The organism is Agromyces salentinus (assembly GCF_009749395.1).
GTDB classification, from domain to species: Bacteria; Actinomycetota; Actinomycetes; order Actinomycetales; family Microbacteriaceae; genus Agromyces; species Agromyces salentinus.
In genome coordinates, this window is record NZ_WBIR01000013.1 from 1 (window position 1) to 56723 (window position 56723).

The 56723-nt window shown below is 70.6% G+C and carries 51 protein-coding genes and 3 tRNA genes (1 of these 54 running past the window's edge); 29 read left to right on the forward strand and 25 right to left on the reverse strand.

The features are described from left to right. Positions 1-62 precede the first annotated feature (62 nt). Positions 63-2360 carry an LLM class flavin-dependent oxidoreductase gene (locus GQQ95_RS12435; RefSeq protein WP_157427990.1) on the reverse strand — a complete coding sequence of 766 codons (2298 nt, stop codon included), beginning with the start codon at positions 2358-2360 and terminating at the stop codon, positions 63-65. A 79-nt stretch (positions 2361-2439) separates the two neighbouring features. Between GQQ95_RS12435 and GQQ95_RS12440 the strand changes: the two genes are divergently transcribed. The 3 genes from GQQ95_RS12440 to GQQ95_RS12450 all read left to right on the forward strand — a co-directional run bounded on the left by GQQ95_RS12440 (position 2440) and on the right by GQQ95_RS12450 (position 4309). Further along, complete coding sequence (locus tag GQQ95_RS12440; protein WP_157427991.1) at positions 2440-2898, forward strand: winged helix-turn-helix transcriptional regulator; 459 nt, start codon at positions 2440-2442, stop codon at positions 2896-2898. Positions 2899-2972: 74 nt separating this feature from the next. After that, on the forward strand, positions 2973-3656 hold the full coding sequence (locus tag GQQ95_RS12445; RefSeq protein ID WP_157427992.1) for a thioredoxin-like domain-containing protein: 684 nt from the start codon (positions 2973-2975) through the stop codon (positions 3654-3656). Next, positions 3653-4309: a DUF305 domain-containing protein gene (locus tag GQQ95_RS12450; protein WP_157427993.1), complete on the forward strand. Its 657-nt coding sequence runs from the start codon at positions 3653-3655 to the stop codon at positions 4307-4309. Before GQQ95_RS12445 ends, GQQ95_RS12450 begins: the two co-directional genes overlap by 4 nt. Before the next feature lie 84 nt (positions 4310-4393). Here the strand turns inward: GQQ95_RS12450 and GQQ95_RS12455 are convergent, their stop codons facing one another. After that, positions 4394-4870: a MarR family winged helix-turn-helix transcriptional regulator gene (locus tag GQQ95_RS12455; protein ID WP_157427994.1), complete on the reverse strand. Its 477-nt coding sequence runs from the start codon at positions 4868-4870 to the stop codon at positions 4394-4396. Between the two features lie 102 nt (positions 4871-4972). Between GQQ95_RS12455 and GQQ95_RS12460 the strand changes: the two genes are divergently transcribed. Next, positions 4973-6268, forward strand: a complete 1296-nt coding sequence (locus GQQ95_RS12460; RefSeq protein WP_157427995.1) for an amidohydrolase family protein — start codon at positions 4973-4975, stop codon at positions 6266-6268. On the opposite strand, the gene GQQ95_RS12465 is transcribed toward GQQ95_RS12460, so the two are convergent. Together GQQ95_RS12465 and GQQ95_RS12470 are read right to left on the reverse strand one after the other, a co-directional pair. Further along, entirely contained in the window at positions 6253-7302 is a 1050-nt protein-coding gene (locus tag GQQ95_RS12465) for an acetylxylan esterase (RefSeq protein WP_157427996.1), read from the reverse strand. The two genes, GQQ95_RS12460 and GQQ95_RS12465, sit on opposite strands and share 16 nt — an antisense overlap. Positions 7303-7376: 74 nt before the next feature. Continuing rightward, positions 7377-8315: a DNA-3-methyladenine glycosylase family protein gene (locus GQQ95_RS12470; RefSeq protein WP_212275427.1), complete on the reverse strand. Its 939-nt coding sequence runs from the start codon at positions 8313-8315 to the stop codon at positions 7377-7379. Between the two features lie 70 nt (positions 8316-8385). On the opposite strand from GQQ95_RS12470, the gene GQQ95_RS12475 reads away from it, so the two are divergent. Further along, a complete protein-coding gene (locus GQQ95_RS12475) occupies positions 8386-9090 on the forward strand; it encodes an SOS response-associated peptidase (protein WP_157427997.1) in 705 nt (234 codons plus the stop codon). 37 nt (positions 9091-9127) lie between these two features. Here the strand turns inward: GQQ95_RS12475 and GQQ95_RS12480 are convergent, their stop codons facing one another. Next, a complete protein-coding gene (locus GQQ95_RS12480; RefSeq protein ID WP_157427998.1) occupies positions 9128-10129 on the reverse strand; it encodes a DUF2804 domain-containing protein in 1002 nt (333 codons plus the stop codon). A 121-nt stretch (positions 10130-10250) separates the two neighbouring features. On the opposite strand from GQQ95_RS12480, the gene GQQ95_RS12485 reads away from it, so the two are divergent. Together GQQ95_RS12485 and GQQ95_RS12490 are read left to right on the forward strand one after the other, a co-directional pair. Then, positions 10251-10676 carry a pyridoxamine 5'-phosphate oxidase family protein gene (locus GQQ95_RS12485; RefSeq protein WP_170297052.1) on the forward strand — a complete coding sequence of 142 codons (426 nt, stop codon included), beginning with the start codon at positions 10251-10253 and terminating at the stop codon, positions 10674-10676. Next, on the forward strand, positions 10673-12043 hold the full coding sequence (locus tag GQQ95_RS12490; RefSeq protein WP_157428000.1) for an ion channel protein: 1371 nt from the start codon (positions 10673-10675) through the stop codon (positions 12041-12043). The genes GQQ95_RS12485 and GQQ95_RS12490 overlap by 4 nt, the downstream gene beginning before the upstream one ends. Before the next feature lie 66 nt (positions 12044-12109). On the opposite strand, the gene GQQ95_RS12495 is transcribed toward GQQ95_RS12490, so the two are convergent. From GQQ95_RS12495 to GQQ95_RS12510, 4 genes are all read right to left on the reverse strand, one after another. Next, entirely contained in the window at positions 12110-12895 is a 786-nt protein-coding gene (locus tag GQQ95_RS12495) for a trimeric intracellular cation channel family protein (protein WP_157428001.1), read from the reverse strand. Positions 12896-12984: 89 nt separating this feature from the next. Then, positions 12985-15318 carry an arylsulfatase gene (locus tag GQQ95_RS12500; protein WP_157428002.1) on the reverse strand — a complete coding sequence of 778 codons (2334 nt, stop codon included), beginning with the start codon at positions 15316-15318 and terminating at the stop codon, positions 12985-12987. An 82-nt stretch (positions 15319-15400) separates the two neighbouring features. Further along, entirely contained in the window at positions 15401-16243 is an 843-nt protein-coding gene (locus GQQ95_RS12505; protein WP_170297053.1) for an alpha/beta hydrolase, read from the reverse strand. 606 nt (positions 16244-16849) lie between these two features. Then, positions 16850-17791 carry an alpha/beta hydrolase gene (locus GQQ95_RS12510; RefSeq protein ID WP_212275429.1) on the reverse strand — a complete coding sequence of 314 codons (942 nt, stop codon included), beginning with the start codon at positions 17789-17791 and terminating at the stop codon, positions 16850-16852. Positions 17792-18044: 253 nt separating this feature from the next. Here GQQ95_RS12510 and GQQ95_RS12515 point away from each other — a divergent pair, with 253 nt between their 5' ends. The 6 genes from GQQ95_RS12515 (at position 18045) to GQQ95_RS12540 (ending at position 26449) form a co-directional block, all read left to right on the forward strand. After that, positions 18045-19490, forward strand: a complete 1446-nt coding sequence (locus GQQ95_RS12515; protein ID WP_157428004.1) for a pyridoxal phosphate-dependent decarboxylase family protein — start codon at positions 18045-18047, stop codon at positions 19488-19490. After that, positions 19487-20989, forward strand: coding sequence for a lysine N(6)-hydroxylase/L-ornithine N(5)-oxygenase family protein (locus GQQ95_RS12520; protein ID WP_212275431.1), 1503 nt, complete (start codon positions 19487-19489; stop codon positions 20987-20989). Before GQQ95_RS12515 ends, GQQ95_RS12520 begins: the two co-directional genes overlap by 4 nt. Next, the gene (locus GQQ95_RS12525; protein WP_157428005.1) at positions 20986-21579 is read left to right on the forward strand and encodes a GNAT family N-acetyltransferase; all 594 of its coding nucleotides are present in this window, start codon (positions 20986-20988) and stop codon (positions 21577-21579) included. Before GQQ95_RS12520 ends, GQQ95_RS12525 begins: the two co-directional genes overlap by 4 nt. After that, a complete protein-coding gene (locus GQQ95_RS12530; protein ID WP_157428006.1) occupies positions 21576-23513 on the forward strand; it encodes an IucA/IucC family protein in 1938 nt (645 codons plus the stop codon). The genes GQQ95_RS12525 and GQQ95_RS12530 overlap by 4 nt, the downstream gene beginning before the upstream one ends. A 32-nt stretch (positions 23514-23545) precedes the next feature. Beyond that, a complete protein-coding gene (locus GQQ95_RS12535) occupies positions 23546-25729 on the forward strand; it encodes a penicillin acylase family protein (RefSeq protein WP_157428007.1) in 2184 nt (727 codons plus the stop codon). Between the two features lie 99 nt (positions 25730-25828). Then, positions 25829-26449 (forward strand): GNAT family N-acetyltransferase, encoded by a 621-nt coding sequence (locus GQQ95_RS12540; protein ID WP_157428008.1) that lies wholly within the window; start codon positions 25829-25831, stop codon positions 26447-26449. A 119-nt stretch (positions 26450-26568) separates the two neighbouring features. Here the strand turns inward: GQQ95_RS12540 and GQQ95_RS12545 are convergent, their stop codons facing one another. Continuing rightward, positions 26569-28068, reverse strand: a complete 1500-nt coding sequence (locus tag GQQ95_RS12545; RefSeq protein WP_157428009.1) for an arylsulfatase — start codon at positions 28066-28068, stop codon at positions 26569-26571. A 157-nt stretch (positions 28069-28225) separates the two neighbouring features. Between GQQ95_RS12545 and GQQ95_RS12550 the strand changes: the two genes are divergently transcribed. Continuing rightward, positions 28226-29119, forward strand: a complete 894-nt coding sequence (locus GQQ95_RS12550; RefSeq protein WP_157428097.1) for a formylglycine-generating enzyme family protein — start codon at positions 28226-28228, stop codon at positions 29117-29119. Positions 29120-29172: 53 nt separating this feature from the next. Here GQQ95_RS12550 and GQQ95_RS12555 read toward each other — a convergent pair whose 3' ends face one another. Beyond that, positions 29173-31071, reverse strand: a complete 1899-nt coding sequence (locus tag GQQ95_RS12555; RefSeq protein ID WP_157428010.1) for a threonine/serine exporter family protein — start codon at positions 31069-31071, stop codon at positions 29173-29175. Positions 31072-31196: 125 nt separating this feature from the next. Next, positions 31197-33326, reverse strand: a complete 2130-nt coding sequence (locus GQQ95_RS12560; RefSeq protein WP_170297054.1) for an acyltransferase family protein — start codon at positions 33324-33326, stop codon at positions 31197-31199. Between the two features lie 346 nt (positions 33327-33672). Between GQQ95_RS12560 and GQQ95_RS12565 the strand changes: the two genes are divergently transcribed. Both GQQ95_RS12565 and GQQ95_RS12570 read left to right on the forward strand, forming a co-directional pair. Beyond that, positions 33673-33957, forward strand: a complete 285-nt coding sequence (locus GQQ95_RS12565) for a hypothetical protein (protein ID WP_157428012.1) — start codon at positions 33673-33675, stop codon at positions 33955-33957. A 112-nt stretch (positions 33958-34069) separates the two neighbouring features. Continuing rightward, positions 34070-34294 carry a hypothetical protein gene (locus GQQ95_RS12570; RefSeq protein WP_157428013.1) on the forward strand — a complete coding sequence of 75 codons (225 nt, stop codon included), beginning with the start codon at positions 34070-34072 and terminating at the stop codon, positions 34292-34294. A gap of 20 nt (positions 34295-34314) precedes the next feature. Here GQQ95_RS12570 and GQQ95_RS12575 read toward each other — a convergent pair whose 3' ends face one another. Together GQQ95_RS12575 and GQQ95_RS12580 are read right to left on the reverse strand one after the other, a co-directional pair. Continuing rightward, positions 34315-34998: a hypothetical protein gene (locus GQQ95_RS12575; RefSeq protein ID WP_157428014.1), complete on the reverse strand. Its 684-nt coding sequence runs from the start codon at positions 34996-34998 to the stop codon at positions 34315-34317. Between the two features lie 340 nt (positions 34999-35338). Then, positions 35339-35731, reverse strand: coding sequence for a PPOX class F420-dependent oxidoreductase (locus tag GQQ95_RS12580; RefSeq protein ID WP_157428015.1), 393 nt, complete (start codon positions 35729-35731; stop codon positions 35339-35341). 109 nt (positions 35732-35840) lie between these two features. Here GQQ95_RS12580 and GQQ95_RS12585 point away from each other — a divergent pair, with 109 nt between their 5' ends. Further along, positions 35841-36998 (forward strand): DNA glycosylase AlkZ-like family protein, encoded by a 1158-nt coding sequence (locus GQQ95_RS12585; RefSeq protein ID WP_157428016.1) that lies wholly within the window; start codon positions 35841-35843, stop codon positions 36996-36998. 156 nt (positions 36999-37154) lie between these two features. Here GQQ95_RS12585 and GQQ95_RS12590 read toward each other — a convergent pair. Next, positions 37155-37238: transfer RNA gene (locus tag GQQ95_RS12590), tRNA-Leu, on the reverse strand. Positions 37239-37480: 242 nt separating this feature from the next. On the opposite strand from GQQ95_RS12590, the gene GQQ95_RS12595 reads away from it, so the two are divergent. From GQQ95_RS12595 to pknB, 9 genes are all read left to right on the forward strand, one after another. Then, entirely contained in the window at positions 37481-38452 is a 972-nt protein-coding gene (locus GQQ95_RS12595; RefSeq protein WP_343032767.1) for an HAD family hydrolase, read from the forward strand. Then, entirely contained in the window at positions 38449-40965 is a 2517-nt protein-coding gene (locus GQQ95_RS12600) for a glycoside hydrolase family 65 protein (RefSeq protein WP_157428017.1), read from the forward strand. The genes GQQ95_RS12595 and GQQ95_RS12600 overlap by 4 nt, the downstream gene beginning before the upstream one ends. A gap of 65 nt (positions 40966-41030) precedes the next feature. Then, positions 41031-41768, forward strand: coding sequence for an FHA domain-containing protein (locus GQQ95_RS12605; RefSeq protein ID WP_157428018.1), 738 nt, complete (start codon positions 41031-41033; stop codon positions 41766-41768). After that, the gene (locus GQQ95_RS12610; protein WP_157428019.1) at positions 41765-42301 is read left to right on the forward strand and encodes an FHA domain-containing protein FhaB/FipA; all 537 of its coding nucleotides are present in this window, start codon (positions 41765-41767) and stop codon (positions 42299-42301) included. The genes GQQ95_RS12605 and GQQ95_RS12610 overlap by 4 nt, the downstream gene beginning before the upstream one ends. Positions 42302-42304: 3 nt before the next feature. Continuing rightward, a complete protein-coding gene (locus GQQ95_RS12615; RefSeq protein ID WP_212275433.1) occupies positions 42305-43537 on the forward strand; it encodes a PP2C family protein-serine/threonine phosphatase in 1233 nt (410 codons plus the stop codon). A gap of 76 nt (positions 43538-43613) precedes the next feature. Next, a complete protein-coding gene (locus tag GQQ95_RS12620; protein WP_246205481.1) occupies positions 43614-44963 on the forward strand; it encodes an FtsW/RodA/SpoVE family cell cycle protein in 1350 nt (449 codons plus the stop codon). Further along, positions 44960-46414: a peptidoglycan D,D-transpeptidase FtsI family protein gene (locus GQQ95_RS12625; protein ID WP_157428020.1), complete on the forward strand. Its 1455-nt coding sequence runs from the start codon at positions 44960-44962 to the stop codon at positions 46412-46414. The genes GQQ95_RS12620 and GQQ95_RS12625 overlap by 4 nt, the downstream gene beginning before the upstream one ends. Beyond that, positions 46411-48153, forward strand: coding sequence for a protein kinase domain-containing protein (locus GQQ95_RS12630; RefSeq protein WP_157428021.1), 1743 nt, complete (start codon positions 46411-46413; stop codon positions 48151-48153). Before GQQ95_RS12625 ends, GQQ95_RS12630 begins: the two co-directional genes overlap by 4 nt. A gap of 86 nt (positions 48154-48239) precedes the next feature. Then, entirely contained in the window at positions 48240-49937 is a 1698-nt protein-coding gene (gene pknB, locus GQQ95_RS12635; RefSeq protein WP_157428022.1) for a Stk1 family PASTA domain-containing Ser/Thr kinase, read from the forward strand. 57 nt (positions 49938-49994) lie between these two features. On the opposite strand, the gene GQQ95_RS12640 is transcribed toward pknB, so the two are convergent. The 3 genes from GQQ95_RS12640 to GQQ95_RS12645 are packed head-to-tail and all read right to left on the reverse strand — an operon-like array spanning position 49995 to position 51616. Next, positions 49995-50639 (reverse strand): anthranilate synthase component II, encoded by a 645-nt coding sequence (locus tag GQQ95_RS12640; protein WP_157428023.1) that lies wholly within the window; start codon positions 50637-50639, stop codon positions 49995-49997. Next, complete coding sequence (locus GQQ95_RS19350; RefSeq protein WP_170297055.1) at positions 50636-50794, reverse strand: hypothetical protein; 159 nt, start codon at positions 50792-50794, stop codon at positions 50636-50638. The genes GQQ95_RS12640 and GQQ95_RS19350 overlap by 4 nt, the downstream gene beginning before the upstream one ends. Before the next feature lie 3 nt (positions 50795-50797). After that, the gene (locus tag GQQ95_RS12645; protein ID WP_157428024.1) at positions 50798-51616 is read right to left on the reverse strand and encodes a class E sortase; all 819 of its coding nucleotides are present in this window, start codon (positions 51614-51616) and stop codon (positions 50798-50800) included. A 72-nt stretch (positions 51617-51688) separates the two neighbouring features. Here GQQ95_RS12645 and GQQ95_RS12650 point away from each other — a divergent pair, with 72 nt between their 5' ends. After that, on the forward strand, positions 51689-51928 hold the full coding sequence (locus tag GQQ95_RS12650) for a cell division protein CrgA (RefSeq protein WP_157428025.1): 240 nt from the start codon (positions 51689-51691) through the stop codon (positions 51926-51928). Between the two features lie 183 nt (positions 51929-52111). Here GQQ95_RS12650 and GQQ95_RS12655 read toward each other — a convergent pair whose 3' ends face one another. After that, a complete protein-coding gene (locus tag GQQ95_RS12655; protein WP_157428026.1) occupies positions 52112-52969 on the reverse strand; it encodes a rhomboid family intramembrane serine protease in 858 nt (285 codons plus the stop codon). A gap of 7 nt (positions 52970-52976) precedes the next feature. Then, complete coding sequence (locus tag GQQ95_RS12660; RefSeq protein WP_157428027.1) at positions 52977-53516, reverse strand: peptidylprolyl isomerase; 540 nt, start codon at positions 53514-53516, stop codon at positions 52977-52979. A 120-nt stretch (positions 53517-53636) separates the two neighbouring features. Between GQQ95_RS12660 and GQQ95_RS12665 the strand changes: the two genes are divergently transcribed. Continuing rightward, on the forward strand, positions 53637-54158 hold the full coding sequence (locus tag GQQ95_RS12665; RefSeq protein WP_157428028.1) for a hypothetical protein: 522 nt from the start codon (positions 53637-53639) through the stop codon (positions 54156-54158). 620 nt (positions 54159-54778) lie between these two features. After that, positions 54779-55030, forward strand: coding sequence for a hypothetical protein (locus GQQ95_RS12670; protein WP_157428029.1), 252 nt, complete (start codon positions 54779-54781; stop codon positions 55028-55030). Between the two features lie 35 nt (positions 55031-55065). On the opposite strand, the gene GQQ95_RS12675 is transcribed toward GQQ95_RS12670, so the two are convergent. From GQQ95_RS12675 to gyrA, 5 genes are all read right to left on the reverse strand, one after another. Continuing rightward, positions 55066-55509 carry an NUDIX hydrolase gene (locus GQQ95_RS12675; protein WP_157428030.1) on the reverse strand — a complete coding sequence of 148 codons (444 nt, stop codon included), beginning with the start codon at positions 55507-55509 and terminating at the stop codon, positions 55066-55068. An 83-nt stretch (positions 55510-55592) separates the two neighbouring features. Continuing rightward, a tRNA-Ala gene (locus GQQ95_RS12680) sits at positions 55593-55665 on the reverse strand. A gap of 41 nt (positions 55666-55706) precedes the next feature. Further along, positions 55707-55780 (reverse strand) — tRNA-Ile (locus tag GQQ95_RS12685). 67 nt (positions 55781-55847) lie between these two features. Next, positions 55848-56252 carry a DUF3566 domain-containing protein gene (locus tag GQQ95_RS12690; RefSeq protein WP_157428031.1) on the reverse strand — a complete coding sequence of 135 codons (405 nt, stop codon included), beginning with the start codon at positions 56250-56252 and terminating at the stop codon, positions 55848-55850. Between the two features lie 6 nt (positions 56253-56258). Beyond that, a protein-coding gene (gene gyrA / locus GQQ95_RS12695; protein ID WP_157428032.1) for a DNA gyrase subunit A crosses the window boundary here: on the reverse strand, positions 56259-56723 show its end. 2190 nt of this gene lie beyond the right edge of the window; 465 of the gene's 2655 nt are visible here — the last part of the coding sequence; its start codon lies off the right edge, out of view; it ends in the stop codon at positions 56259-56261.

Here is a 56723-nt window from a genome sequence, read left to right on the forward strand (position 1 = left end):
CCCCCGGGGGGGGGGGGGGCCCCCGGCCCCCCCCCCGGGGGGGGGCCCCCCCGCCGCGGCGCCTACGCGATGTTCGCGTTGTCCCTGAAGACGTTGTCGGGGTCGACCCGGCGCTTGATCTCGCGCAGGCGCTCGAGCGTGGCGGGCGGATACGCCGCCGCGACGTACTCGGGCCCCTGCCCGGTCTCGAAGCTCAAGTAGGCGCCCGACATGTGCGGCGCCATGAGCTCGTTCCAGCGCTCGCTCGTGCGGTGGCGCGACGAGCCGATCGCCACGACGGAGAACTCCGCCTCGCGGTGGCCGTAGGCCGTGGCCTCCGCCGGCACGTCGTGCACCGCCCCGCCGACCGCGCGGATCTGGAAGAACGGGGTGGCGCCGCTCTCGAGGAAGCGCGCCGCGTCGCGTGCGAACTCGGAGGTGATGCGCCCGACGAGGCCGGAGCGCGACATCGGCTCGCCCTGGCCGGCATGCGCGGTGTCGGCGGCGTTCGAGATGACCGCCTCGTAGGTCGTGAGGCGCACCTCCTGGCCGACGAGCGGCGCGACCTCGGCGAGCGGCTGCAGCCGGGCGAGGATCGTGTCGGGGTCATCCGAGTCGATCACGGCCATGACCTGCGCGATCTGCGGCTGGCCCGGCCGAGGGGCCCCCATGAGCAGGAAGCTCGTGAGGTCGCGCGGCGCGTCGACGACCCAGTCGCCCCAAGCCTGCAGGAAGCCGGCGGTGTCGCTCGCGTCGAACGCGAGCTGCGCGAATCCCACCTCGCCGACCTCGTCGACCTCGAACTCGAACGCGGTGACGATGCCGATGTTGGCGCCGGCGCCGCGCGCGGCCCAGAAGAGGTCCGGATGCTCCGCGGCATCCGCTCGCACGATGCTCCCGTCGGCGAGCACGAGTTCGACGGCGCGAACGTGGTCGATCGTGAGGCCGTGCTCGCGCACGAGCCAGCCGATGCCGCCCGCGGTGGCGAGCCCGCCCACGCCCACTCCGCCGTAGTCGCCCGAGCTCAGCGCCCAGCCGTGCGGGGCGAGGAAGGCGGCGACGTCCATCCAGCGCGCACCGGCCTCGACGCGCACGAGCCGGCGCTCGGCGTCGAGCACCTCGAGGTCCCGCATGCCGGACAGGTCGATGACGATGCCGCCGTCGTTCGTCGAGCGCCCGCTGATGCCGTGGCCGCCGCTGCGGACGCCGAGCGGCACGTCGGGGTTGCGGCGCGCGAACGCGAGGGCGTCCGCGACCTCGGCGGCCGTGGTCGGCTGCAGCACGAGCCCGGGCGAGCCGCCGCGCATGTACGTCGACCTCACCCGCGAGTAGCCGGCGTCGCCCGGCTCGATCGCCTTCGCCACGAGCGAGGCGGGCACGGCGTCGTAATCGATGCCGTCGCGGCGCTTGGCGCGCACGGTCGAGCTGCGAACCTGACCTGCACCCGCGCGCAGAGCCGTGGGCGAGGCATCCGCCGCCCCCTCGGTGGTGGACGCGAGCTCGGCCGCGACCGCCGCGCGCAGGGCGGGCGCGACCTCCTCGGCGAAGTGCACGATCGTGTTCGGGTCGTCGCTCGCGAGGATGAAGGTGCCGATGCCGTCCTCGAGCACGAGCGGCAGCATCTGCTCGACCCACTGCTCGGCCGGCCCGTCGAACTGCCCGCCGCCACGGCCGCTCGTGAAGCGGCCGCCGAGGTTCACGAGCCGGCGGATCTCCCGGGGGTCGCGGCCCGCGGCGATCGCCGCGTCATCGATGGTCCGGTTGCCCCTGGCGAGGTCGCCCGGCTGCAGGTAGCCGAGCGAGGGCAGCCAGCCGTCGCCCTTGCGGCCGATGAGCCGCAGCATGCGCGGCTTCAGGGCGCCGATCCAGATCGGGATGTTGTGCGCGGGCGCCGGGCCTCGCTTCGCGCCGTCGACGCGGTGGTAGGTCCCGTCGACGAGGAACCGGCCGCGCTCGTCGACGTCCCACGTGCCGCGGATCACGTCGATCGCCTCGGAGAGGGCGTCGACGGCCTGGCCTGCGGTCAGGTGCGGCCCGCCCATGGCCCTGATCGGGTCCCAGAACCCGCCGGCGCCGAGCGCGAGGTCGAAGCGCCCGCCCGAGAGCAGGTCGAGGCTCGCGGCGGCCCGGGCCAGCACGGCCGGCGGCCGCAGCGGCACGTTCGTGACGTTGGCCGCGACGTGGATGCGCTCGGTACGGGCGGCGACCCAGGTCAGGAGCGTCTGGGTGTCGTGGAACGCCGGCTGGTACGGGTGGTCCTGGAAGGTGACGAGGTCGTAGCCGGATGCCTCTGACAGCTCGGCCAACCGCACGGCCGCCTGCGGCGGGTCGTTCCGCGGGGTGATGAAGGTGCCGAACCGCAGGTCGTGGCCGTAGTGCATGGTGCTCCCATCTCGTGACGCACCTCGACTCTGCCGCATCCGGGCGACCAACCCCGAACCGCTGGTAAGCTGCTTACCTATGGTTAGTGAATCCCCAAGTGATCGAGCGGATGCCGCGGCATCCGTTCGCCCCGTGCGTGACGAGCTCGCCGAGCACCGCACCCGACTGCAGGAACTCGGGCACATCGACGAGGCGGCATGCCGACGCTTCCAGCACTCGGTGGAGTTCGCCGGGCGCAAGTGGAACGCCGCGATCCTCCTCGCGGGCGTGCGCGGCGCCCGACGCTTCAGCGAGTACCGCGCGGCGGTCGACGGCATCTCCGATCGGCTCCTTGCCGCACGCCTCAAGGAGCTCGAGGACGAGGGCGTGATCGAGCGGCACGTGCGCGCCACGACGCCCGTGACCATCTCCTACACGCCGAGCACCTCCGGCCTGCAGCTCATCGAGGTGCTGCAGCCGCTCGTCGAGTGGGAGGTGGAGCACTCGGCGGCACGCGCCGCGGCTCCGGCTCGCGACGACGCACGCGACGCGAGCTGACGCCGCCAGCGGCGTTCTCCCAGCGAGCTGCGGTCGGATGGAAGCCCCCCACCCAGTTCGAGAGAGGCCCCCGCGTGAGCGCGACCCCGCCCGTTCCCCCGAAGATCAAGCAGGCCGCGCGTCTCAAGCAGGAACGAGCGGAGGAACGCGCCAGGAAGCTCGAGGAGCACCGCAGGCGGGAAGCCCGCGCGAAGCGCAACCGCCGCATCGGCATCTGGTCCGCTGCGATCGGCGGCGCCGTCGTCATCGCCCTGCTCATCACCGCCGTCGTCCTGACCCCGCAGCCGCCGAGCTACTCGGCCGGTGGGAGCGGCGATGCCATCGAAGGCGTGGAGACGTTCGAGAACGTCTCCGAGCACGTCCAGGGAGCCGTGGACTACGAGCAGACCCCGCCGGCCGGCGGCCCGCACGACCCGGCATGGCTGAACTGCGGCGTGTACTCCCAGCCGGTGCCCGACGAGAACGCCGTTCACTCCCTCGAGCACGGCGCGCTCTGGATCACCTACGACCCCTCGCTGTCCGAATCGGAGGTCTCGGAGCTCCGCACGAAGCTCCCCTCGACCTACGTGGTCCTCTCACCGTTCGAGGGCCTCCCCTCACCGATCGTCCTGAGCGGATGGAACAGGCAGCTCTCCGTCGAGGACGTGGCCGATCCGCGCATCGAGTCGTTCATCGAGGAGTACTGGCAGAGCGGCGACGTGCCGGAGCCCGGCGCTCCGTGCACGGGCGCCGTGGACGGTCAGGGCAAGGTCGGATGACCCGGAAGGACGGCGCCATCGGGCGGGTGTCGGTGCTCGTCGCGGCATCCGTCGCCCTCGTGGTCGTCGCCCTCGTCGCGTTCTCGATCGGACGCCTGAGCACGCTGGCCGACCCCACCCCGACCGACACCGGCGCCGAAGCCGGGTTCTCACGGGACATGCAGGTGCATCACCTCCAGGGCGCCGAGCTCGCGATGATCGTCCGCGACGAGACGGACGACCCCGACATCCGCCTGCTCGCGTACGACATCGCGCAGACCCAGTCGCAGCAGGCGGGGCAGCTGTACGGGTGGCTTCGAGCGTGGGAGCTCCCACAGGCGGCATCCGAGCCGTCGATGACCTGGATGACCAGGTCGCCGGCCGCGGGCGCGGTCCACGACGGACATGGCGAGGAGGGTCACGGGCCCGGCCGGCCGATGCCGGGCCTCGCGACCCCGGAGCAGATCGAGGAGCTGCGGGCCGCGAGCGGCGTCGAGGCCGAACGGATCTTCCTCGAGCTCATGATCGCGCATCACCGCGGCGCGATCGAGATGGCCGACGCGGTCCTGGAACGCTCGAGCGACCCGCTCGTGACGCCCTTCGCCAGGGCCGTCGTGAAGAGTCAGGACGCGGAGATCGCCCTCATGGAGGACCTGCTCGCCGAGCGCGGTTGAGCGGCGCACGTCGAGGTGGCAGCCTCGGTGATCGATCGCGACGACGGCGAACGAGCCGACCCCCGTGCTGCGACCGACACTCGGTCACGCAGGGTCGGAGCGGCTCGAGGCGGCGACGTACTTGTGGAGCAGCCGGGCGAACTCCACCCGTTCGCGGTCGTCCCAATCCCTGGTGATGTACTCGAAGGCCCGGCGCTGCTGGTGCCGCGAAGTCGCGAGCACCTCGCGCCCGCGCGACGTGAGACGCAGCGTGACGCTGCGCCCGTCGGTCTGCGAGGCCACGCGTTCGACCAGTCCGTCGCCGACGCACGACGCGGCGAGACGGCTGACCGCAGTCCGCTCCATTCCCATGGCGGCGGCCACCGCGTTGACGCCCAGCTGCCCGTCCGACTCCTCGACGATCGCCAGGAGGAGATCGCGGCGGACGTCCGTTCGAGCCACCGGCGCGTCGATCGGCACGCTGCTCGTGCGTCTCCGCAGTCGCGAGAACGCCGTCCCGATGGACTCGAGCAGTTCGTCGTCGCCGGGATCGGACGCCGCGGCGCGGTCGTGACTCGTCATGACACCTCCTAAGTGTGTGCATTCTGCACATAGGTGCTAGACTACACGTAAATGGGCTCGCCGTCTGGTCGTGCTCTCGTGCATGGAGTGGGAAGAAGTCGTATGCGTACTGCAATTGTGGCCGGTCGGGTCTTCGACGGCACCAGGAGCCTCGGCCCGAAGACGGTCGTCATCGCCGACGGGCTCATCGAGTCCATCGGTGACGACACGCCCGCGGGTGCAGACGTCGTCGAAGCACCGGGAGCGACGCTCCTGCCCGGCCTCATCGACGCGCACGTGCACACCGACACCGCGGGGCTCCGCATGGCGTTGCAGTTCGGCGTGACCACGGAGCTCGAGATGCAGGGCGCGAACACCGCCCGCGACCGCGCGCACATCGCCGAGGACGACACCCTGGCCGACGTCCGTTCCGCCGGTTTCGGCCTCACCCCTCCCGGAGGACACCCGGAGGAGCTGTTCCCCAAGGACTTCGACCCCCAGCGCGGCGGAGGCCGCGGCGGTCCCGGCGGGCGCCCCGGCGGTCCCGGCGGGCGCCCCGGCGGTCCCGGCCGGCGCCCCGGCGCGCCGGAACGGGTCGACCCGATCGTGCGCGCGAAGGTGACGACGCCGGAGGAGGCCGTCGAGGTCGTCGGCCGGCTCGCTCGCGCCGGCTCCGACTACATCAAGTTCATGGTCGACGACGGCAGCGTGGAGGGGCACCCCGGCCTTCCCATGCTCGACCAGGCGACGCTGGACGCCGGCGTGGCCGAAGCCCACCGACTCGGCATGCTGACCGTGGCGCACGCGCTCACCATCGAGGCCACGCAGATGAGCATCCGGGCGGGCATCGACGGCCTGGCGCACCTGTTCATGGACCGCCCGCACACGCCGGAGATCATCGACGCCATCGCGCAGTCGGGCGCATTCGTCGTCGCCTGCGTGGTGCTCGACGCCTCGATGATGGGCATCACCGGCTCGGCACTCGCGGACGACCCGCGAGTGGCCGGCAAGCTCACCCCGGAATGGGACTCGACGCTGCGCAGCAGCTTCAACCACTACCCGCAGGGCCGGCTCGAGGACGTCCTGGCCACCGTTCGCGCGCTCGAGGCGGCCGGAGTCGACCTCCTCATCGGCACGGACGTGTCCCAGCCGCTGCCCTTCCTCGGCGGCCTCGCGCACGGTGCGAGCGTGCACCAGGAACTGCAGTACTTCGTCGATGCCGGGCTGGCGCCCACGACCGCGCTCAGCGCCGCCACGGCGGTGACGGCTCGTCGCTTCGGCCTCGCCGATCGCGGCACGATCGCCGTGGGCCGGCGCGCCGACCTGCTCCTCGTCGACGGCGACCCGACCACGACGATCGGCGACACGCTGAACGTGCGCGACGTCTGGCGTCGCGGCGTGCGTCAGTCCGCGGCCTGAGCCGGGGCCCAGCGGCTCGTGCCCGCGAGCCGCTGGGCGAGCCACGCCGCCTGTCGCGGCCAGTGCGCGCCCGCGCCGCCCTCGTGCTCGTTGAACGCGTACTCCACGATCTCGGCCTCGGCCCCCGTCGCTCTCGCGTCGGCTCCAGTTTCCGCGCGGGCGGCGGACGCCCAGCGGTTCCGCGCCGCGTACACGGTCGACGGCGGGCAGACGGGATCCATGAGCGCCACCGAGAACAGCGCCGGCGCACTCGCGCGCGCCGCGAAGTTCACCCCGTCGAAGTAGGCGAGCGTCTCGAACACCCGGCCCGCGGCATCCCGGTGCACCGAGAGGTAGCGCACGACCTCCTGGTACGGGTCGCGGTCGGTCAGGCCGACGGCACGCTCGAAGTGGCAGAGGAAGGGCACGTCGGGCATCGCGCCGACGAGCCCGTCACTCAGTCCCGCCGCGGCGATCGCGATGCCGCCGCCCTGGCTGCTTCCGCAGACGCTCACGCGGTCGGCGTCGACCTGCGGGAGTGAGCGGACCGCATCGACGGCGAGCACCGCATCGGTGTACACGCGCCGGTAGAAGTACGTCGCCGGATCCTCGATTCCGCGGGTCATGAAGCCCGCGACCGACGGGCCGGTGCCGTGCGGATCGGCCGTCACGCCGCCGGTGCCCCAGCCGCTCCCCTGGCCGCGGGTGTCCATGAAGAAGTGCGCGTAGCCGGCGCTCGCCCACGCGAGGCGCTCGTGCGGCAGGCCGCGTCCGCCGTTGTACCCGTTGAACTCGACGACCGTCGGCAGTGCGCCCGAGGCGCCCACCGGCACGATGAACCAGCCTCCGATCGGGTCGCCGCCGAACCCGCTGAAGCGCACGTCGTAGACCTCGACGGTCGCGAGCCCGGCGTCGATCCGGGTGAGCGTGGGCGCCTGGGCGAGCGCGCGCGACTCGGCGATCGTCGACCGCCAGAACTCGTCGAAGTCCGCCGGTTCGGCCACGTCGGGCCGATACGTGCGCAGGTCGGTGGGAGCGAGGTCGAAGCGGGGCATCTGCGTCCTTCTCGATCGGATGCCGCGGCAGGGCCGCCGACGGCGACGCCAGCGTAGCCGACGGAGTGGTGCAGTCAGATCGCCCGGTGGTCGACGAACGGCATGCGCGGCCCGCGCTTGGGCTTGCCCTGGACCCCCGTCGTGCCGAGGAGGCGCACGACCCGCTGACGATGCCCGGCCCAGGGCGTCATCGCCTCGAGCATCTCGTCGTCGGTCATGTCGCGACCCCAGAGGGCATGGCCGACGTAGTTCGAGAGGTGGTAGTCGCCGACCGACAGGGCATCGGCGTCTCCGAGGGCGCGCTGCGCGACCTCGGCGACGGTCCACGCGCCGACGCCGGGCATGACCTGCAGCCGCGCCGCGGCGTCGGCCGGGCTCATGCCGCCCGCCTCCTCGAGGCGGACCGCATGACGGGCCGCCGTCACGATCGTGCGCGACCGCCGAGGGTCGACGCCCGCGCGGTGCCACTCCCACGAGGGCACGAGCGCCCACTGCTCGGGGGTCGGCTGCACCTTCAGCCGACGTGCAACGCCGCCCACGGCCGGAAGCGCCGGGCCGGGCGCCTCCTCGCCGAAGCGGTGCACGAGCCACCGCCATGACTCGTGCGCCTGCAGCGTGATGACCTTCTGCTCGAGGATCGCGGGCACGAGCGCCTCGAACACGCGGCCGGTCCGCAGCATCCGCAGTCCGGGATTCCGCCGGTGCGCCTCGTCGAGGAGGGCGATGCGCGGCACGAAGGCAGCGGGGTCGTCGCCGTCGCCGAGCACGGCAGGAGCCTCGTCGACCGCGTCCCGGCCGCCCGGCCCCCACGCGTCGGCCCTGAGCTCGTCGCGGGAGACCTGCACGTACCGCACCGTCGCGACGCCCGTGCGAGTACGCGTCGTGCGCCACACCGCGCCGTCGACGGTGCGCCGGAAGGTGGGGTCGCCGGGTCCGCGCCGCAGGGGGCCGATCGTCTGCTGGAGGTCGGTCGGATGCCGCGGGCGCCACGTGCGGGAATGCTCGGCGATCACGCACCCAGTGTGACCCCGCCCGCTGACAGTCGCCAGAGCGGATGTCGGCGGACGGGTGCAGACTGGACGCATGTGCGGACGCTTCGCGAATGACGCCAAGGTCGACGAGCTGATCCAGGAATTCGTGGCCGAGGGCGGCGACTTCCGCGACTGGCGGCCCCAGTACTCGATCGCGCCGACCGAGGTGATCCCCATCGTCCGCGAGCGCGCCAACCGCGAGACCGGCGAGGTCACGCGCATGCTCGACGCCGCCGCGTGGAACTTCCACCCCTCCTTCATGAAGGAGTCGAAGCGCCCGCAGTTCAACACCCGCATCGAGACGGTGGCCACCAACGGGCTCTGGAAGGGCGCCTTCGCCTCGTCGCGGTGCCTCGTTCCCATGCGGGGCTACTACGAGTGGACGGGCGAGCCCGGCAAGAAGCGGGCCTGGTTCCTGCACGGCGACCGCCCGCTGCTGGCCGCCGCCGGCATCTACACGGCGCGCAAGGTCGACGACGAGTGGCAGGTCTCGACGTCGATCATCACCCGTGAGGCGGCGGATGCCTCGGGCGAGGTGCACGACCGCATGCCGGTCTTCCTCGAGGCCGACTTCTGGGACGAGTACCTCGACCCGGCCAAGCTCGACGAGGCCGGCAAGCAGCATATGGTCGAGCAGCTCGCGCGCGAGTCCGACAAGGTGTCCTCGACGATCTCGGTCTACGAGGTCGACCGCCGGGTCAACAACTCCCGCGCGATCGACCCGGCCGACGAGACCCTGCTCGACCCGATCGACTAGGCGGGCCCGGGCGGCAGCGCCGCCCGCCCCGTCGGACTCACCAGCGGTTGCGCACCTCTTCGGCCCAGCCCTCGAGCCCGTCGAACGCGATGCGGCGCCCGTCGACCTCGACCCAGCCCGAGAACCGGCCGAAGCACTGGTGGCCGTGCGTGCTGATGAGCAGCAACTCGGTGTCGTTCACCCGGTCCCAGAACGGCTCGAAGGCGACATCGAGGCTCGACCCGTGGATGCGCCACGGCCGCATGAAGTCGCTCGTGTCGTAGTCCCACGCGAGCTCCTCGCCGAGCTTGTGCAGGCGCCCGTCGACGATGACGCCGTTCTCCGTCGACCCGGTGCCGACCGTCCACCGGCCGCCGAACTGGAGCTGCACCGAGTGCTCCCCCGCGCGTCCGGATGCCGCCGCCCAGTTCCACGTGAGGCTGTACGGCCACCGGCCGCGGCCGTGGTCGAGCGCCGCCCACGCGGCATCCGCCCGAAGCTCGACGACCTCGTCGCCGAGCCGCACGCGCCCGTGGGCGGGCCGGCCCAGGTCCTTGACCGTGTACTGGAACAGCGAGTTCGACCACGGCACCACGACCGAAAGCGACTCGTGCCCCTCGACCCGGTCGACGGTGATGTCGAGGTCCACGCCGTCGGATGTCGCGCGCAGGCGCGTGGCATCCGGAGTCTCGTCGATATCGATCGACAGGTTCCTCGCCCGCGCCCGCGTCGAGCCCTCGCCGAGCGAGGCCGGCAGCGACGCGCCCCTGGCCAATGGCACCGTCGCCTCGCGGTTCACGATGGTGCCCGTGCGCCGGTCGTAGGCGAGGATCGCGTGCACGGCGGCGTAGTCGAGCGATGAGACGGTGAGGGCGAAGACATGGGTGGGCGTCATGATCGCCCAGTACTCCCACCGCTTGTTCCGACCCCAGGCGACGCGTCCGCGGCCGATGCCGGCCGTGTCGTGCATCGGCGTGCGGCTCCAGCCCACCGCGTCGGGGTTCAGCCGCCCGTCTGGGCCGCACAGGGCGACGGGTGCGGTGATCTCGCGCTCGGTCATCTTCGTCCATTCGCTCTCGGCGTGGCCCGCGGCGGACGGGCGACGGCTCCGGCGGGAATCGGGCGACACGCGCGCCGGGCTCTCCATGACGGTAGCGGCATCCGCATGCCACGATGACCCTATGGATCGTTCAGCACTGGTCGACTACGTCCGCGAACGCGGCGATGCCGTCGTCAGCACCGTCGGACCCGACGGCGCACCGCAATCGGCCTACCTGAGCATCACGGCGACCGATTCGGGCGAACTCGTCTTCAACGCCCGCGGCGGGTCGCGCAAGATCGCCAATCTCAGGCGCGACCCGCGCATCGCGATCGTCGTCGGCGGCATCGACAAGACGACGGTGCAGGCGCAGGGCCGGGCCGACGTGCTCGAGCCGGGCAGCGCCGACGCGGCTCCGTACGCCGAGGCGTACGGCCGGGCGTTCCCGTGGTTCGCCGAGTCGCTCGCGAAGTCCGAGTACGAGCTCGTGCGCGTCCAGCTGGACTGGGCGCGCTTCGGCGACTACCGCAGCGGGCCGCCCGTCTCGGTCGAGGTGGAGCTCTCGTGAGCGACGGCGCCGGAGCCCCCGGCACGCCAGGCGCCGCGGCCACCACCGGACCGGCCGACCCCGCTGCCGGCCCGAGCGTCCGCAAGCTCGCCACCCTCGCCATCCCGGCGATCGCGATCGGCATCGGCTCGGCCCTGAGCCTGCACCTGCTGAACTGGCTGGCCGAGCAGCTCCAGGACTTCCTCTGGACCACCCTGCCCGGCACGTTCGGTGCGAGCGAGGCGACGCCGTGGTGGATCTTCACCGTGCTGACCGTCACCGGCATGGCCGTCGGGTTGATCGTGTGGCTCGTGCCAGGGCACGCCGGCCCCGACTCGGCGACGACCGAGCTCTCGGGCCCGTTCCCGGAGCTCAAGGCCCTGCCCTCGATCGCGCTCGTCGTGGTGCTCGGGCTCGCGGGCGGCGTCAGCCTCGGACCCGAGAACCCCATCATCGCGATCAACGCGACCCTCTCGATCGTGCTGCTGGCCCGGTTCGCGAAGGTGCCGCAGCAGCAGATCGCCGCCCTGGCGATCGCCGGCACGATCGGGGCGCTCTTCGGAACCCCGGTGGCCGCAGCGCTCGTGTTCACCGGCATGGTGGGCGCGATGAAGTCGGGCGGCTCGCTGTGGGACCGCCTGTTCCTGCCGCTGGCGGCTGCGGGCGCCGGCGCCGCGACCATGGACCTCATCGGGGGCCAGAAGATCGCGTTCACGCTCGAGCCGATGGGAACGCTCGAGCCGATCTACCTGCTGACCGGTCTGGTGGTCGCGGCGGTCTCCGCACTCCTCGGCATCGCCGCGGCGTGGGTGTTCCCGTTCGTGCACCGCGCCTTCCACGCGTTGCCGAATCCGTTCATCGCCATCACGCTCGGCGGCATGGTGCTGGGCGTCCTCGGCGTGCTCGGCGGGCCGATCACCCTCTTCAAGGGACTCGACCAGGCCGGGCAGCTCCTGTCGGACCCCGACGGCTACACGCCCCTCCAGCTCGCCGCCTTCGCCGGAATCAAGGTGGTCGCGCTCCTCATCGCGGCGAGCGCGGGCTTCCGAGGCGGCCGCATCTTCCCGGTCGTGTTCGTCGGCACCGCGATCGGCCTGCTCGGCTACGCCGTGCTCCCCGAGCTGCCCATCTCGCTCGCGGTGGCGTGCGGCGCCATGGGCATCACGCTCGTGGCCACGCGTGACGGCTGGATCTCGATCTTCATCGGTGTCGCCCTCGGCGGGGACATTGCGGTGATCGCCCCGCTCTGCATCATCATCCTGCCGATCTGGCTCATGGTCACGAAGGCGCCCGAGCTCGTCATCTCGCCATCGAACGGCGAAGCGCCCGTCAGCGAGCGGTCGCGCTGGCGCCAGTGGCGGCTCCGCAACCGCAGGCCGCGCGGGTAGCCCGCGGCATCCGGGGATCTCACCGGCACCCGGGGACGCCGGCCGGCGAGGACCGGGCAGTCGGGGCTATGACCCGGGCGTGGACTCGTCGACGCTGAGACCGAGGATGCGCAGCTCCTCCTGCGACTTGTGCGCGAGCTTCCGGCCGAGCAGGGGGCGGCGGTCGGCGTGGATGTGGAGGCCGGCGGGCTCCTTCGAGAGCGGTTCCTCCCACCCGCGGTACAGGGCGAGGATGCGGAAGGTGAACCCGACGGCGAAGGCGATCAGCACGGTCGCCCAGTACGGGAGCCCGGTCATCTCGTCGAGGAGGATCCAGACCAGGCCGGTTCCGGCCGCGGTGGCCACGAACCACTCGCTGCGCACGAACTGCTTGGGCGGCACGCCGCTGACCACGTCGATCAGGAACCGGCCCGCCGTGCTCGCGATGACGGCCATCGCCAGCGCGCCGAGGATCGGGTAACCGGCCTCGGTCGCCTTCTGCGCACCGATGATCGCGTACCACGGCAGCGAGAACGAGGTCATGAACTGGAAGAGTCCCTCGCGGAAGAACTGGCCCTTCGCGTAGGCGATGAAGTAGCCGACCACGCCGGCGAGCACGCAGAGGGTGATGTACGCCGGGTTCATGAACGCCGACGGGGCGACATCGAGGATCACGTCGCGACTCACCCCGCCGCCGATGCCGCCGAGCAGCGCCATGAGGATGATGCCCACGAACGTGAAGTTTCGGAAGTGGTCGGGTCGCCGCGCGAGGATGCCGCCGTTGAGGGCATTGGTCGTCGCCGCGATGAGATCGACGAGCGTCGCCGCGCCGAGGAACGTCCACGTGCCGAACGTGAGATCGATGGGATGCATGGCCCGGACCCTTCAGCTGTGTCAGTCTCGGTGCGCTGCGGGAACGGGCCCGGCCGCATGATCGCGACCGGGCCCGTTCCATGCCACGCCTACTCGCGCGAGAGCATCGCCGCGGCCTCGAGCTCGAGGTCGCGGTACTGCTCGCCGCTCACGTCCACGGCGACGCCCAGCAGCTTGCCGCCCGTGAACGGGAACGGGTTGCGGTACTGGCTGCTCACCGGGTCGGCGCTGTCGAACCCGACGCAGAGGCCGTCGCCGCAGAGCGTGAACTTGCCGATCTGCGCCCGCATCGGTCCCTCGGCCACCACGGCGTCGTCGACGTAGAGCTTCGCCGTGCCGATGGACTCCCCGTGCTCCCCCGCCGACTCCCGGATGAACTCGAACCCGAGGGTATGCGGCCCGGGCGTGAGCTCCTCCGACGTGAACGTCTGCTCGGGCGGGATGCCCAGGAAGTTGTAGACGTAGGTGAGCTTGCGGTCCTTGATGAACAGCGAATGACCGCCGAAGCGGGAACCGTGGGCGAAGATCACGCCCTCCGCATCGGCATCGATCACCACGTCGGCGATGATCTTGTACGACCGGCCCCGAACGTTGACCGCCACGCTCTCGGGAATGGCGGCCGCACCCGGGTAGTACACGTAGCGGTCGCGCAGCGGCTCGGCCTGCGGCCGTTGGATCGACGTCAACGCGACCGGACCGCGGTCGTCGAGCGGCAGCACGTCGTTCGCCTCCGCCTCCTCGAACCAGGCGTCGATGAGTTCCTTGAGCTTCTCGGGATGCTCCACCGCGAGGTTCTTGGACTCCGAGCGGTCTTCGGCGACGTGGTAGAGCTCCCACTCGTCCTGGTCGAAGTGGCCGCGGTCGCTGATCGGCGCGTGGATGGCCGCGGCCTTCCACCCGTCCTTCCAGATGCCGCGCGTGCCGAGCATCTCGTAGTACTGCTGCGTCTTCGTGGTCGGCGCCTCGGGGGCCGCCTCGAAGGTGTAGCGCATCGAGACGCCGTTCAGCGGGAGCTGCTTCACGCCGCGGTAGACGTCGGGCATCTCGAGGCCCACGGCATCGAGGACCGTCGCGACGATGTCGGTCGAGTGGTGGTACTGATGCCGGATCTCGCCCTTCGCCTCGAAGCCCTTCGGCCAGTGGATCACCATCGGGTCGCACGTGCCGCCCGAGAACTGCGCATACCGCTTGAACATCTGGAACGGCGTCGAGAACGCAGCGGCCCATCCGGTCGGGTAGTGGTTGTAGGTGTCGGGCGAACCGAGCCGGTCGAGCATCGCGAGGTTCTCGGCGAGGTCGTCGGGGTACCCGTTGAAGAACTTGTTCTCGTTGACCGACCCGTTGGGCGAGCCCTCCCCCGATGCGCCGTTGTCGGCGCAGTAGAAGATCAGGGTGTTGTCGAGCTGGCCGGTCTCCTCGAGGTAGTCGATGATGCGGCCGACCTGGGCGTCGGTGTACTCGCTGAAGCCGGCGTACACCTCCGCGAAGCGGGCGAAGAGTCGCTTCTCGTCGTCGTTGAGCTCGGCCCAGGGGCGCACGAAGTCTGCGGGGCTCGCGGCATCCTCGGGCATCGGGTTCAGCGGCGTGAGCGCCGTGCCCTCGGGCATGATGCCCTTCTCGATCATGCGACCGAGCACCCACTCGCGGTAGGCCTCGTAGCCGTCGTCGAACGCGCCCTTGTACTTGGCGATGTACTCCTCGGGCGCGTGGTGCGGAGCGTGGTTGGCACCCGGGCAGAACCACAGGTACCAGGGCTTCGACGGGTTCGACGCCTGCTGGTTGTGCAGCATGTGCAGCGCCTGGTCGGCGAGGTCCTTGGACAGGTGGTAGCCGTCCTCGGGCGAGTAGGGCTGGTCGATGAAGTGGTTGTCCTCGACGAGGTCGGGGTACCAGTTGTTCGTCTCGCCGCCGAGGAACCCGTAGAACCGGTCGAAGCCGAGCTGCACCGGCCACATCGAGCGGCTGCCGCCCGGGGCGTTGTCCTCCTCGGGGACGTTGTGGTCCTTGCCGACCCAGAAGGTCGAGAATCCGTTGTCCTGGAGGACGTGGCTGATCGTCGCGCACTCCTCCGGCAGGCGTCCGGCGGCTCCCGGGAAGCCGTCGGTGGCCTCCATGATCGTCGCGGCCCGGTTCAGGTGATGGTTGCGTCCCGTGAGGAACGTCGACCGGGTCGGCGAGCACAGCGCGGTCGTGTGCCATTGCGTGTAGGTCAGGCCGTTCTGGGCGAGCCGGTCCATCGTCGGCATGTTGATGCGCCCTCCGTAGGGCGACCAGGCGGCCATGCCGGTGTCGTCGTAGAGCACGATGAGAACGTTCGGAGCTCCCTCGGGCGCCCGCTTCAGCTCGTAGGGCTTCCAGTCGGGAACGGAGTCCCGAACGTCCAGACTGATCTTGCCCGCGAACTTCGCGCGTTCCTCCGTCATCAGCACACCCCTCTGTTCTGTGGGGGCACCCACCGCCCCCTCGCTCAACCTAGCCCCGTTGCCTCGCGAGCGGGAGGGGCAATCAGCGACTGCTCAGTGAACGTTCCGTCACCCGGCGGGCGAAGGCCATTGCCCGTTCGAACAGGGCGTCGAGGTCCACGACGGTCGCGGATCCGGGGGCGACGACGAAACGGTGACCGGCCCCGTCGATGAGGTCGAACTGCACCTCGCCGCCGGCCCGTCGCAGCTCGGCCGCGAGGAGGGCGCCCTGCGCGGGCGGCACCGAGGTGTCGGCCGTGCCGTGGGCGATCAGGAACGGCGGCAGCGTCAGGCCGGCGGCGACGGCCGGTGCGACCTGCCGGGCGGCGGATGCCGCGACCGCGGCGTCCGTGCGCCCGGCGATCGTGCCGCCGAGCCAGCGCCCCTCGGCGCACTCGGGGTCGTCGAGGCGGCCGAGGTCGACGCCGAGGGCGGGGATGTCGGTCGGGCCGTACCAGTCGATGACGCCGCGGATGGTGGCATCCGCCCGGCCGGAGCGCGGCGAGAGGCCGACGAGGGCGGCGAGCGCCGCGCCGGCCGACTCGCCCCAGAGCACGACCCGGTCGGGATCGAGCCCGAGGCCCGGGCCCTCGGACGCCACCCAGCGCACGGCGGCGGCGACGTCCTCGACCTGGGCCGGGAAGACCGCCTCGTCGCTCAGCCGGTACTCGACGGAGGCCACGGCGAACCCGGCCTCGGCCATGCGCTCGAAAGTCCGCTCGACGTCGGGCCCGAACTCGTGGCGGGTGCCGGTGCGCCATCCGCCGCCATGGACGAAGACGATGACGGGCAGGGGCGCCGCCGGGGCGTCGGGCACGGCCGCGGGCAGGTGCAGGTCGAGCCGCAGCGGGCGGCCTCCGGCCTCGGCGAAGACGAGTTCACGCACGCCACGATCCTGCCACCGCCCGCCGCGGACGCATATGGTCGCTTCAACGCGGCCGAAGCGACCATATGCGTCCGAGCTGATGCGTCGGGGCCGGCGCAGAGAACTCGAGGCACAGCAACCCGCCTGGAGACGACGTCGGCCCCGCGACATCCGAGCGGATGCCGCGGGGCCGACGCGTCGCGAACGCGAGCGCTACAGGCTGAGCCCGTGCCCGAACCGGAAGAGCGGGTCCTCCGTGTCGAAGGGCACGTCTTCACGGCTCGCCTCGACGGCGGCCATGCTCGACGGCAGGTCGAAGGGCAGCTTGCCGAGCGGCGGTCGCCGCCGATGAGGCGGCCCGTCTCGCCGCGGCGTGGGACGGCCTGCAGCTCATCTCGGTCTACCTCCCGGGGAGGTTCGACCTCCCGGCGGTCCTCGAGGCGCACCTCGACCGGCTTCGCGGGCGCGCGCCGGCGGCCTCGCTGGTCCCGGCATCGGTCGGCCCCCCGCTCTTCCCCGTGGGCACGCCCGACGACGTCGGCTACGCGCCGGGGCGCGCGCGTCGGCTGCAGATCATCACCGACGCCTCGACCCTGTTCGCGAGCCTCGCCGCCCACCTCGCGTCGCTCAGGCGCTGACCGCCAACCGCTCGGCGAGCCAGGCGCGGGCGCGGCCGAAGAGCCCCTGCGCGAGCTCGGACTGCGAGCCCCAGACCTCGAAGCCGTGGGGCGCGGCGGGAACCACCTCACTCGTCACGTCGACGCCGGCGGCTCGCAGCCGCTCGGCGTAGGCCGCGTCCTCCGCACCGAAGAGCTCGACGTCGGTCCAGTAGGTCCACACGGGCGGCAGGCCGGAGAGGTCCGTGCGGCGTGCCGGGGCCGCGTACGGAGGCACGTCTGCGGCGCCCGGTTCGGTGCCGAGGTACGAGCGCCATCCGACGAGGTTCGACCGGTTGTTCCAGACGAGGTGGGTGCGCGCGTCGAGGTCGCGGTTCGCGGCGGTGCGATCGTCGAGCATCGGGCAGAACAGCAACTGGGCGGCTGGCTTCGCGCCCTCATCGTGGAGCCGCTGCACGAGCGCCGCCGCCAGTCCGCCGCCCGCGCTCGCCCCGCCGATCGCGATGCGAGCTGGATCGACGCCGAGCTCCGCGGCCCCGTCGCCCACCCAGGTCCATGCGGCGTGCGCGTCGTCGAGAGCTGCGGGGTACGGATGCCGCGGGGCGAGCCGGTAGTCGACCGAGATCACGATCGCACCGGTGTCCCGCGCGGTCTCGCCGCAGAAGCGGTCGTCGCCCGCGGCGGAGCCGAGCACGAGCCCGCCGCCGTGGATCCAGATGAGCGCCGACCCGTTCGGCTGCGCCGGCGTGAAGATGCGCAGGCCCGCGTGGCCCGCCTTGGCCTTGCGCCGCTCGACGCCGTCGACGTTCGCCCCGGGCGCGAGCTTCGAGGCGCGGCCCATCAGCCCGAGCACGAACGCATTCTCGAGGTTGAGCGGGGGCACCTTGCCCAGCGGCTCGTGCAGGGTCGGGTCGATCTCGGTCAGCGCCATGGGCGTGGTCGAATCGGTCATCGTGCTCCTCGGGCTCGGTCGGTCGGCGGGGGGTCGGACCGGCGATGAGCACATGCTAGATCGAGTGGGGGCACATGCATATGCATGCGCCGACACGCCGATCCTCACGAATTCCGGAAACGACCGCTGACCGGCGGCTCGAGCGGTGCAGAAGCCTCGAACGAGGGCGAATTGTTGCGTCAGGTTTGACGCGGTGAAATTAGGTAAGGCTATGCTAACCCCCGGCCTATCGACCGACTGGGGAGCCGAAGACATGCATCTGCTGACACGTTCGACCGTCACCGACTACACCGAACACCTCGACCGGGCCACCGGCCTCGTCGCCTCGCGCGTGGCCTCCGTCCGGCAGCCGTTCTCCGGTGCGAGCAGGGCAGAGCTGCAGCGCCTCGTCGACGCGGTCGACCTCGAGTCGGCGGGCGTGGGCACCGCAGAGGCCCTTCGCGAGGTCGACGGGCTCTTCCTCGAGCACGCCGTCTGGTTCCACGAGCCGTCGTACGCCGCGCACCTGAACTGCCCGGTCGCGCTGCCGGCGGTCGCCGCCGAAGCGATCCTCGCCGCGGTGAACCCGTCCGTCGACACGTACGACCAGTCGACGGTGGGCACGCTCATGGAGCGGCGCCTCGTCGAGTGGACCTCGCAGCGCATCGGCTTCGCGGCAGGCGACGGCGTGTTCACCTCCGGCGGCACGCAGTCGAACCTGCACGCACTGCTCCTCGCCCGCGAGTGGGCCCTCGCGGAGCACGGCGGGTCGCGGGCCGAGGTGCTCCCCCGCTTCAACATCCTCGCGACGGCGTCGAGTCACTTCAGCGTCGAGAAGTCGGCGCTCATCCTCGGCCTCGGCGACGACGCCGTCGTCGACGTCCCCGACGACGGCGAGGGGCGCATGGATGCCGCGGCGCTGGCCGCCTCCCTCGCCGCGATCCGCGCGGCGGGCCGCATCCCGATGGCCGTGGTCGCGACCGCCGGCACGACCGACCGCGGCGTGATCGACCCCGTCGACGCGATCGCCGAGCAGTGCGAGGCGCACGGCGTCTGGCTCCACGTCGACGCCGCGTACGGCTGCGGCCTGCTCGTCTCCCCTCGCCACCGCGGGCTCATCCGGGGCATCGAACGGGCTCGCTCGGTGACGGTCGACTTCCACAAGAGCTTCTTCCAGCCCGTCTCCTCGAGCGCGATCGTCGTGCGGAAGCCCCGCGACCTCGCGGCCGCGGCCTGGCATGCCGACTACCTCAACCCGGTCGAGAACGAGGAGCCGAACCAGGTCGACAAGTCGCTGCAGACCACCCGGCGCTTCGATGCCCTGAAGCTGTGGACGACGCTGCGGGCGATCGGCGCCGACGGCCTCGGCGAGATGTTCGACACGATCATCGAGCTCGCCGTGCAGGTCGGCGACGAGATCGACGCGGACCCCGAACTCGAACTCGTCGGCCGCTCGCAGCTCAGCACGGTGCTGTTCCGGGTCCGTCCGGCCGGCGTCGACGTGGCCACGCAGGACGCCCTCGTCGCGCAGGTACGGCGCGTGCTGTTCGAGTCGGGCCGCGCGCTCGTCGCGAAGACGGTCATCGACGGGCGCCCCTGCCTGAAGCTGACGCTCCTGAACCCCACGACCTCGGCGGGCGACATCCGCCGGGTCCTCGAGCTCGTGAAGGATGCCGCGGCCGCCCTCGTCGAGCTGCAGGACGTGGAGGTCGTGGCATGAGCGCGACCCGACCCGCCCGCGTGCACGACGTCGTCGGCATCGGCATCGGCCCGTTCAACCTCGGTCTCGCCTGCCTCGTCGAGCCGCTCGCCCTGGACGCCGTCTTCCTGGACCGCGTCGAGGGGTTCGCCTGGCACCACGGCATGATGCTCGACGGCGCGACGATCCAGGTGCCGTTCATGGCCGACCTCGTGACCATGGCCGACCCGACCTCGCCGTTCTCGTTCCTCAACTGGCTGAAGCAGAGCGGGCGCCTGTACCCCTTCTACATCCGCGAGAGCTTCTACCCCCTGCGCGCCGAGTACGACGCGTACTGCCGCTGGGCGAGCGAGCAGCTGCCGTCGCTGCGGTGGGGCCGCGACGTCATCTCGGTCGAGCACGACGAGGCGAGCGACACGTACACGGTGAGCGCCCTCGACCTGGCGACCGGCGACCTCGAGACGTACACGGCACGGCACGTCGTGCTCGGTGTCGGCACGACTCCGACGATCCCTGCGGCGCTGCGCGACCTGCCGGGGCTCGTCGTGCACAGCTCCGACTACCTGCCGAACCGCGACCGCCTGCGCGCGACCGGCTCGATCACCGTCGTCGGCAGCGGGCAGTCCGCGGCCGAGGTCTACCGCGACCTCCTCGGCGGCGCGCGCGACGGCGGCTACGACGTCGACTGGATCACGCGATCGCCGCGGTTCTTCCCGATGGAGTACACGAAGCTCACGCTCGAGATGACCTCGCCCGAGTACACAGACCACTTCCACGGCCTGCCCCTGCCGCTTCGCCAGCGGCTCGGCCGCGAGCAGCGCAGCCTCTACAAGGGCATCTCGGCCGACCTGATCGACGAGATCTACGACGCCCTCTACGAGCTCAGCGCCTCCGGACCGGTGCCGTCGACCCTGCTCACCGACACCGAGCTGACGGATGCCGCGTGGGACGGAAGCCGGTTCCGCCTCCGCCTCCGGCACGCGCAGCTCGACGCCGAGCACGAGCGCGAGACCGAGGCGATCGTCCTCGCGACCGGGTACTCGGCGCAGGTCCCGGCGTTCCTCGACCCGATCCGCTCCCGGCTCGACTGGGACGACCTCGGTCGCCTCGACGTCGCCCGCGACTACAGCATCGACGGCGGCCGCGGCCGCGTCTTCGTGCAGAACGGCGAGGAGCACACGCACGGGCTCACCGCGCCCGACCTCGGCTTCGGCGCGTGGCGCAACGCGCAGATCATCGCGAAGGTCTGCGGGCACGAGATCTACCCGCTCGAGCGGCGCATCGCGTTCCAGGAGTTCGGGGTGCCCGCGAGCGCCGCAGGGCGAGCGGATGCCACGACGTCGGGGTCTCGATACGGCGCTGGCGCGCCTACTCGACCACCGGGGGCGGGCGCTGGCGCGCCTACTCGACCACCGGGGGCGGGCGCTGGCGCGCCTACTCGACCACCGGGGGCGGGCGCCGGGGCGCCTACTCGACCACCGGGGGCGGATGCCGTGCTCGCGCAGGAGGTGCTGCGATGAGCGCGGTCGCCGACTACGAGATCGAGCTCCGCCCGGCCGACGCGCGCCTCGACGCGCCCGTCGTGCAGCGGTGGCTGTCGCATCCGAAATCCGCCTTCTGGGGCATGCAGGACCTCGGCGTCGAGGAGGTGGCCGACTACCTCGCGGAGGTCGTGACGCATCCGCACCAGGACTCCTGGATCGGCACGGTCGACGGCGAACCGGCGTTCCTCGCGGAGACCTACGACCCGGCGGCCGTGCTGCTCGTCGGCATCCATGACGCCCGCGCGGGCGACCTCGGCATGCACGTGCTCGTCGCTCCCGCGGACGGCCACGCCAGGCACGGGCTCACCGACGCGGTGTTCGCCGCCGTCATGCGCTGGTGCTTCGAACACCTCGGCGCCGAGCGCGTCGTCGTCGAGCCCGACGTGCGCAACGACCGCATCGCGGCCAAGAACGCCCGGGCCGGCTTCCGGGTGCTCGGCGAGGTCGACGTACCCGAGGGCGAGCACGTCAAGCGCGCGAACCTCTCCGTGTGCACGCGCGCCGACTTCGCGGCATCCGCCCTCGGCACCCTTCCCGACTTCGCACGACTCGGAGCACGCGCATGACCCGCACGAACCCCGCCGTCCACCTCACGCCCGCCGCGATGGAGGTCGCCCAGCGGCACCTCGTCGCCAAGGCGATCGCCGAGTTCACGCATGAGCGGCTGCTCGCACCCGAGCCCTTCGGCGGTCGAGGAGGCGCCCCGGCGCCCACCCCCGGCGGTCGAGTCGGCGCGCCCGCCCTCACTCCCGGCGGTCGAGTAGGCGCCCCGGCGCCGTATCGAGACCCCGCCTCCGCTCGCTCCTGGCGCCTCGCGCTCGACGGCGGCCGGGTCGAGTACCGCTTCGACGCCGACCGGTTCGCGCTCGAGCACTGGGTGCTCGACGAGCCGACGCTCGAGCGGTTCGTCGACGGCACGCCGACCCCGCTCGACGCGCAGGCGTTCATCATCGAGTTGCAGCCGCTGCTCGAGATCCCCGACGCGCTGCTCGCCACCTACCTCGAGGAGATCGCCTCGACCCTCGCCTCCAGCGCGTTCAAGCTCGTGCAGGGCGGGCCGACCGCCGCCGAGCTCGCGCGCGCCGACTTCCAGACGATCGAGGCCTCGATGACCGAGGGGCACCCGGGCTTCGTCGCGAACAACGGCCGGATCGGCTTCGGCGTCTCCGAGTACTCGGCGTTCGCGCCGGAGGCCGGGCGGCCGTTCCAGCTCGTCTGGCTCGCAGCCCGCCGCGAGTTCACGCACTTCGCACTGGGCGAGGGGCTCGAGGCGCGCGCCTTCCTCCGCGATCAGCTGGGCCGGGCGCAACTCGACGCGTTCGAGGCGCGCCTGGTCGGAGCCGGCCTGGACCCGGCCGACTACCTCTTCCTCCCGGTGCATCCTTGGCAGTGGGAGCACCGGGTCGCGATCACGTTCGCGCCCGACCTCGCGAAGCAGAACCTCGTCTTCCTCGGCGAGGGCGAGGACCGCTACCTCGCCCAGCAGTCGCTGCGCACGATGTTCAACGCCGACGACTGGAGCCGCGACTACGTCAAGACGGCGCTCGCGATCCAGAACATGGGCTTCCTCCGCGGCCTCTCCCCCGCGTACATGCGCGTCACGCCGGCGATCAACGACTGGGTCGCCGAGCTCGTCGGCGCCGACGAGACCCTCGCCGACGCCGGGTTCCGCGTCCTGCGCGAGCACGCGTCGATCGGCTACACCGGCGACGCCTACCACCGCACGCAGACGGTCTCGCCGCATCGCAAGATGCTCGCCGCGCTCTGGCGCGAGAGCCCCGTGCCGAAGCTCGCGCCGACCCAGCGCCTCAGCACGATGGCGGCGCTCCTGCACCGGGACGCCGCAGGCGACTCGGTCGCGAGCGCGCTCGTCGCGGCATCCGGACTGCCTGCCGCCGAATGGGTGCGCGCGTACCTGCACGCGTACCTCCGCCCGATCGTGCACTGCCTGCGCGCCTACGACCTCGCGTTCATGCCGCACGGCGAGAACCTGATCCTCGTGCTCGAGGACGCCGCCCCGGTCGGGGTCTTCATGAAGGACATCGGCGAGGAGGTCGCGCTGCTGTCCGCGGATGCCGGGCGCTCGGTGCCCGAGGACGTGCGACGCATCATCGCCGACGTCGATGACGCCGAGAAGGCCCTGGCCGTCTTCACCGACGTGTTCGACGGCGTGCTCCGGCACCTCGCGGGGATCCTGCACGTGGACGGCACGCTGCACGAGGACGAGTTCTGGGCGCTCGTCGCCGAGTGCGTCGACGAGCACGAGGCGCAGCATCCGCAGCTCGCATCCGGCATCGACCTGCGCGCCGAGGCCTTCGCGCACTCGTGCCTGAACCGCCTCCAGCTGCGCAACACGCTCCAGATGGTCGACCTGACGAACCAGTCCGAGTCGCTCATCTACGCCGGCGAGATGCCGAATCCGATCGCGCGGTCGCGCCGGTTCGAGCGGGTGCCGGCGTCGGATGCCGCAGCGGTCGCTCCCTCGACGGCGAGCGCGTGACGGCGCGATGACGCGAGGGCTACGGTGAAGGCGTGATCCGGCGGCCGGTGCTCGCCCGCGACGATCGCGGCATCCCGCACGTTCGCGGCCGCGACGTGTTCGAACTCGCGGCCGCGCAGGGCGAGGTCACGGCGCACGATCGCGGATGGCAGGTCGAGGTCGACCGGCGGCGGGCCGAGGGCACGCTGGCAGCGCTCATCGGCGCGGCCGGACTCGAGTGGGACGTGTTCGCCCGGCGCGCGCGCCTCGACGACACCGCGCGTCGGGCGTTCGCAGCGCTCGGCGACGAGGATCGGGACTTCGTGCTGGCCTACGTCGGCGGCGTGCGGCGCGGCATGCGCGAGGTCGGCGGGCAGGCCATGGAGTTCGGCGAGCTCGACGACCTCTTCGGCGACCCGGCCCCGCTCGACGACTGGCCCGACCACGCGCCGCTCGGCATCCTGCACGTGGCGCATGCGCTGTTCTCGTCCTTCCCGAACCTGCTCTGGGCGGAGCACGTCGCCCGGACCCTCGGCGAGGCGTGGGTCGACGTGCTGACGGGCGGCGACGACGTCGAACCCGCATCGGGCAGCAACGCGTGGGCGCTGCATGGCTCGCGGACCGCGTCGGGCCTCCCGATCCTCGCGGGCGACCCGCACCGCATCTTCGAGCTGCCGGGCGTCTACCAGCAGGTCGGGCTGGCGTGCGACGAGTTCGACGTGATCGGCCTCGCCTTCCCGGGCGTGCCGGGCGTCGCCCACTTCGGCCACACGGGCCACGCGGCCTGGGGCATCACGAACGCGGTGGCGCACTCGGTCGACGTGTTCCGCGAGCGGCTGCGGCGAGTCGGGGCCGCCGCCGGCGCCCGCGGGCGCATCGAGGCACTCGGCCCTGAGGGCTGGCGCGAGACCTCCGTCGAGGTCTCGACGATCGAGGTGCGCGGGGGCGAGCCCATCGAGGTCGAGGCCATCGAGACCGAGCGCGGCACCGTCGTCACCGACCTCGTGCGGCGGCCCGACGGCGACTTCGACGCCTGGAGCGTGCGGATGCCGGCGCGAGCCGGATCCGACCTCGGATTCGCCGCGCTACTGCCGCTGCTGCGAGCCCGAACGGCCGACGACGTCGTCGCCGCCCTCGGGCGCTGGGTCGATCCCGTCAATCGGGTGCTGGCCGCCGACCGCGACGGCGAGGTCCGCTCCGCGACGGTCGGCCGGGCGCCCGACCGCAGCCGCAGCGAACGCCGCCTGCCCCTGGATGCGGCCCGCGCACGTCCCGTCGCGGACCGGCGGATGCCGCCCGCCGCCGCCGTGCGCACCCTGGCCGTCGACGCGAACGAGCGCCCCGACCGCGAGGAGATCGATCTCGGCCTGGCGTACGCGCCCCCGCACCGGGCGCGTCGTATCCGGGCCCTCCTCGATGAGGCGCCACCGGCGAGCCTGACGACCGACGACCTCGCGCCGATCTGGGGCGACGCCCTCGTCGGCGGACTGGAGGGCTGGCTGGCGCTGCTCCCCGCGGACGCGGACCTCGCCGGCCCCGGGCCCGACCGCCCCGCTCCCGAGGCGCTGCGGGTGTGCGACGAGCTCCTCGCGTGGGACGGCGTCATGCGTGCCGAATCCTCCGCTGCGGCTCGCTTCGCCGCATTCCGCGAGGGACTCGTCGCGGCCGTCGCAGCCCTGCCCGAACTCGCGCCGCTGCACGGGCCGCACGGATTCGGGGCGATCTACGACCCGTGGATGGGCGCCCGCGGGCGCATCGCCGCCGCACTCCCCGGGCTCCTCGACGCGCCGGCGCTCCTGCCCCTGCGCGACGGGCTCGTGCTCGCGGCCCTGCGTGCGGCCGCGGCCGAGCCGGACGAGGCTTGGGGGGACGAGCACCGGATGCTGCCGCTGCACGTGTTCGTCGACATTCCGGGCACGGCGGATCCGGGTCGGGGCCTCGGCGTCGCCCTCTCGGGCGACGGCGAGTCCGTGCGCTGCACGGGTTCGACGCCGGGCGTCACCCGACGCAGCTGGCGGGGCTCGGTCGCCCGCTGGGCATGGGACCTCGGCGAGCGCGACCGCAGCCGCTGGGGCGTGCCGTTCGGCGCCTCCGGCGATCCCGCATCACCGCACTTCGCCGACCAGCTCGACGACTGGGTCGCCGCCGACCCGCCCCGCGCCTCTCCCCCGGCGGCCGAGGTACGCGGCGCACCCTCGGCGGTCGAGGTACCCGGCGCACCCCCGGCGGTCGAGTAGCGAAGCGTACCGAGACCCCGCCCCGCGTCTCTTCCCCGGCGGTCGAGTAGCGAAGCGTATCGAGACCCCGACTCCCCCGACTCCCCCGAAAGGCACCTCATGACCGCAGCATCCGACGCACCCTCGCGCCCGGCATCCGACCGTCTCGCCACCGGTCGCCCCGGCGAGCTCGTCCACACCGCACTCGACCCGGCGCTCGGCACGATCGAGGTGTTCGTGCTCGACCCCGACGCCGACCTCGACGTGATCCACGGCTGGGTGACGCGGCCGCGCGCGCGGTTCTGGGGCCTCGGCGAGCTGTCCCGCCAGGAGCTGCGCGAGCTGTACGCCTACGTCGACTCGCTCGACACCCACCACGCGTTCCTGGTGGTTCGCGACGGCACCCCGGTCGTGCTGCTGCAGACCTACGAGCCCGAACACGACCCGGTCGGCGACTGCTACGACGTGCAGCCCGGAGACGTCGGGCTGCACCTGTTCATCGGCGACCGGGGCGCACCCGTCGCGGGCTTCACGACGCGCATCGCGCGGGTGCTCGGCGACTTCCTCTTCGCCTCACCGGGCGCCGAGCGACTGGTGATCGAGCCCGACGTGCAGAACGACGGCGCGGTCGACCGCATGCGCCTCATGGGCTTCACGCCCGGACCGGTCATCGAGCTGCCGACGAAGCAGGGCCAGCTCGCCTTCATGTCGCGCGAGCGCTGGACGGCACTGCGGGCCTGAGCGCCGCGCCGCCCGCCCCACCCCGACTCGGCGAGCGGTACGAGCAGCGGAACGAGCGGATGCCGCGAGCCGGCCGCCGACGAACGGGCAGCGCTCGCCCGCGGCATCCGCTCGCCCGGCTACGAACTCGACGCGACCGACTCGAGCTGCGCGAGCACCTGGTCGATCGTGAACGACGCGGGCTTCTGCCGCGCCGGGAACTCCTTCAGCGAGCCGACCATGCGCGCGACGTAGCTCTGCGCCGGGATGAACAGGAAGACCCGCTCCAGCATCCAGTCGTAGTAGGTGTTCGACGTGATGTCGGCGCGTTCGAACGGATCGGTGCGCAGGTTGAAGAGCTTGGGCGCGCGCAGCACCACCCAGGGGTCGAGCCACACCGCGAGCGTGCCCTGCGTGCGCTGCTCGAGGAACACGATCTTCCAGTTGTCGAAGCGCAGGGCGGTCAGGTCGCCCTCGTCGGACACGTAGAAGAAGTGCCGGCGCGGACTGGCGTCGGTCGCCCCCGTCAGGTAGTCGAGCTGGTTGTGCCCGTCGAGGTGCACCTTGTACTCGATGCCGTTCAGCTCGGCGCCCTCCCTCAGCCGGTCGGCGACGTCCGCGTCGCCCGCCGCGGCGAGGAGCGTGACGAACCAGTCATTGTGGCTCACGATGCCGTTGAGGGTCGTGCCCGCAGGGATGTGTCCGGGCCACCGAACCATCGCGGGCACCCGGTAGGCACCCTCCCAGTTCGAGTTCTTCTCGTTGCGGAACGGCGTCATGCCCGCGTCGGGCCAGCTGTTCATGTGCGGGCCGTTGTCGGTGGAGTACATGACGATCGTGTTCTCGGCGAGGCCGAGCTCGTCGAGCAGGTCGAGCAGGCTGCCGACGACATCGTCGTGGTCGAGCATCGTGTCGTGGTAGTTCGACTGCCAGCGCCCGGCCCGGCCCTTGCTCTCCTCCTTCGTGTGCGTGCGGAAGTGCATGTGGGTCGAGTTGAACCACACGAAGAAGGGGGCGTCCTCCTCGGCCTTGGCCCTGATGAAGTCGGATGCCGCGTCCCGGAACTCCTCGTCGCAGGTCTCCATGCGCTTCTTCGTGAGCGGGCCGGTGTCCTCGATGCGCTGCGTGCCGTCGGCGTTCGCCCAGGAGTGGATGACCCCGCGCGGGCGGAACTTCTCGCTGAAGCCAGGGAACTCCTCGTCGGTCGGGTAGTCGGGGTGCTCCGGCTCCTCCTCGGCGTTGAGGTGGTAGAGGTTGCCGAAGAACTCGTCGAAGCCGTGGGCGGTCGGCAGGTGCTCGTCGCGGTCGCCGAGGTGGTTCTTGCCGAACTGGCCGGTCGCGTAGCCCTGCGCCTTCAGCGCGGTCGCGATGGTCGGGTCCTCGGGCTGGAGGCCGAGCTTCGCGCCCGGCATGCCGACCTTCGTGAGGCCGGTGCGATAGGGGTTCTGTCCGGTGATGAACGCGGCTCGCCCGGCCGTGCAGCTCTGCTCGCCGTAGTAGTCGGTGAACTTCACGCCCTCGTCCGCGATGCGGTCGATGTTCGGCGTGCGATATCCCATCAAGCCGTCCGTGTAGGTGCTGAGGTTGGAGATGCCGATGTCGTCTCCCCAGATGATCAGGATGTTCGGCTTGTCTGACATGGATGCCCCTCCGTCGGTGTCGGGCGACCACGGCGCCACCCCAGGCCCATACAAGCATCCGCGCGACCGGCCGGGCCATGGGCGACGGCGGATCCCCAGTGAACGCCCGGCCGCGGGCCCTCGGCCGGCGGCTACGGTGGAACCCGTGACCGACGACATGGTGCTCATCGCTGGGGGAACGTTCCGCATGGGCAGTGACGAGTTCTACCCCGACGAGCGCCCGGTGCACGAGCGCACCGTGGCCGCCTTCCACCTCGACCGGTACCAGGTCACGAACGCGGAGTACGCCCGGTTCGTCGACGACACCGGCTACGTCACGGTCGCCGAACGCGAGCTCGACCCCAAGGCGTTCCCCGGGGCCGACCCTGCCGACCTTGTGCCCGGCGCGATGGTCTTCACGCCCACCGACGGCCCCGTCGATCTCCGCGACTGGCGCAACTGGTGGCGCTGGCAGCCGGGCGCCCACTGGCGTCGGCCGTTCGGACCTGACTCCGGCATCGACGAGCGGATGCGGCATCCGGTCGTGCACATCGCCTTCGAGGATGCCACGGCGTATGCGGCCTGGGCCGGCAAGCGGCTCCCCACCGAGGCCGAGCACGAGTACGCGGCCCGCGGCGGGCTCGACGGGGCCCGGTTCGCGTGGGGCGACGAGCCATATCCGGGCGGCGTGCCGCAGGCGAACTCCTGGATCGGCCATTTCCCGTACGACAACCAGGGTTGGGGCGATGCAGCGCCCGTCGGGTCGTACCCGGCGAACGGCTACGGCCTGTTCGACATGATCGGCAACACGTGGGAGTGGACGAGCGACTTCTACACGCCCAGGCACGTGCGCCTCTCGGACTCCCCCGTCGACCCCGGCAAGCGCGAGAACCTGCTCGCCATGGCGAGCGCGCAGGAGGGGTTCGCCGACATCCCGCATCGGGTGCTCAAGGGCGGTTCGCACCTCTGCTCGCCCGAGTACTGCCTGCGCTTCCGCCCCGCGGCCCGGTCGCCGCAGGCCGAGGACACGGGCATGTCGCACATCGGCTTCCGCTGCGCCCGCGACGCCTGAGGCATCCGGCACTCCACTCGCTGGAGGCGCGGGCGCGTCCGGCCGCCTGCGGCTCAGAGCACCGGTCGCCCGAGCCGGCTCGAGATCGCGGTGCCCGCGAGCACGCCCAGTGAGATGCCGACGATCGTCGACACCGTGGTGACGAGCGAGTCCGATCCCGAGGCGTCCCCGCCCAGCACGGATGCCACGCCGACGAGCCCGAGCGCACCGGGAACGAGGAGCCAGAAGGCCGGCATGAAGCTCACGAGCGCGGCCGGGCCCGATGGCCGGCGCGCGACGAGCACGGTCACTGGCGTCGCGACGAGCGCACCGATCAGCGCGGAGAGCACCCCGCCGAAGAACACCGCGCCGAGCACCTGCGCGCCGTACGCCACGTAGAGCACCAGCAGGATCCAGCCGAACGACGACCACGGCGCGCACTGGTACACGACGATGCCGACCCCGAACATCGCCACCGCGATCCAGGGGGCGACGATGCCGAGCGTCGTCGCGGAGGTCGAGACCTCGAGCGACGGGATGCCGACGAGGGCGCCCGCCGCCACGATGCCGACCGCGAGGAGCACGAGCTGCATGGCGCCCGCGGCGAGGCGCCCCGCGCCAGACAGCATCTGGCCGGTCGCGAGCTCGATGGATCCGACGGTGAGGAGGGCGCCAGGCAGGAGCACCACGAGCGGCGCGATGAGGGCCGGCAGCACGCCCGAGTCGAGGCCGAGGCGCAGCCCCAGCAGCACGACGAGCGCCACCCCGAACGAGATGCCGACCGTGAGCAGCGCCCGATACCGGCCCGACAGGCGTTCGCCCGCGAGCAGCACGGCCCCCACGCCGGCGCCGAGCAGCGCCGCGTACACGACGCCCGTCCACGAGGCGCCGAGGAGCACCGAGAGCCCGGCGCTGAGCAGCACGTACGCCGCACCGCGCTGCACCCGCGAGTACGGCGGCGGCATCGTCCGCATCCGGGCGATGCGGCTGCGGATCTCCGCCGGATCGGCCGACCCCGCCCGTGCGTCGTCGACGATGCGCTGCAGCTCGTCGACCTGGTGGAGCAGGAGGGCGCGTTCGCCGCTCGAGACGGCGCCCGTGCTCGTCACGCCCTCGCCCCGCGCCGAGACGAGCAGGGCGGTCGGGAAGACGATGATCTCCGTGCCGTCCACGCCGTTGGCGCGAGCGACGTCCTCGAGCGCCTGACGCACGGTCGCGACCGAGTAGCCGGCATCCGTCATCGCCTCGCCGATGTCCTCCATCGCGGCCTGCGTCGCCGCGGTCTCGGGTGCATCCGCCGTGGGGGTCGCGGTGGTGGCGACCGCACCGACCGACGTGGCTCCCGTGAGGATGAGGGCGCTGTCGCTGCGTGCCGGCTCCCGCCGTCGCGCGACCACGAGGATGCCCGCCGCGACCAGGAGCACGGCGGCCGCGATGACCCACGAGAGCACGGATGTCGCGGGGTCGGCAGCAGCGGGCGGAACGGCGGGCACCTGCGTGGGCGCCGGCGCTTCGCTGGGCGTGGGCGTCGGGGTCGGGGTCGGTTCGGCCGTCGGGGTCGGTTCCTCGGTCGCCGGCGACTCGGTCGGCTCGGCCGTCTCGGGGTCGGGCGACTCGGTGGGCTCGGGTGCCACGGTCGGTTCGGGGTCGGGCTCGGGCGTCGGGGTCGGGTCGGGATCTGGATCTGGATCGGTCGTCGGGTCCGGGGACTCGGGCGCGAGCGATTCGAGGGGCGTCGGCGTCGGATCCTCCGGCGCGGCGACCGTGCTCGCCGCTGTCCCGGCAGGGGCGGGCGCCGCCAGCGCCGCGGTCGGAGCGCTCAGCAGGGCGGATGCCGCGAGCGCGGCGCCGAACGCGGTGGCGGCCACGACCCGGGTGAATCCACCGAGCACGGCTCGCGCGCCGGAGCACGGCCGGCCTGCGGCATCCGCTCGCCGTTGCTCGTCCTGCGGCGTTGCGCCTGCATCCCCCACGTCGCCCCCGATCGGCCGCGCACCCCCGTGCACGACCCGCCTCCAGCGTAGGGCCGTACTCCGGCGACGGCCCGAGTCATCCCACCGACTCCTGACCGCCACGCGCGCGACGCGCACCGGGTCGGCTAGCCGAGACCCGGGACGGCGTCCTCGATGAACGGGCGCAGCAGTCTCGTGTACTCGACGTTGAGGTGGTCTCCGTCGAAGTACGCGGGCACGCCGCCGATCACCCCGTAGCAGCTGCCCTCGTCGCAGAAGTACGGCGTCGGATCGAATGCGATGACGCCGGGGTCTGCGCTCGACCGTGCTGCCAGCAGCATGGGATCCGGGGGCTGGGCGACGTCTCGGCCGACGGCGCACCGAAGCGGGTCCGACGCATTCAGCAGCACGCAATCCCGGTCCCGAACCGCCGCATTGAAGGGAGGATCACCGAGCACGACCACCGTCGCGCCCGCGGCCGTCCACCGGCTCCAGTACGCGGTCAGGCCTTCCGCGTACTGGATCTCGGCGGGTCGGCCGGTGCCGTCGTCGACGAGCTGCTTCCTGGTGAACGATGACGTGAAGACGTATGCGGGTCGTTCCCGTTCGATGTGCGCCGCCGCCGTCTCGCCCCACCGCATGCAGCGCTCGTTCTTGGCGTCGGACTTGTCCCTGCCGTACCCGGCGAATGCGACCTCGGCGGGCGGGCACCCGCCCAGGAAGCTGATGGTCAACCGCCAACCGTGCTCGCGGGCCATGTCGAACAACGCCCATTGCCACTGCTGTGCATGGGAGTCTCCGATGAGCCAGACGTCGGTCGCCGCGGCAGAACCGTCGGAGTAGTCGCAGACGCGAGTCGTCCGCTCATCTCCCGCTTCGAGCAGCGGAAGCAGGTCTCCGCACGCGTCGGGCGTCTGGTAGTAGGCGTTCCGCTCGCCCATCGCGACGACCTTCGCCGGGACGGCGAACGGGCTCTCGCACTGCGCGGCATCGGAGACCGCATTCGGTCCCTCGCAGGATTCCGCGGTCGGCGGGTCGGTCGGCACGGTGCGAGACCGCTCGTCCATCGCGTACCCCCACGCGATGCCACCGGACAGCACCGCGATGGCGGCCATGCCCGCCACCATCGCGCCGAACGTGCGTCGGGCCGAGGAACGCGCCCAGGTCCATCGCTGACCGGGGCTCTCGACGAATCGCCTGGTGAGCCAGGCGAGCACGAGCGTGGCGAGCAGGACACCGACCTTGTCGAGCGTGGTCATGGGCCGGAGGAGCACGAACGGCAGGATGACGATGAGGGGCCAGTGCCACAGGTACACCGAATACGAGACGTCGCCCAGCCATTGGACGGGCCTGAGCGAGGACACGCGCTCGTGGATCAACCGAGCTGCCGCACCACCGGCCGCGATGACGAGGAGCGTGCCGAGGACGGGCACGAGCGCCGCAACCCCGGGGAAGGGAGTCAGCTGGTCGAACAGGAGGGCCGACGCGAGGATGAGCGCGAATCCGAGAAGGGACGCGATCTCGGCGATGGCACGCGGGAGGCGCAGGCGGTGGGCTGCGAGTGCGAGGAGGGCTCCGGCCGCGAATTCCCACGCGCGCGTGAAGGTGACGAAGTACGCCTGGGCCGGTGACGACCAGGTCATCCAGATGCCGGCGACGAGCGAGATGACGCCGATGCCGGCGAGCGTCAAGGCGACGGCGGCTCGTCGTCGAGTGGGTGACGCCGTGCGTGCGGCCATCCAGGCGAGCATCATCGCGAGCGGCCAGATCAGGTAGAACTGCTCCTCCACCGAGAGCGACCAGTAGTGCTGAGCCACCGTCGCGGCGTCATTCTGTGCGGAGTAGTCGACGGAGAGCGCGGAGAGGACCCAGTTCTCGACGTAGAACGCACTCGCGGCGATCTCCGTCGCCGCCCGCGGCCACGAGATCATCGGCACCCACAGCATGGTCGCGATCGCGCCGAATGCGAGGACGAGGAGCGCGGCGGGAAGGAGCCGCCGCGCACGGCGAGCGTAGAACGCGCCGAGGCGGACCCTGCCGGTCGCGAACAGCTCGCGACCGAGGTGCGACGTGATGAGGAAGCCGGAGATCACGAAGAAGACGTCGACGCCCACGTAGCCGCCCGTGACCCGCAATGGCCAGAGGTGATTGAGGAGGACGAGCGAGACCGCGACCGCCCTCAACGCCTGGATGTCGGGTCGGAATGCGCGGGGCGCTGCCGGAGAGATCGACCCGGCCGAGGGTGCATCTCGAGCGGGGGTGAGGGAAGCCGTCATCGGGTGGGCCTTCGACGTGCTGTACGGACCCTGCGGAGCATCATCCATGCGGAGGCGCGCGATGCCCTGCCCTTGAAATTCCTCACCGCCCAAGTATCACGGCTGGCCGAGGCCGGATCGTGCACCGCGCACGACCATCGCGCACCATGGCGTCCCGGCACGGCGCTCCTCACCCCACGCGCGCCCGGCATGGCGGAAGGACCGGGTGGCGGTTCCCGGATGGCGGTTCCCGGATGGCGGTTCCCGGGTGGCGGTTGCCGGGTGGCGGTTGCCGGGTCGAGGAATGGCGGACCTCCCGATGGCGAGCTATTCTTCGAACACATGTTCGAAGAAGGGAGTGGTCGCGATGTTCCTCAGAGGTGATGTGGAACCCGTCGCCGTGTGGCTCGATCCTTCCGGCCTGCCGAATCGCCTCGTCTACCGCGGCACCCGATACCGCGTGATCGACACTCCGACGAAGCTCGGGATCGAGCCGGAGTGGCCGAGCGGCATCTCCCACCCCCCAGCCGACGTGACCCTGGCGCCCGGCTGGCGCGCCACGGGCCGAGCCGAGGATCAGGAACTCACGGTGCTGGTCTTCGACCTCCGTCTCACCCCGACCGGCTGGGTCGCCGAGCGGGTCTTCGAGTAGCCAGAATCCGGCCGAGCCCCACCGCCGACGCCCCTGGACTCCCGTGGTACGCGCAGAACCCCGATGGCATCCGATCCTCGCCACGGTCGAAGGCCCCCTCGGGACGTGGCGGATGATCGACTCGACGGGCCGAGAGTACGGGCTGGTACGACTCGTCCGACTCGACGGCCAGCCCCGCTACCGCGCCGAGCTGGCCGGCGAGCTCCTCGGGTACGGCGCGACCCTGCGGAGCTCGTGCGAGCGCGTCCACGCGGAGTTCGTGCGTGCGCACGGCCCCGGTCGCGAGGCCGGGCGCTACCCCGACTTCCGAGCGGGATCGGCGGTCACGCACGGCTGACGCCTGGCGAGTCGACCGCGTCAGTACCGGTCCATGACGATCGATCCGAGCACGGAATAGAGCTCTTCGATGTCCTCGGGTGAGGATTCCGGCCGGAACGACGCGTCGATGACGATTGGTCCATGGTCGACATCGACCATGTAGATGATGTCCGTCTGACCCGCGACGTGGTTGTCGTTCGGGCGATCACCTGGGCTGGCGCCCGGCCACGCCACATAGACGCCGTCGTCGCAGGAGGCGGGGTCGAGATCCGCAGGTACGGTCAGCTCAAGTCGGAGCGCGATGGTTCCACCGGCCTCAGAGGGATCGTCGACGATCAGCGAACGTGGTTCGGTAGCCGCGCGGCCGTCCTGCGCCGAAAGCCCGATCCGTGGATAGCCCAAGAGGATGAGTCCGCCGCCACCGTCGTGGGTGTGGACGGCGAGGTCGATCGGACTCAGGTTCGCGGTACGCCGACATGGGTCCGAATAGACGCCGGGGGGCGTCCAGAAGCTGATCGCGACCTCGCCGGCTCGGCCGAGCTTCTTGCCGATGTAGACGCCACCGGTCTCCCACCCGGGTGGAATCGTGTACTCGACGGTGCGGAAAGCCGACGCGTCCTGGTTCATGTTCTTCAGGACGTGTGTCGTGCCGTCTTCCACGGGCAGTGGTTCTGCGCCATCGAAGGCTGGAACGAGGAACGGCGCTTCGGTTGCGGTGGGCACGGACGGTCCTGGGAGTTCCGTGCCGCTCGGCGACGCGAATGGAACGAACGGCTCTGCGAGTCGCGTCGCCGTCGGTGCGGCGGACTCAGCCGTCACTGTGCAAGCCGCGAGGCATACCGCGGTGAACGGGATCGCTCCCAGAACTGCGGCGATCCGCGGGGTTCCCCGTACGCCGGCGCGGCGGTGCCTGGGTGCGCCCATGGTCGCATTGTCCACCTCCGGGAGAAACCCTGCAAGGACATCGTGTGCCGTCAGATGTGTGCCAGGGTCGTCGCATCCGCGAAGGGTCGCCGCGCATCGCGCGCCTAGCCTCGCGAAGGCCGTCCCTCACAGCCGCGCCTCACGCGAGCAGTCCCGCCGAACCCATCACGCGGTCCGGTGCGATCCGGATGACGACGCGCTTCGGATTGACGCGGGGCTGTCGGTAGCGCTTCGCGTAGAGCGCGACCGCGTGCGCCACCGCGGCGGGATCGCGTTCGATGACCGCATCACCCGCGATGCTGAGCCACTGCGGGCCGGACACCTGCGCCACGGTCGCCCGTGGATCGCGCTCGACATTGCGCACCTTCTGGGTGCCATCGCTCGTGATGATGCGCACGACGCCTTCGTCGACCGTGTAGCCGACCGCGACGACGTGGATGGCGCCGTCGGGGCCGATCGTCGAGAGGGTCGCGAGGTGGGAGTCCGAGGCGAATCGACGCCCGTCGTCGGTGAGGGAGTCGATCGAGGTCATCGCTCAATCCTGCCCTGCGGTGCGGGCGGGCACGACCACCGAAGAGTGCCGGGCGGCCGGCCGGCCGCAGTTCTCGCGCGCGGTCGCCGGCGATCGCTAGCATGCCGTCATGCGTGCGGCGATCGGGTGGCCTCGGATCCTCGCGTGGCGGATGCGGCGACAGTTCCTCGTCGATGCGGATGCCTCCGCTGTCGAGGACGTCGTGCACCGGCTCGTCGCGGTTCCGTCGTGGTCGGGTGACGCCGAGCTCGCGATCGGGACGCGCATGAGGCATCCGCGACTGGGATCGGTGGCGGCCGCGTTCGCAGCGGGCAGGCTCGTCAAGACCTTCGCGTTCCGCGGTTCGATGAACTACTTCGTACCCGAGGATGCTGGGACTTACCTCGCCCTCCGGGCGGTCGGGCGCCAGTGGGAGCTGAAGAGCTGGCGCGAGTTCTACCGCCTCGAAGCCGCCGACTGGCCGTTGCTCCGCGCGGCCGTGCGTGATGCGCTCTCATCCGGTCCGCTCAGCCAGGGCGAACTGGCCGAGGCGGTCGTACGCGACGCTCGGTACTCGCATCTCGCCGCGGCGTTCACCGACAGGTCGTGCACCTTCCTCAAGCCGTTCGCGTGGCAGGGCGACCTCTGCGTCGGCCCTGCGCGCGACGGAGCGCTCATGCTGCAATCGCCGACGGTCGCATCAGGCTGGTCGGGCATTCCGGATGTCGAGGATGCCGGGCCGCAGGCTGTGCGCGCGTACCTGTCGGCCTACGGGCCCGCGTCTGCCGATCACCTGCAGTACTGGCTCGGCGCCGGCCTCAGCGCCGGCCGCAGGCGCATCGCCGGCTGGATCGCGCGGATGCTGGGGAACGAGATCGTGACGATCGAGGTCGACGGTGATGAACTGCTCTGTCGCGCCGGCGATCTCGACGACCTGGCATCCGGACCGGAACCGGAACCGGGCGCCGTGCACCTGCTGCCGGGACTCGACCCCTGGGTGCTCGGTGCGGGCACGGCCGACGCGCACATCGTCCCGCCCGACCGGCGTGGAGCGATCTCCCGCGGCGCGAACCCGGTGACGCTCGACGGCCGCGTCGTCGCACCTGGACGATCCCCGATGATCGGCTCAGCGTGGCGGCATTCGGCGAAGCGCTCCCGCGCAACCTGCTCGAGGCCGCACTCGGCAGGCTCTCCGGAGTACTCGGTCGCGACGTCGACATCGACCTCGATGACCGGTGACGTCGTTCACCCGCAGATGCCCGCGGATGGATCCACGGTTCGAGGCTGAACATCGCACGACGTAATGCCGTCCTCCGGCGGAGCCCGACCACGACGAACGCGCGCCGCTGGGAACAGAAACGGCGCTGCATCCGCTTGTCATACGCGAAGCAACGCCGTTTCCCGAATCAGTTCGGCTCGTTCGCCGAACGGTTTCTCATCTGTGTGCGCGAGGGGGGACTTGAACCCCCACACCCTTGCGAGTACTGGCACCTGAAGCCAGCGCGTCTGCCAATTCCGCCACTCGCGCAACTGTGGTCGCACCGAAGTGCGTCCAGCCACGAGAGCCTAACATCTTGCGCAGGCAAAGGCCATTCGAGGCCGCGGATGCCGCGACTCGGCCGAAATGGCCCTGCCGAACACCCGACCGGCGGACCCTTCCACCTCAGCGAATCCTCCGAACCCGGTCTCGGCCTCGCGCTGCCCACCACCGCGGGAATAGCATCGAACGGCGGGTCCCACTGCCGAGACCGGCACGACGAAAGGACCGCCGTGACCTCGCCCGAGAACCAAGACGCCATGCTGCCCACGCCCGAAGACCGCACCCCCGAGAACGCCCAGACCGAGAACCCCAAGACCAGCGCCGCCGTCGACGCATCGACCGCCGGCAGCACCCCTGCCGACGCGCGGAGCCTCTCCCCCGACGACGCCGACCTCAGCGGCATCCGGGGCTGGCTCTTCGACCTCGACGGCGTGCTCACGCCCACGGCGATGGTGCACATGCACGCCTGGTCGCGGCTGTTCACGCCGTACCTCGAGCAGCACGGCGCGGAGCCGTACACCGAGTCCGACTACTTCGCATACATCGACGGCAAGCCGCGCTACGACGGGGTTCGCAGCCTGCTCGAGAGCCGCGGCATCAGCATCCCCGAGGGCGACGTGACGGATGCGCCCGACGACGACACCGTCCACGGACTCGGCAACCGCAAGAACGAGGCCTTCAACCAGACCCTCGCCGAGGAGGGCGTCGAGGCCTACCCGGCGAGCGTCGCGTTCCTCGACGCGGTCATCGCGAGCGGATGCCGCGTGGCCGTCGTCTCGAGCTCGAAGAACGCCGAGCCGGTACTGGCCGCCGCGGGCATCGACGACCGGTTCGAGGTCATCGTCGACGGTCTCGTGGCGGCACGGGACGGCATCCGCGGCAAGCCGGCCCCCGACACCTTCGAGCATGCCGCCGAGCTGCTCGGCCTCCCGACGACCGCGTGCGCCGTGGTCGAGGACGCCGAGTCGGGCGTGCGGGCGGGAGCCGAGGGCGACTTCGGACTCGTGGTCGGGGTCGACCGCGGCGTCGGGCGCGACGCGCTGCGAGAGCTCGGCGCCGACGTGATCGTCGACGAGCTCGACGAACTGCTCCCGGCCGTCCATCGCGCGGCCGCCGCGACCGACGGCGACGCGAGCGCCGCGAACGACCGCACCACCGCGTCCCCCACCCCCGAACCCGAACCCCGAGAGGACCACGCATGAGGTTCGCCGACACCGACCCCCTCGACCGCAACCGGTTCCCCGTCGACGAGTGGGCACTCATCGAGACCGACTTCGACGTGACCGACATGGGGCGCACCGAGACGCTCTTCGCCGTCGGCAACGGGTACCTGGGCCTGCGGGGCAACGTCGAGGAGGGCCGTGACGGCCACCTGCACGGCACGTTCGTGAACGGCTTCCACGAGACCTGGCCGATCCGTCACGCGGAAGAGGCCTTCGGCTTCGCCCGCGTCGGCCAGACCATCGTGAACGCGCCGGATGCCAAGATCCTCCGCCTCTACGTGGACGACGAGCCGCTCGTGCTCGCCACCGCGGAACTGCTCGACTACGAGCGCCGGCTCGACTTCCGGCAGGGCGCCCTCTCGCGCTCGATCGAATGGCGGACCCCCTCGGGCAAGCGCGTGCGCATCACGAGCCGCCGCATGGTCTCCTTCACCGACCGGCACCTGGTCGTGCTCGACTACGAGGTCGAGATGCTGGACTCGGATGCCGCGGTCTCGATCTCCAGCCAGATCCTGAACCGTCAGGACGGTCGCGACGAGTACCGCTCGGGCGTGCAGGAGGATCCGGGCGCGTTCGACCCGCGCAAGGCCGACATGTTCACCGACCGCGTGCTCCAGCCGCGGGTGCGGCGCGCCGAGGGCGACCGCTACATGCTGGGCTACCAGTGCACGAACTCGGGCATGACGATCGCCGTCGGCGTCGAGCACGAGATCTCGACCGACAACCGGTTCACCGAGGACGGCTCGATCGGCGACGACCTCGCCAAGCACCTGTACCGGGTGCACGCCGAACAGGGCAAGCCGATCCGGATCACGAAGTTCGTGAGCTACCACACGGCGCGCACGGTGCCCACGCGCGAGCTCGTCGACCGCTGCGACCGCACGCTCGACCGCGGCCTCGAGGTCGGCGTGGCCGAGCTGTTCAGCCAACAGCGATCCTGGCTCGACGACTTCTGGGCCCGGTCCGACGTCGAGATCGACGGTCGGCCCGAGATGCAGCAGGCCGTGCGCTGGAACCTCTTCCAGCTCGCGCAGGCCACGGCCCGCACCGACGGCGACGGCGTCGCCGCGAAGGGCGTCTCGGGCTCCGGCTACGGCGGCCACTACTTCTGGGACAGCGAGATCTACGTGCTGCCCTACCTCAGCTACACGGCGCCGAACGTCGCGCGCAACGTGCTGCGGTTCCGTCAGCGGATGCTGGACTCGGCCCGGGCCCGCGCGCTCGAGCTGAACCAGCGCGGGGCGCTCTTCCCCTGGCGCACGATCAACGGCCTCGAGTCCTCGGCGTACTACGCCGCGGGTACCGCGCAGTACCACATCGACGCCGACATCTCCTATGCGCTCTGCCAGTACGTCGCCGCCACCGGCGACACCGACTTCCTGGGGCGCGGGGCGATCGACATCCTCGTCGAGACGGCCCGGATGTGGGAGGACCTCGGCTTCTGGCGTTCGGGCGGCACCGCGGACTCCGTGTTCCACATCCACGGCGTCACCGGGCCCGACGAGTACACGACGGTCGTGAACGACAACCTCTACACGAACGTCATGGCGCGGGCCAACCTCGCGGCCGCGGCATCCGCCGTCGACGGCATCCAGCTGAACGACCCGATCGCGTACCACAAGCTCGTCGCGCGGCTCGGGGTGACCCCGTCGGAGGTGGGCGAATGGCGCCGCGCCGCCGCCCACATGCACATCCCGTTCGACGAGCAGCTCGGCGTGCACCCGCAGGACTCGGCCTTCCTCGAGAAGGAGCTGTGGGACCTGGAGAACACGCCCGAGAGCCGGCGTCCGCTGCTCCTGCACTACCACCCGCTCGTCATCTACCGCTTCCAGGTGCTGAAGCAGGCCGACGTCGTGCTCGCGCTGTACCTGCAGGGCGATCGATTCACCGACGCCGAGAAGCTCGCCGACTTCGAGTACTACGACCCGCTGACCACGGGCGACTCGACGCTGTCGGCCGTTGTGCAGTCGATCATCGCGGCCGAGGTCGGCTACCACGAGCTCGCGATGCGGTACTTCCGTTCCGCGCTGTACGTCGACCTCGCCGACCTGCACCACAACGCGGCCGACGGCGTGCACGTCGCCTCGACGGGCGGCGTGTGGGGCGCCCTCGTCATGGGCTTCGCCGGGTTCCGCGACCACTTGGGCCGGTTCACGTTCGACCCTCGACTCCCCGACGACTGGACGAGGATCTCGTTCCGGCTGGCGCTGCGGGGCAGCACCGTGCGCGTCACGGTCGAGCCGGAGGCGATCTCCTTCCACGTCGAGTCGGGCGACGGCGTGGAGGTGTCGGTCCGCGACGAGAAGATCTCGCTCCGTGCCGGTGCTGAGGTCTCGGTACCGCTCGCCGACCAGGGCCCGCGCCTGCACGGCGCACCGCGAATGAAGGATGTCGCCGGCTCGCGCCGCGCCGACGGCACGCTGCTGACGGCCTCGATCCCCACGCTGTCGATCGACCTCGACATCGAGGATTCCGCCATTCCGATCGACTGAGGATCGGTGTTCCCAGTCGATCGGGCTAGCATGTCAGCAATCTACGGAACCGGATCGGGAGACCTGTGGGCCTACTGGACAACTTCGAGAAAGGTCTCGAGCGCGCCGTCAACGGCGCCTTCGCGAAGACCTTTCGCTCGGGGCTGCAGCCCGTCGAGATCACCGCGGCACTGAAGCGCGAGATCGACACGAAGGCCGCGGTCGTCTCGCGCGACCGCGTGCTCGTGCCGAACCAGTTCCGGGTGCGCATGTCGCCGGCCGACCACGCGCGGATGTCGGGCCTCGGCCCTGCCCTGACCGACGAACTCGTCGACCTCGTGCAGAAGCACGCCGCGAGCCAGCGCTTCCAGTTCGCCGGGGGCATCACCATCGACCTCGCCGCCGACGAGACCCTCGCCGAGGGCCTGGTCCAGGTCGACTCCCGCAACGTCAAGGGCCAGGTCGCCTGGACCCCCGTGCTCGACATCGGCGGCACGCGGCATCCGATCATCAAGGGCCGCACCGTCATCGGGCGCGGCAGCGAAGCGGATGTCACGATCGACGACTCCGGCGCATCGCGGCGTCACGCCGAGGTGCAGTGGGACGGCTCGCGCGCGCGCGTGCGCGACCTGGGTTCCACGAACGGCACCCAACTGAACGGCGTCCGCATCAACGAGGCGATCCTCGAGCCCGACGGGGTCATCACCATCGGCCGCTCGCGTATCGTGTTCCGAGTGCTCGCCCAAGCCGCGTCCCCAGCGCCCCGCGCCGATCCGGCGACCGAACGACATGACGTCGGCGGATTCTGGGGGCCGGCCGAATGAGTGAACTCACCCTGCTGGTCCTGCAACTCGGTTTCCTCCTCCTGCTCTGGGTGTTCATCTTCGCGATCGTCTACGCGCTTCGCAGCGACCTCTTCGGCCAGCGCGTGCGCAAGCTCCAGACGGATGGCACCGGCGCGACCCCGCCGGGCGGATTCGCCGCCGCTCCGGTCAAGGCCGCGGCAGCAGCAGGCGGAGCGGGAGCGGCCGGAGCGGCCGGAGCCGCGGCATCCGGGTCGTCCGACTCCCCCTCGAAGCTCGTGATCACGAGCGGCCAGAAGGCGGGAACCGAGTTCCCGCTCGGGCGCGACGAGATCACCATCGGCCGGTCGAGCGACTCGGCGATCATCATCCGCGACGACTACACGTCGACCCACCACGCCCGCATGATGCTGTGGAACGGCCGCTGGATGATCCAGGATCTCGACTCCACGAACGGCACCTTCCTCGACGGTGCGCGGGTCACCGCCCCCGTCCCCATTCCCCTCGGAGCGACCATCAAGGTCGGAGCGACGACGTTCGAGCTGCGGCGGTAGGCCATGGTGTCGGTCAAGGCGAGCGCCGCGGTCTCGCATGTCGGGCGCATCCGCTCGAACAACCAGGACTCCGGCTACGCCGGACGCCGGTTGTTCCTGGTCGCCGACGGCATGGGCGGCCACGCCGGAGGTGACGTCGCCAGCGCGATCGTCACCCAGCGGGTCGCCGAGGCCGACGACGACTACGCCTCCGCGCCCGAGGCGTCGGCCGCCCTCGAGGGTGCGCTCATCGCGGCGAACCGCCGGCTCGCCGAGACGGTCTCGGATCACTCCGAGCTCACCGGCATGGGCACGACGGCAAGCGCGATCCTGCTCCACGACGGTCGCGTCGTCATCGCCCACATCGGCGACTCCCGCATCTACCTCCTGCGCTCGGGCGAGCTGAGCCAGATCTCCACCGATCACACCTTCGTGCAGCGACTCGTCGACGCGGGCCGCATCACCGCCGAGGAGGCGATGGTGCACCCCCGTCGCTCCGTGCTCATGCGCGTGCTCGGCGACGTCGAGGCCTCCCCCGAGATCGACACGATGGTGCTCGACACGCGCCCGGGCGACCGTTGGCTGATCTGCTCCGACGGCCTCTCCGGAGTGGTCTCGTTCGACGACATCCTCGAGCAGTTGTCGGCCGATGCGGGCGCCAAGCAGGTCGCCGACCGCCTCGTGAAGGCCTCCCTCGACGGCGGCGCCCCCGACAACGTCACGGTCGTCGTCCTCGACATCGGGGACCCGCCCGCACCGGCGACCCCGCCGCTCGTCGTCGGCTCCGCCGCGGCGCCGCTCGCGTTCGGGGCGGCTCCCGAGCCGGTGCGCGCCCGCGCCATCCGCCTCGCGCCGTTCCGGCCGCACCCCGTGCAGGAGACGCACTTCGAGCCCGACTCGGCCGACTACTTCGACGAGATCATCGAGGAGGACGCCCGCAGGCGCCGGCGCAGGCGCTGGGTGTGGGGCTTCTGGATCTTCGCCATGGCCGCGGCGATCGTGGCCGCCGTGGCTCTCGGCTACCAGTGGACGCAGACCAGGTACTACGTGGGCGAGTCCAACGGCCGGGTCGCCATCTACCAGGGCATCCAGCAGGACCTCGGCCCGATCTCGCTGCACGAGCTGTACCGCGAGACGACCATCGACGTGGCGGACCTGCGCCCCTACGACCAGCAGCGCGTCGAGAAGACCATCAGCGCGGGTTCGCTCGCGGACGCGACCCAGATCGTGGCCAGATTGGAGGAGTCCCTTGAGTGACACCGACGCCACCGGCCGAATCAGCACGTCCTCGCCGGTGACCCCGCCCGCACCCACCGCGACCCCACCCGACGGCATGCGCCGCATCCGGATGCCGCAGCGCCTGCGGAACCTCGAGTTCTGGCTGCTGCTCATGGCGTGCTTCATCAACGCGAGCGCGATCGTGCTCGTGCAGCTCGGCGCGCTCGGCCGCATCGACACGCAGCTCGTGCTGCTCGGTGCCGGCCTCTCGGTGCTCGTGTTCGGCCTGCACATCGTCATGCGGTTCGTCGCACGCGACGCCGACCCCTTCCTCCTGCCCATCGCGACCGTGCTGAACGGGCTCGGCATCGCCCAGATCTACCGCATCGACATCGCATTCGGCGATTCCGGGTGGGAGAGCGCGTCCGTACGGCAGATCGCCTGGAGTGCGATCGCGATCATCGCCGCGATCGGCACGATGCTCCTCATCCGGAACCACCGGGTGCTGTTCAGGTACACGTACCTCTCGGGCCTCATCGCGATCGTCCTGCTGCTCCTGCCGCTCGTTCCCGGCCTGGGCCAGGAGATCAACGGCGCCCGCGTGTGGATCAGCTTCGGCTCGTTCGCGACGTTCCAGCCCGGTGAGATCGCGAAGATCGCGCTGGCCGTGTTCTTCGCGGGGTACCTCGTGCGCAATCGCGACTCGCTGTCGATGGTGGGCACCAAATTCCTCGGCATGCGGTTCCCGCGGGCTCGCGACCTCGGCCCGCTCCTCATCGTCTGGGCCCTGTCGATGGCGGTCATCGTGTTCCAGCGCGACCTCGGCACCGCCCTGCTCTACTTCGGCCTCTTCCTCGTCATGCTGTACGTCGCGACCAGTCGCCTCTCCTGGGTCGTGCTCGGGCTCTCGCTGTTCCTCGCCGGCGCCCTCATCGCGAGCCAGACGCTCGACTACGTGCACGCGCGGTTCGAGAACTGGCTCGTGCCGTTCAGCGACGCCCGGTACGACGCCGACCCCGGAGGCAGCTACCAACTCGTGCAGGGCCTCTTCGGGCTCGCCAACGGCGGCCTCATCGGCACGGGCTGGGGCCGTGGAAGCCCCGACATCACGCCGGTCCCGCAGAGCGACTACATCATCGCCAGCCTCGGCGAGGAGCTCGGCCTCGCCGGACTCTTCGCGATCTTCGCCCTGTACGTCCTGCTCGTCGCACGCGGCTTCCGCATCGGCTTCGCCGGCCAGGACGACTTCGGCAAGCTGCTCGGCGTCGGCCTCGCCTTCGTCGTGGCGCTGCAGGTCTTCATCGTCGTCGGCGGCGTCACGAGGGTGATCCCGCTCACGGGCCTGACGACGCCGTTCCTCGCGGCGGGCGGTTCCTCGCTCATCGCGAACTGGATCATCGTGGCCCTCCTGCTCCGATTGTCCGATACCGTCCGCAACCATCCGAGGCTGGTGATCGACGGATGAATCGAGAACTCAAGCGCGTCAGCATCGTCGCGCTGCTCATGTTCGCCGCCCTGTTCGTGTCGACGACGATCATCCAGTACTTCTCGGCCGAGTCGCTCGCAGCAGATCCACGCAACTCGCGCACGCTGTACGCGAGCTACTCGGTCGAGCGCGGACCGATCCTCGTCGACGGAACCCCGGTCGCCCTCTCGCAGCCGTCCGACGACGACTACAAGTTCCTCCGGGTCTATCCGAACGGTCCGCTCTACGCGGCGGTGACGGGGTACATCCCCGTCAACGGCGAGGCGACCGGCCTCGAGAGCTCGCTCAACGACTACCTGAGCGGGCAGGCGTCCTCGCAGTTCTTCGACAAGATCAACCGGCTGATCTCCGGCCAGGACCCGATGGGCGCCTCGGTGGACATCGCCATCGACCCGGTCGCACAGCAGGCCGCCTGGGACGCCCTCGGCGACTACCAGGGCGCCGTCGTCGTCACCGAACCGGCGACCGGTCGCATCCTCGCGATGGTCACCAAGCCGACGTTCGATCCGAACACCCTCGTCTCCCACAACACCGAAGAGGTCCAGGTGACCTACGAGGGGCTGCTCGCAGATCCCGGCAAGCCGCTCTTCAACCGCGCGACGGGCGGCGACATGAACCCTCCCGGATCGGTGTTCAAGCTCGTCGTGACCGCGGCCGCCCTCGAGTCGGGGCGGTACACCCCCGAGAGCACGTTCCCGAACCCCGGGACGCTCACCCTGCCGGGCACCGACTCCGTCGTCATCAACTCGGGCGGCGGCACCTGCGGCGACGGCAGCACCGTCACGCTCGCCACCGCGCTCCGCCTCTCGTGCAACATCCCCTTCGCGGAGCTCGGCATGGAACTCGGCGACGACGCGATCCGCGAGCAGGCGGAGAAGTTCGGCTTCAACCACGAGTTCGAGATCCCCACCGCGACCGAGCCCAGCGTGTACCCCCGCGGACTCGACGAGCCGCAGACCGCCCTGTCGGCGTTCGGGCAGTACACGGTTCGCGCGACGCCGCTCCAGATGGCCGTGGTATCGGCCGCGATCGCCAACGGCGGCATCGTCATGAACCCGAACCTGGTCGACGGCATCACCGCCCCCGACTTCGCTCCGTTGCAGGAATTCGAGCCCTCGGAATTCGGCCGCGCGATCAGCGAGGACACGGCGAGGACGATGACGGAGATGATGACCAACGGCGTCGAAGACGGGGCCGCGAGTAATGCAAGAATAGACGGCGTCAGCGTGGCCGGTAAGACGGGTACAGCGGAGAACGGCGAGGACGATCCTTACACCTTGTGGTTCACCGGTTTTGCCCCCGCCGACAACCCTCAGTATGCGATCACGGTACTCGTGGAGGATGGCGGGGGACTGGGTCAGGAGGGGTACGGCAATCTCATAGCCGCACCCATCGCAAAGCAGGTACTAGAGGCGGTGCTGAACAAATGAGACCGAGCGCAGGGCTCACCTTCGGGGGGCGCTACGAACTGCAATCCCGCATCGCGATCGGCGGGATGGGCGAGGTGTGGCAGGCCACAGACCTCGTCATCGGCCGACAGGTCGCCATCAAGATCCTGAAGGACGAGTACCTCGGCGACCCGGGCTTCCTCGAGCGCTTCCGCGCCGAGGCCCGCCACGCCGCACTCGTGAACCACGAGGGCATCGCCAACGTCTTCGACTACGGCGAGGAGGAGGGCAGCGCGTACCTCGTCATGGAACTCGTTCCCGGCGAAGCGCTCTCCACCATCCTCGAGCGTGAGCACGTCCTGTCGACCGACAAGGTCCTCGACATCGTCGCGCAGACGGCGAACGCGCTGCAGGCCGCGCACGCCGCCGGCCTGGTGCACCGCGACATCAAGCCGGGCAACCTGCTCATCACGCCCGATGGGCGGGTGAAGATCACCGACTTCGGCATCGCCCGCATCGCCGACCAGGTCCCGCTGACGGCGACCGGTCAGGTCATGGGCACGGTGCAGTACCTCTCGCCCGAGCAGGCGTCCGGCCACCCCGCGTCGCCGACCACCGACATCTATTCGCTCGGCATCGTCGCCTACGAGGCGCTGGCCGGCCGCCGGCCGTTCACCGGCGAGTCCCAGGTCGCGATCGCGATGGCGCAGATCAACGAGACGCCGCCCGACCTCCCGGTGACGGTCTCCGAGCCGGTTCGCAACCTCGTCTACGCGTGCATCGCCAAGAACCCCGCCGAACGCCCGCAGACGGCCGCGCATCTCGCGCGCGCCGCGACGGCGCTCCGCCGTGGCGACGTGCAGGCGGCATCCGTCGCCGTGCCCGCCGTGCTCGGCGCCGCCGGTGGCGCGACCGCCGCGACCATGCTCATGCCGCAGGCCGGTGCGACCGCGGCGACCACCGTCCTCGCCACGGGTGCAGCGGTCGACGAGGAGGAGGGCGAGCCCGAGGAGGAGAAGAAGCGCAGCCCGTGGATGTGGCCGCTCATCGTCCTCATCGCCATCCTCGCCATCGTCCTCATCGGCACCATCATCGCCCTCGCGATGAACGGCGGCGGTGACGGCAAGGAGACGCCGAGCAGCAGCACCGCCACGACGCGGAGCACGCCGCCCAGCACCCCGCCCAGCTCGGCACCGCCGACCTCCGAGGCGCCCACCACCGCGCAGATCAACCCCGACGAGTTCATCGGCCTGTCGGCTGACGACGCACGCGCCAAGCTGAGCGAGCTGGGCATGGCGGCCAACGGCGTCGAGGGAAAGCCCGCCGCCGACCCGTCGGGAACGGGCATCGTCTACGAGGTCAACCCGACCGGACCCGTGCCGATCGGGTCCGAGGTGACGATCACGTACTACGCGGCTCCCGAGACCCCGGCAACCCCCGGCGCTCCCACCGTCACGCCGAGCACGGTCGCGCCCGGTGGCGCACTCGAGGTCACGTGGCCCGCCGCGACCTGCCCGGCCGGCCAGACGCTCTCCGGCTACCAGGTGAACGTCAGCGGTCCGGCGGCGGCCGCTCCGCCGCTCGGCGCCGGCGCGACGAACGTGTCGATCCCGGTCAACGCCGACGCGGCCGGCGGCGAGACGGTCTCCGTCTCGTACCTCTACTTCTGCGGTCCGCTGAGTTCCGGAACCTCCCCCGAGTCGTCCGCAACGGTCGAGGCAGCGCCCGAGCCCGATCCCGAGCCCGATCCCGGCGCCGAACCGAAGCCCGAGACCGACTGATCCGTCGGCGTCCCGTGAGGCGGGTCACCGACACCGCCACGCCGACCGACAGAACGATGATGAATCGAGAAGGGAGCTGACCACGCATGAGTGACGAGGGGCGGATGCTCGCCGAGCGCTATCGCGTCGGTCAACTCATCGGGCGCGGCGGCATGTCCGACGTGCACGTCGGGCAGGACACGCGCCTCGGGCGACAGGTCGCGATCAAGCTGCTGAAGCCGCAGCTCGCGACCGACCCCGCGTTCCGCATGCGCTTCCGACAGGAGGCGCAGTCGGCGGCGCGGATGGCCCATCCCACGATCGTGCGGGTGTTCGATGCCGGCGAAGAGACCGTGACCGACGCGTCCGGCCACGAGGTCCAGCTGCCCTTCATCGTCATGGAGTTCGTCGAGGGCCGCCTGCTCAAGGACATCATCCACGACGGCCCGCTCGAACCGGCGGCGGCCGTGCGCGTCATCGACGGCGTGCTGACCGCACTCGAGTACTCGCACCGTGCCGGTGTCGTGCACCGCGACATCAAGCCCGGCAACATCATGATCACCACCACCGGTCAGGTGAAGGTGATGGACTTCGGCATCGCCCGAGCCGTCTCGGACTCCTCGACGACGGTGGCGCAGACCACTGCGATCCTCGGGACCGCGTCGTACTTCTCGCCCGAGCAGGCGAAGGGCGAGACGGTCGACGCGCGCACCGACCTCTACTCCACGGGCGTCGTGCTGTTCGAGATGCTCACGGGTCGGCCGCCCTTCCGGGGCGACACGCCTGTCGCCGTCGCCTACCAGCACGTCAGCGAACGGCCGGTCAAGCCGAGCGTCATCAACCCACGGGTCTCCCCGGCACTCGACGCCGTCGTGATGCACGCCCTCGCGAAGGCCCGCGAGAGCCGCTACCAGACCGCCGCCGAGTTCCGGGCCGACATCGACACCGCGGCATCCGGTCGCGTCCCGGTGCATCAGCGTTCCGACGAGTCCGCTGCGTTCTTCGGCACGACGCCCACCGGGTCGCTGTCGACGTCGGAGCTCGCACTGCGCCAGTTGACCGAAGACGAGACGATGGCGCGCACGCAGCGCCGCCCACCGGCGATCTGGATCTGGTCCGGCATCATCGGCGTCGTCGTCATCGTGATCGCCGTCATGTACTGGGCCTTCAACCTGCAGCCCACGGCCGAGGTCCCCTCGAACGCGCGTGAGGTGCCCGTGCTGACGGACCTGACCTACGAAGAGGCGGTCGACCAACTGCAGGAGCTCGGCCTCCCCGCATCGAAGGTCGACGAGACGAACGACGACGTCGAAGCGGGCAAGGTCACCCGCAGCGATCCGCCGGCGGGCGAGATCGTCGATGTCAGCACGCCCATCACGGTGTTCGTGTCGACGGGCAAGGAGGCGATCGCCGTTCCCGACGTTCGCAACAAGTCACTCGCCGATGCCAAGGCCGACCTCGAGGCCGCCGGGCTGAAGCCCGGAACCGAGACCCGCGAGACGTCGCCGACCGTCGCCGCCGACGTGGTGCTCGGCACGACGCCGGAGGCCAGCAGTTCCGTCGAACTCGGGTCGACCGTGAACTTCACCATCTCCAACGGCTCGGTCACGCTTCCCGACGTCACCCAGCAGACCCTCGAGGCCGCCTCCTCGGTCCTCTCGGCCGAGAATCTGCAGCTCACGCCGGTGCCCAAGCCCGATCCCGGCTGCCCGGCCCAGCCCGGCTCTCCGATCACGCGGCAGTCCCTGCCTCCCGGTGACGTGCCCCAGGGCTCCGAGGTCGAACTGACGTACTGCGCGGGCTAGCCGCGACCGTCGACGATCCTCTGCGCGGTGCCTGCGGCTGCCCTGACCGCCCGGAGGTCAGGCGCCGGACGCGCGAAGCAACGGATTGAGCCCGGCGGCGCGTTCCGGCGCCTCGGCCAGTCCCGCGACGGCGAGCCAGTTGCCGAGCATCCGGTAGCCGCCCTCGGTGAGGACCGACTCGGGGTGGAACTGCACGCCGAAGATCGGCGCCTGCTCATGACGCAGGCCCATGATGACGCCGCCCTGCGTTCGGCTGGTGACGATCAGCTCGGGCGGGACCGTGCCGTCGACGACGGCGAGCGAGTGATAGCGAGTGGCGGTGAACGGCTGGGGGACCCCCACGTAGAACCCGCTGTCGTCGTGGGTGATGCTCGACGTCTTGCCGTGCATGAGCTCTTCGGCGTTGGTCACGACGGCACCGAACGCCTCGGCGATGGCCTGGTGCCCGAGGCAGACGCCGAGCAGGGGCATCCCGGACGCGTGGGCCGCACGCACCGCGGGGATGGACACTCCCGCGTCGGACGGCTTGCCGGGACCCGGCGAGACGAGCACCGCGTCGAACTCGGCGAGGCGTTCGGCGATGTCGGCGACCGGAATCGCGTCGTTGCGGACGACCTCGGTCTCTGCGCCGAGTTCCTGGAGGTAGCCGTTCAGCGTGTAGACGAAGCTGTCGTAGTTGTCGATGACGAGGATTCGGGTCATTGGTCCACCGTGACGTCGATCGGGTTGACGATGCCGTCGACCCAGGGGAACACCCACGTGAAGAGGGCGTAGACGGCTGCCGCGATGAGGATCAGCAGCAGGATGAGGCGCAGCCAGATCGGGCCGGGCAGCACGCGCCAGAGCGCTCCGTACATGGCTCAGTCCTCCCAGCCTGCGACGATGTCCGCGATCTCCTCGGGCGGGCCGGCCGAGGCCGGTCGCCACGAGTCGAGCACGCCGTACGCGACGAGGCGCTCGGCCGTCGAGTAGAGCGGGTTGCAGGTCGTCAGCGTGATGATGCGGTCGGTCGGCTGCGCCTCCGGCTGGTGCGGCACCGCCGCGAGCACGTCGACCGTGTCGGGCGTGACGTACTCGAAGTCGCGGAATCGGTACGTGTACCAGCCGTCCCGCGTCTGGATGTAGATGGGGTCGCCGAGCTGGAACTGCTCGATCTCGTGCATGCCGCCGCCGTAGGCGCTCCGGTGCGCGGCGATCGCGAAGTTGCCGACCTGGCCGGGCATCTGCGTGCCCGGGTAGTGACCGACGCCGGTCTCGAAGCTGTTCAGCACGTCGAGGCCGTAGCCCTCGGCGATCTGCCGTACCGAGTCGTGCGTTCCCGGGGCATCGAACCTCGGCACGTACATGACCGCGAAGCTCTCGCCGTTCGGGTACTCGGCGGGACCGACCACCGGGTCACCGTAGTCCTCAGGCGCCGGAGCGGGCGTGTCGCTCTGCTCGGCGCGGGCCTGCTCTGCCCACTCCGCGCTCTGGGCGGAGGCCGCGCTCGACTGCTGGCTCGCCATGATGGCGTCGTTCCACCAGAGCTGCCACCCGAGGAACAACAGGATCAGGACACCGGCGGTCAGCAGCAGCTCGCCCAGCACGCCAACGACGCTGACGCGATGACGGGGCCTGCGGTTCGCGGAGGCCTCGCGCGCGCGTGCGCGAGGACGCCCTTCGGGCTGCGGATCCGACATGGGCTCGATTCTATTCGCCACTGGGGCGCTCTCGGCTGTGAGTCCCGCTCGCTCTCGGCTAGAATCGCCCGCATGGCACGAACGAAATCCCCCAAGCCCGCGAGCGCGGAGCCGGCGAGCGGCGAAGAAGCCCCCAATCCCGTCTGGTTCAAGCCCGTGATGTTCGGCTTCATGCTGCTCGGTCTCGCATGGATCATCGTGTTCTACGTGAGCCAGGGCAAGCTGCCCGTCGCAGAGCTCGGCTCCTGGAACATCCTGATCGGTTTCGGCATCGCCTTCATCGGCTTCCTCATGACCACCCGCTGGCGCTGAGCCGGCTCACACGACACCCCAGAAGACGAGCGGATGCGGCATCCGCTCGTCTTCGTCATGTCCGGGCCGGTTCGACGGGGCATCGGCACCGGTGCATCGAACCCACGCGGTGGATCAAACCCACGCGGTCTGCAATTACACGCGTGTAACTCTCTCCCCAGTTGTGGAGGAGCCTGTGGATAACTACAGTGCGCGGAGCTTCGCGTCGACGACGACGGTGGCGATCACCAGGAGCACGACCACCAGCGCGATGAGCAGTGCGATCTGCAGGCCCCGCCGTGCGCGGCTGCGGGTCTCGAGGTAGATGAGGCCGACGAGCGCTCCGCCGACGAGACCGCCGAGGTGCGCCTCCCAGGAGATGTTCGCCCCGGGCAGGAACCCGATGCCGAGGTTGATCGCGAGCAGGATGTAGAGCTGCGTGAGGTTGCCGCCCAGGCGGCGCTGGATGACCACGAACGCGCCCATGAGGCCGAAGATCGCACCCGATGCACCGAGCACCCAGCCGAGCGGATCCGCGAGCAGCACCACGCCGACCGCGCCCGCAAGCCCGCTGATCAGGTAGAGCGCCAGGAAGCGCCCCCGCCCGAGCATCGGCTCGAGCAATTGGCCGAAGAGCCAGAGGGTGTACATGTTCAGCAGGAGGTGGAGGATCGATCCGTGCAGCAGCACGCTCGTGAGCGCCCGCCACGGCTCGTAACTGTCGAGCGACATCGCCAGGGGCGTGAACGCGAACTGCTGAGCGATCAGCGGCCCGAGCAGCCATTGCAGCGCGTAGACGACCACTGATATTCCGATGATGGAATACGTGACGACCGGCGCACCACGGCCCGCGGCGGCACCCATGCGGGCGAAGAACGCGGGCTTGGTCCGTGGGGCCGAGGCACGCTGGTCGCGCATGCACTCGGGACAGACCACGCCGACGGGCGCCGGTGTCTGGCATTCGCCGCACACCGTGCGCCCGCAGCGCTGGCAGAGCACGAAGCTCTGGCGGTCGGGATGCCGGTAGCAGAAGTTCGCGCGCTGCGCGCCGGCATCGCTCACCGGTGGATCAGACCTGCTCGACGGTGATGCTCTCGATCACCACGTCGTCGAGGGGACGGTCGCGGCCGTCGGTCGGAACGGAGGCCAGCTTGTCGACGATGGCCTGGCTCTCGGCATCCGTCACCTTGCCGAAGATCGAGTGCTTGCCCTGCAGCCAGGTGGTGGGGCCGACGGTGATGAAGAACTGGGAGCCGTTGGTGCCGCGGCCGCCCTGGATGCCGGCGTTCGCCATGGCGAGCACGTACGGCTCGGTGAAGTCGAGTTCGGGGTTGATCTCGTCGTCGAACTGGTAGCCCGGTCCGCCGATGCCCTGACCGAGCGGGTCGCCGCCCTGGATCATGAAGCCCGGGATGATGCGGTGGAAGACGACGCCGTCGTACAGCGGATCGTTCGACTTCGCGCCGGTGGCCGGGTGGGTCCACTCGATCTCGCCGGTGGCGAGGCCCACGAAGTTCTTCACCGTCTTCGGTGCGTGGTGGCCGTAGAGGTCGACCTTGATGGGTCCGAGGCTGGTGTTGAGCGTCGCGACTGCAGTGTGAATCGGCATTCCCATATTCTGTCACGCAGTGATTCGTCAAGGGGAATGCCGGTTTCCGACTCCCACCCCGCTTCCAGCTCATTCGATGGCAAGATGGAGTGATTCGCTGCACATCGATGGAGGGTCGAGATGAGCCTGTCACGCAAGCGCAAGAAAGAACTGAAGCGGCTGCGCAGTAGTGCCGAAGATCTGTGGGGGAACCAGCAGCAGGTACTCGATCGCGCAAACGCGGTGGCCCGCGAGGCGAGCCGCCAGCTGGGCGCGCTCACCCAGGAGGAGGTGGTGCCGCGTGTTCGCAGCAGCTACCAGACCTACGTGCGGCCGGGCCTGAGCCAGGCCAAGGAGTACGCGTCCGTCGCCGGCGACACCGTGGAACGAGCCGTCGGCAGCGCCCTCGGCTCCGTCCTCTCGATCGGGGACATCGCCAATGACACCCGCGTTCGTCGCGCGGTGCAGCGCATTGCGCCGTCCGCTCTCCCGCCGGCCAAGAAGAGCGGGCCCGGGTTCGGCGGATCGCTCGCCATCGTCGCGGGCGTGGTCGTCGCCGCCGGCATCGCATACGCCGTCTGGCAGACCTTCCGTGCCGACGACGAACTCTGGGTCGCCGACGACGAGCCGGCACCCGCGACGGGCTCCTCCCCCGCACTCTGACGCACGTTCGACGACAGCGCCGGCAGCCTCATCTGCCGGTCGTCGGCGAAGCACGACGCGACGAAGGCCCCGCTCGAGAGAGCGGGGCCTTCGTCGTGCACCCGGCCGGAATCTCAGGGCAGGCACTGAATTCGGGCCCGAATCACGATCCGTGCTTGCGCACCCTGTGAAAATGCCGCTAAGTTGTTCACTCGGTGGAAGTCACCGAAACACGAGAGGAGTTGAGTCCCATGAACACGCAGATCACCGACTATCGGCACATCGGATTCCTCCTCGTGCCCGCGGCCTGCTGAGCCGCTTCGACGGCGCCCGCCTCATGGGCGGACGTCTCCCCGCCTGACGAGGCCGTACTCGAGGTGAACACCTCGCCGTCTCGCACCGCGATCGACTGAGCGACGCGGTCCGACGCCTCCGAACCACCGGTCCTCGACCGGATTCCTGCGATCATCGCGCCGCGCTCGCTTCCGGCCGCGGCCCGCGCCACCCCTCCTCGTACAGCGCTGCATGCCGCCCGTCACGGTGCGTCGACTGCGCGAGACACGAGGACGGCCACCACCATCGAACCTCCGTCCAGCGGCACCCGTCGCGGGACATCCTCACCATCGAACGAAGGAATGATCGTGAACTCCACGACCCTCTCGGCCGCTCATCCCAACCTCGGGCGAACCGATCTGTACCACCCCCGCTCGCTGGCGCTCGAAGACCGCGTCGCACGACGCATCGGCCTGGCGCTGCTCACCTGGAGCCGGCGTCGTGAGGCGCTGCGCTCCCCCGAGACCGTGCTGCTTCATCGTCACACCGAGCACGCGGCATCCGAGGCCCGTCGTGATCTGCAGCTGCAGCTCTCCACGCTCGGAAGCCCGCTCGCCTGATGAACGCGATCGGGCGCTTCGAGGATGCCGCGGGGCTAGGCGAACGGCGGAACGCCGTCAGCCGGCTCCGCGGCATCCAACCGCAGCCCGATGTCCAGCAGGCTCACCCGATGCAACCCGTCGACCTCGTCGAGCGGCACCCAGCGGGCCTCGTCGCTCGAACCGCCGACCTCGTTGCGAAGCCCTCCCCCTGTCACGTGGGCTCGGTAGATCACGCGCATCGCATACAGCGGCGCTGATCCCGTCAAGCGCTTCGCGGCCGGCACGATCATGGTGTCGATGCCGAGCAGACGGTCGACGGATGCCTCGTGCCCGGTCTCCTCGAAGATCTCCCGGATCACCGCCTCGGCCGGATGCTCCGACCCCTCGATGCCGCCGCCAGGGAGCGTCCATCCCGAGCGCCCGTGCTCGTTCCAGTGCGACAGCAGGATCTCTCCGTCACGGATGATGACCCCGTACGCGGCGATGCGAATGTCCATCCGGACACTGTAGCCCGTGAGCGGTGAACAGAAGCGGACTCGCAGGCGCCTGCGATGCGGGAGCCGGCTGAAGATGAAAACCGTGGAGCCTAGGAGATTCGAACTCCTGACATCCTGCTTGCAAAGCAGGCGCTCTACCAACTGAGCTAAGGCCCCGATTCGGATGCCTGTGGCACCCGGGGTGTGGAGTTGTGGAGTGGGGATACGAGGACTTGAACCTCGGACCTCTTCGTTATCAGCGAAGCGCTCTAACCGCCTGAGCTATATCCCCGAATTTCGGCCGAAGGAAAGACTACCTGAAGGTCTGGCAATATCCGAATCGAGCCGAAACGTGCGGATCAGTTGTTGGTGAACCCGACCAGGATGCCGCCCGTGATCTTGACGCTGAGGTTGTACAGCACCGCGAGGATGGCTCCGAGCGCGGTGGTGACCACGAGGTTCAGCAGCGCCGCGACGATGGCGAAGCCCATGACGTTGCCCAGCGAGAGCACCGACGTCAGGTCGGTTCCGGCGCCGGCGACGTCCTGCACGAGCGAGTTCAGGTTCTCGAAGATGCCGGTCGAGCTCAGCACCGTGTGCACCAGGAACGTGACGACGATACCGACGACGGCGAGGGCCACGGCGACCAGGAAGGACAGCTTCACCGCCGACCAGAAGTCGATGTAGACCAGGCGCAGTCGTACCTGCTTCTGGGCGGGTCGACGGTTCGACTTGCGTGCGAGCTTCTCGGCGACGCTACTCATAGACGGTTACTCCTCTCCCGTGACATCGGCCGCATCGGTCTCTGCAGCCTCCTCCACGAGATTCCGTTCGGAATTCTTCGCGATCGCGATGATGCGGTCGTCGACGGCGAACTTCGCGAAGACGACGCCCATCGTATCCCTGCCCTTGGCGGGTACCTCGGCGACGTCAGAGCGTACCACCTTGCCGCTGGCAAGGACCACGAGGACCTCGTCGCCGTCGGCGACGATCAGTGCGCCCGCGAGGTCGCCCCGATCATCGGAGAGCTTGGCGACCTTGATGCCGATTCCGCCGCGGTTCTGGAGGCGGTACTGCGCGACATCCGTGCGCTTGGCATAGCCGCCCTCGGTGACGACGAACACGTACGGTCCGTCATCGACGGGCGCCTCGGACTCGAGCACGGACTCGTCGAGCTCGACCGAGGCCGGGACGACGGATGCCTCGAGCAGCGAGTCGCCGTCGCGGAAGGACAT

Excerpts from the sequence above, each read along its gene's own strand:
- GQQ95_RS12435 (WP_157427990.1), bottom strand. The coding sequence starts at position 2,360 with ATGCACTACGGCCACGACCTGCGGTTCGGCACCTTCATCACCCCGCGG.
- GQQ95_RS12440 (WP_157427991.1), top strand. The coding sequence starts at position 2,440 with ATGGTTAGTGAATCCCCAAGTGATCGAGCGGATGCCGCGGCATCCGTT.
- GQQ95_RS12450 (WP_157427993.1), top strand. The coding sequence starts at position 3,653 with ATGACCCGGAAGGACGGCGCCATCGGGCGGGTGTCGGTGCTCGTCGCG.
- GQQ95_RS12455 (WP_157427994.1), bottom strand. The coding sequence starts at position 4,870 with ATGACGAGTCACGACCGCGCCGCGGCGTCCGATCCCGGCGACGACGAA.
- GQQ95_RS12460 (WP_157427995.1), top strand. The coding sequence starts at position 4,973 with ATGCGTACTGCAATTGTGGCCGGTCGGGTCTTCGACGGCACCAGGAGC.
- GQQ95_RS12465 (WP_157427996.1), bottom strand. The coding sequence starts at position 7,302 with ATGCCCCGCTTCGACCTCGCTCCCACCGACCTGCGCACGTATCGGCCC.
- GQQ95_RS12475 (WP_157427997.1), top strand. The coding sequence starts at position 8,386 with ATGTGCGGACGCTTCGCGAATGACGCCAAGGTCGACGAGCTGATCCAG.
- GQQ95_RS12480 (WP_157427998.1), bottom strand. The coding sequence starts at position 10,129 with ATGACCGAGCGCGAGATCACCGCACCCGTCGCCCTGTGCGGCCCAGAC.
- GQQ95_RS12485 (WP_170297052.1), top strand. The coding sequence starts at position 10,251 with ATGGATCGTTCAGCACTGGTCGACTACGTCCGCGAACGCGGCGATGCC.
- GQQ95_RS12495 (WP_157428001.1), bottom strand. The coding sequence starts at position 12,895 with ATGCATCCCATCGATCTCACGTTCGGCACGTGGACGTTCCTCGGCGCG.
- GQQ95_RS12500 (WP_157428002.1), bottom strand. The coding sequence starts at position 15,318 with ATGACGGAGGAACGCGCGAAGTTCGCGGGCAAGATCAGTCTGGACGTT.
- GQQ95_RS12510 (WP_212275429.1), bottom strand. The coding sequence starts at position 17,791 with ATGACCGATTCGACCACGCCCATGGCGCTGACCGAGATCGACCCGACC.
- GQQ95_RS12515 (WP_157428004.1), top strand. The coding sequence starts at position 18,045 with ATGCATCTGCTGACACGTTCGACCGTCACCGACTACACCGAACACCTC.
- GQQ95_RS12520 (WP_212275431.1), top strand. The coding sequence starts at position 19,487 with ATGAGCGCGACCCGACCCGCCCGCGTGCACGACGTCGTCGGCATCGGC.
- GQQ95_RS12525 (WP_157428005.1), top strand. The coding sequence starts at position 20,986 with ATGAGCGCGGTCGCCGACTACGAGATCGAGCTCCGCCCGGCCGACGCG.
- GQQ95_RS12530 (WP_157428006.1), top strand. The coding sequence starts at position 21,576 with ATGACCCGCACGAACCCCGCCGTCCACCTCACGCCCGCCGCGATGGAG.
- GQQ95_RS12540 (WP_157428008.1), top strand. The coding sequence starts at position 25,829 with ATGACCGCAGCATCCGACGCACCCTCGCGCCCGGCATCCGACCGTCTC.
- GQQ95_RS12545 (WP_157428009.1), bottom strand. The coding sequence starts at position 28,068 with ATGTCAGACAAGCCGAACATCCTGATCATCTGGGGAGACGACATCGGC.
- GQQ95_RS12550 (WP_157428097.1), top strand. The coding sequence starts at position 28,226 with ATGGTGCTCATCGCTGGGGGAACGTTCCGCATGGGCAGTGACGAGTTC.
- GQQ95_RS12560 (WP_170297054.1), bottom strand. The coding sequence starts at position 33,326 with ATGACGGCTTCCCTCACCCCCGCTCGAGATGCACCCTCGGCCGGGTCG.
- GQQ95_RS12565 (WP_157428012.1), top strand. The coding sequence starts at position 33,673 with ATGTTCCTCAGAGGTGATGTGGAACCCGTCGCCGTGTGGCTCGATCCT.
- GQQ95_RS12570 (WP_157428013.1), top strand. The coding sequence starts at position 34,070 with ATGATCGACTCGACGGGCCGAGAGTACGGGCTGGTACGACTCGTCCGA.
- GQQ95_RS12580 (WP_157428015.1), bottom strand. The coding sequence starts at position 35,731 with ATGACCTCGATCGACTCCCTCACCGACGACGGGCGTCGATTCGCCTCG.
- GQQ95_RS12585 (WP_157428016.1), top strand. The coding sequence starts at position 35,841 with ATGCGTGCGGCGATCGGGTGGCCTCGGATCCTCGCGTGGCGGATGCGG.
- GQQ95_RS12600 (WP_157428017.1), top strand. The coding sequence starts at position 38,449 with ATGAGGTTCGCCGACACCGACCCCCTCGACCGCAACCGGTTCCCCGTC.
- GQQ95_RS12610 (WP_157428019.1), top strand. The coding sequence starts at position 41,765 with ATGAGTGAACTCACCCTGCTGGTCCTGCAACTCGGTTTCCTCCTCCTG.
- GQQ95_RS12615 (WP_212275433.1), top strand. The coding sequence starts at position 42,305 with ATGGTGTCGGTCAAGGCGAGCGCCGCGGTCTCGCATGTCGGGCGCATC.
- GQQ95_RS12620 (WP_246205481.1), top strand. The coding sequence starts at position 43,614 with ATGCGCCGCATCCGGATGCCGCAGCGCCTGCGGAACCTCGAGTTCTGG.
- GQQ95_RS12625 (WP_157428020.1), top strand. The coding sequence starts at position 44,960 with ATGAATCGAGAACTCAAGCGCGTCAGCATCGTCGCGCTGCTCATGTTC.
- GQQ95_RS12630 (WP_157428021.1), top strand. The coding sequence starts at position 46,411 with ATGAGACCGAGCGCAGGGCTCACCTTCGGGGGGCGCTACGAACTGCAA.
- pknB (WP_157428022.1), top strand. The coding sequence starts at position 48,240 with ATGAGTGACGAGGGGCGGATGCTCGCCGAGCGCTATCGCGTCGGTCAA.
- GQQ95_RS12640 (WP_157428023.1), bottom strand. The coding sequence starts at position 50,639 with ATGACCCGAATCCTCGTCATCGACAACTACGACAGCTTCGTCTACACG.
- GQQ95_RS19350 (WP_170297055.1), bottom strand. The coding sequence starts at position 50,794 with ATGTACGGAGCGCTCTGGCGCGTGCTGCCCGGCCCGATCTGGCTGCGC.
- GQQ95_RS12645 (WP_157428024.1), bottom strand. The coding sequence starts at position 51,616 with ATGTCGGATCCGCAGCCCGAAGGGCGTCCTCGCGCACGCGCGCGCGAG.
- GQQ95_RS12650 (WP_157428025.1), top strand. The coding sequence starts at position 51,689 with ATGGCACGAACGAAATCCCCCAAGCCCGCGAGCGCGGAGCCGGCGAGC.
- GQQ95_RS12660 (WP_157428027.1), bottom strand. The coding sequence starts at position 53,516 with ATGCCGATTCACACTGCAGTCGCGACGCTCAACACCAGCCTCGGACCC.
- GQQ95_RS12665 (WP_157428028.1), top strand. The coding sequence starts at position 53,637 with ATGAGCCTGTCACGCAAGCGCAAGAAAGAACTGAAGCGGCTGCGCAGT.
- GQQ95_RS12675 (WP_157428030.1), bottom strand. The coding sequence starts at position 55,509 with ATGGACATTCGCATCGCCGCGTACGGGGTCATCATCCGTGACGGAGAG.
- GQQ95_RS12690 (WP_157428031.1), bottom strand. The coding sequence starts at position 56,252 with ATGAGTAGCGTCGCCGAGAAGCTCGCACGCAAGTCGAACCGTCGACCC.